At 47.7% G+C, this 57,671-nt stretch carries 44 protein-coding genes and 2 riboswitches (1 of these 46 cut by a window edge); of the genes, 14 read left to right on the top strand and 30 right to left on the bottom strand.

All coding sequences use genetic code 11. The features are described 5' to 3' along the window. Window positions 1–86 precede the first annotated feature (86 nt). From azu to rihA, 3 genes are all read right to left on the bottom strand, one after another. Entirely contained in the window at window positions 87–563 is a 477-nt protein-coding gene (gene azu / locus KXJ80_RS20045) for an azurin (protein ID WP_055648145.1), read from the bottom strand. 170 nt (window positions 564–733) lie between these two features. After that, window positions 734–1,645, bottom strand: a complete 912-nt coding sequence (gene rbsK, locus KXJ80_RS20040; RefSeq protein ID WP_088586123.1) for a ribokinase — start codon at window positions 1,643–1,645, stop codon at window positions 734–736. An 18-nt stretch (window positions 1,646–1,663) separates the two neighbouring features. Continuing rightward, a complete protein-coding gene (rihA, locus tag KXJ80_RS20035) occupies window positions 1,664–2,620 on the bottom strand; it encodes a pyrimidine-specific ribonucleoside hydrolase RihA (RefSeq protein WP_037414420.1) in 957 nt (318 codons plus the stop codon). A 204-nt stretch (window positions 2,621–2,824) separates the two neighbouring features. Here rihA and KXJ80_RS20030 point away from each other — a divergent pair, with 204 nt between their 5' ends. From KXJ80_RS20030 to KXJ80_RS20015, 4 genes are all read left to right on the top strand, one after another. Then, a complete protein-coding gene (locus KXJ80_RS20030; protein WP_099456990.1) occupies window positions 2,825–4,156 on the top strand; it encodes a DUF3592 domain-containing protein in 1,332 nt (443 codons plus the stop codon). Window positions 4,157–4,159: 3 nt separating this feature from the next. After that, entirely contained in the window at window positions 4,160–5,602 is a 1,443-nt protein-coding gene (locus KXJ80_RS20025; protein ID WP_259474504.1) for an RCC1 domain-containing protein, read from the top strand. 134 nt (window positions 5,603–5,736) lie between these two features. Next, window positions 5,737–5,965, top strand: a riboswitch (cobalamin riboswitch). A gap of 109 nt (window positions 5,966–6,074) precedes the next feature. After that, window positions 6,075–8,033: a TonB-dependent receptor gene (locus KXJ80_RS20020; RefSeq protein WP_259474503.1), complete on the top strand. Its 1,959-nt coding sequence runs from the start codon at window positions 6,075–6,077 to the stop codon at window positions 8,031–8,033. A 261-nt stretch (window positions 8,034–8,294) separates the two neighbouring features. Continuing rightward, a complete protein-coding gene (locus KXJ80_RS20015; protein ID WP_037414412.1) occupies window positions 8,295–9,023 on the top strand; it encodes an HDOD domain-containing protein in 729 nt (242 codons plus the stop codon). A 43-nt stretch (window positions 9,024–9,066) separates the two neighbouring features. Here KXJ80_RS20015 and KXJ80_RS20010 read toward each other — a convergent pair whose 3' ends face one another. Next, window positions 9,067–10,449: an IS4-like element ISUnCu8 family transposase gene (locus tag KXJ80_RS20010; protein ID WP_076612412.1), complete on the bottom strand. Its 1,383-nt coding sequence runs from the start codon at window positions 10,447–10,449 to the stop codon at window positions 9,067–9,069. Window positions 10,450–10,599: 150 nt separating this feature from the next. Continuing rightward, window positions 10,600–11,505 (bottom strand): LysR family transcriptional regulator, encoded by a 906-nt coding sequence (locus KXJ80_RS20005; RefSeq protein ID WP_047534531.1) that lies wholly within the window; start codon window positions 11,503–11,505, stop codon window positions 10,600–10,602. Window positions 11,506–11,705: 200 nt separating this feature from the next. Here KXJ80_RS20005 and metE point away from each other — a divergent pair, with 200 nt between their 5' ends. The 4 genes from metE (at window position 11,706) to KXJ80_RS19985 (ending at window position 18,958) form a co-directional block, all read left to right on the top strand. Further along, window positions 11,706–13,976 (top strand): 5-methyltetrahydropteroyltriglutamate--homocysteine S-methyltransferase, encoded by a 2,271-nt coding sequence (metE, locus tag KXJ80_RS20000; protein ID WP_218737421.1) that lies wholly within the window; start codon window positions 11,706–11,708, stop codon window positions 13,974–13,976. A gap of 374 nt (window positions 13,977–14,350) precedes the next feature. Then, window positions 14,351–15,562, top strand: a complete 1,212-nt coding sequence (locus KXJ80_RS19995) for an efflux RND transporter periplasmic adaptor subunit (RefSeq protein WP_218737420.1) — start codon at window positions 14,351–14,353, stop codon at window positions 15,560–15,562. Window positions 15,563–15,564: 2 nt separating this feature from the next. Further along, window positions 15,565–17,535, top strand: coding sequence for a MacB family efflux pump subunit (locus KXJ80_RS19990; RefSeq protein WP_188869931.1), 1,971 nt, complete (start codon window positions 15,565–15,567; stop codon window positions 17,533–17,535). Window positions 17,536–17,539: 4 nt separating this feature from the next. After that, a complete protein-coding gene (locus tag KXJ80_RS19985; RefSeq protein WP_218737419.1) occupies window positions 17,540–18,958 on the top strand; it encodes an efflux transporter outer membrane subunit in 1,419 nt (472 codons plus the stop codon). 77 nt (window positions 18,959–19,035) lie between these two features. Here the strand turns inward: KXJ80_RS19985 and KXJ80_RS19980 are convergent, their stop codons facing one another. The 15 genes from KXJ80_RS19980 to KXJ80_RS19910 form a co-directional block, all read right to left on the bottom strand. Then, window positions 19,036–20,160 (bottom strand): site-2 protease family protein, encoded by a 1,125-nt coding sequence (locus KXJ80_RS19980; protein WP_047534546.1) that lies wholly within the window; start codon window positions 20,158–20,160, stop codon window positions 19,036–19,038. A 205-nt stretch (window positions 20,161–20,365) separates the two neighbouring features. After that, the gene (locus KXJ80_RS19975) at window positions 20,366–20,743 is read right to left on the bottom strand and encodes a DUF4144 domain-containing protein (RefSeq protein WP_037414404.1); all 378 of its coding nucleotides are present in this window, start codon (window positions 20,741–20,743) and stop codon (window positions 20,366–20,368) included. 248 nt (window positions 20,744–20,991) lie between these two features. Next, entirely contained in the window at window positions 20,992–22,683 is a 1,692-nt protein-coding gene (locus tag KXJ80_RS19970; RefSeq protein WP_047534553.1) for a flagellar assembly protein A, read from the bottom strand. A 585-nt stretch (window positions 22,684–23,268) separates the two neighbouring features. Next, window positions 23,269–23,655: a hypothetical protein gene (locus KXJ80_RS19965; RefSeq protein WP_218737418.1), complete on the bottom strand. Its 387-nt coding sequence runs from the start codon at window positions 23,653–23,655 to the stop codon at window positions 23,269–23,271. Window positions 23,656–23,744: 89 nt separating this feature from the next. Next, on the bottom strand, window positions 23,745–24,227 hold the full coding sequence (locus tag KXJ80_RS19960) for a hypothetical protein (protein WP_037428911.1): 483 nt from the start codon (window positions 24,225–24,227) through the stop codon (window positions 23,745–23,747). 92 nt (window positions 24,228–24,319) lie between these two features. Next, on the bottom strand, window positions 24,320–24,829 hold the full coding sequence (locus KXJ80_RS19955) for a hypothetical protein (RefSeq protein ID WP_037428909.1): 510 nt from the start codon (window positions 24,827–24,829) through the stop codon (window positions 24,320–24,322). A 95-nt stretch (window positions 24,830–24,924) separates the two neighbouring features. Beyond that, the gene (locus KXJ80_RS19950; protein WP_037428908.1) at window positions 24,925–25,332 is read right to left on the bottom strand and encodes a hypothetical protein; all 408 of its coding nucleotides are present in this window, start codon (window positions 25,330–25,332) and stop codon (window positions 24,925–24,927) included. A gap of 75 nt (window positions 25,333–25,407) precedes the next feature. Continuing rightward, on the bottom strand, window positions 25,408–25,902 hold the full coding sequence (locus tag KXJ80_RS19945; RefSeq protein ID WP_037428907.1) for a hypothetical protein: 495 nt from the start codon (window positions 25,900–25,902) through the stop codon (window positions 25,408–25,410). 590 nt (window positions 25,903–26,492) lie between these two features. Next, window positions 26,493–27,521, bottom strand: a complete 1,029-nt coding sequence (locus KXJ80_RS19940) for a methyltransferase (protein ID WP_218737944.1) — start codon at window positions 27,519–27,521, stop codon at window positions 26,493–26,495. Between the two features lie 218 nt (window positions 27,522–27,739). After that, complete coding sequence (locus KXJ80_RS19935) at window positions 27,740–29,122, bottom strand: alkaline phosphatase (RefSeq protein ID WP_172587708.1); 1,383 nt, start codon at window positions 29,120–29,122, stop codon at window positions 27,740–27,742. A 73-nt stretch (window positions 29,123–29,195) separates the two neighbouring features. Beyond that, window positions 29,196–30,143: a glutathione synthase gene (gene gshB / locus KXJ80_RS19930; protein WP_218737417.1), complete on the bottom strand. Its 948-nt coding sequence runs from the start codon at window positions 30,141–30,143 to the stop codon at window positions 29,196–29,198. A gap of 85 nt (window positions 30,144–30,228) precedes the next feature. Next, window positions 30,229–30,960, bottom strand: coding sequence for a 16S rRNA (uracil(1498)-N(3))-methyltransferase (gene rsmE / locus KXJ80_RS19925; protein ID WP_218737416.1), 732 nt, complete (start codon window positions 30,958–30,960; stop codon window positions 30,229–30,231). A gap of 8 nt (window positions 30,961–30,968) precedes the next feature. Continuing rightward, on the bottom strand, window positions 30,969–31,745 hold the full coding sequence (gene endA / locus KXJ80_RS19920) for an endonuclease EndA (protein ID WP_218737943.1): 777 nt from the start codon (window positions 31,743–31,745) through the stop codon (window positions 30,969–30,971). A 126-nt stretch (window positions 31,746–31,871) separates the two neighbouring features. Next, window positions 31,872–32,486, bottom strand: coding sequence for a SprT family zinc-dependent metalloprotease (locus KXJ80_RS19915; protein ID WP_218737415.1), 615 nt, complete (start codon window positions 32,484–32,486; stop codon window positions 31,872–31,874). A gap of 144 nt (window positions 32,487–32,630) precedes the next feature. Further along, the gene (locus KXJ80_RS19910) at window positions 32,631–33,788 is read right to left on the bottom strand and encodes a PA0049 C-terminal domain-containing protein (RefSeq protein ID WP_037414502.1); all 1,158 of its coding nucleotides are present in this window, start codon (window positions 33,786–33,788) and stop codon (window positions 32,631–32,633) included. Window positions 33,789–34,157: 369 nt separating this feature from the next. On the opposite strand from KXJ80_RS19910, the gene KXJ80_RS19905 reads away from it, so the two are divergent. Further along, window positions 34,158–34,955, top strand: a complete 798-nt coding sequence (locus tag KXJ80_RS19905; protein ID WP_015059991.1) for an OXA-48 family carbapenem-hydrolyzing class D beta-lactamase OXA-48 — start codon at window positions 34,158–34,160, stop codon at window positions 34,953–34,955. A 301-nt stretch (window positions 34,956–35,256) separates the two neighbouring features. On the opposite strand, the gene KXJ80_RS19900 is transcribed toward KXJ80_RS19905, so the two are convergent. After that, window positions 35,257–36,168, bottom strand: a complete 912-nt coding sequence (locus KXJ80_RS19900) for a LysR family transcriptional regulator (protein ID WP_015586033.1) — start codon at window positions 36,166–36,168, stop codon at window positions 35,257–35,259. 122 nt (window positions 36,169–36,290) lie between these two features. On the opposite strand from KXJ80_RS19900, the gene KXJ80_RS19895 reads away from it, so the two are divergent. The 3 genes from KXJ80_RS19895 (at window position 36,291) to fusA (ending at window position 45,017) form a co-directional block, all read left to right on the top strand. Continuing rightward, window positions 36,291–40,844: an ATP-binding protein gene (locus tag KXJ80_RS19895; RefSeq protein ID WP_218737414.1), complete on the top strand. Its 4,554-nt coding sequence runs from the start codon at window positions 36,291–36,293 to the stop codon at window positions 40,842–40,844. 189 nt (window positions 40,845–41,033) lie between these two features. Then, window positions 41,034–42,485: a diguanylate cyclase gene (locus tag KXJ80_RS19890; protein ID WP_218737942.1), complete on the top strand. Its 1,452-nt coding sequence runs from the start codon at window positions 41,034–41,036 to the stop codon at window positions 42,483–42,485. 438 nt (window positions 42,486–42,923) lie between these two features. Next, entirely contained in the window at window positions 42,924–45,017 is a 2,094-nt protein-coding gene (gene fusA, locus KXJ80_RS19885) for an elongation factor G (protein WP_037414509.1), read from the top strand. 100 nt (window positions 45,018–45,117) lie between these two features. On the opposite strand, the gene KXJ80_RS19880 is transcribed toward fusA, so the two are convergent. Further along, the gene (locus KXJ80_RS19880; protein ID WP_037414510.1) at window positions 45,118–45,999 is read right to left on the bottom strand and encodes a LysR family transcriptional regulator; all 882 of its coding nucleotides are present in this window, start codon (window positions 45,997–45,999) and stop codon (window positions 45,118–45,120) included. 94 nt (window positions 46,000–46,093) lie between these two features. Between KXJ80_RS19880 and KXJ80_RS19875 the strand changes: the two genes are divergently transcribed. Then, entirely contained in the window at window positions 46,094–46,246 is a 153-nt protein-coding gene (locus KXJ80_RS19875; protein WP_037414512.1) for a hypothetical protein, read from the top strand. Between the two features lie 166 nt (window positions 46,247–46,412). On the opposite strand, the gene napB is transcribed toward KXJ80_RS19875, so the two are convergent. The 8 genes from napB to KXJ80_RS19835 all read right to left on the bottom strand — a co-directional run bounded on the left by napB (window position 46,413) and on the right by KXJ80_RS19835 (window position 56,292). Further along, window positions 46,413–46,844, bottom strand: coding sequence for a nitrate reductase cytochrome c-type subunit NapB (gene napB, locus KXJ80_RS19870; RefSeq protein ID WP_037429719.1), 432 nt, complete (start codon window positions 46,842–46,844; stop codon window positions 46,413–46,415). Beyond that, window positions 46,841–47,794, bottom strand: coding sequence for a quinol dehydrogenase ferredoxin subunit NapH (gene napH / locus KXJ80_RS19865; protein WP_254068296.1), 954 nt, complete (start codon window positions 47,792–47,794; stop codon window positions 46,841–46,843). Before napH ends, napB begins: the two co-directional genes overlap by 4 nt. A 41-nt stretch (window positions 47,795–47,835) precedes the next feature. After that, entirely contained in the window at window positions 47,836–48,570 is a 735-nt protein-coding gene (napG, locus tag KXJ80_RS19860) for a ferredoxin-type protein NapG (protein WP_037414518.1), read from the bottom strand. 51 nt (window positions 48,571–48,621) lie between these two features. Further along, the gene (gene napA / locus KXJ80_RS19855; RefSeq protein ID WP_037414520.1) at window positions 48,622–51,102 is read right to left on the bottom strand and encodes a nitrate reductase catalytic subunit NapA; all 2,481 of its coding nucleotides are present in this window, start codon (window positions 51,100–51,102) and stop codon (window positions 48,622–48,624) included. Next, window positions 51,099–51,383, bottom strand: a complete 285-nt coding sequence (locus KXJ80_RS19850) for a chaperone NapD (protein WP_037414522.1) — start codon at window positions 51,381–51,383, stop codon at window positions 51,099–51,101. Before KXJ80_RS19850 ends, napA begins: the two co-directional genes overlap by 4 nt. Before the next feature lie 268 nt (window positions 51,384–51,651). Further along, window positions 51,652–52,875: a lipocalin-like domain-containing protein gene (locus tag KXJ80_RS19845; protein ID WP_218737941.1), complete on the bottom strand. Its 1,224-nt coding sequence runs from the start codon at window positions 52,873–52,875 to the stop codon at window positions 51,652–51,654. 50 nt (window positions 52,876–52,925) lie between these two features. Beyond that, window positions 52,926–55,616, bottom strand: a complete 2,691-nt coding sequence (locus tag KXJ80_RS19840; RefSeq protein WP_370687102.1) for an ABC transporter permease — start codon at window positions 55,614–55,616, stop codon at window positions 52,926–52,928. A 4-nt stretch (window positions 55,617–55,620) separates the two neighbouring features. Then, a complete protein-coding gene (locus tag KXJ80_RS19835) occupies window positions 55,621–56,292 on the bottom strand; it encodes an ABC transporter ATP-binding protein (RefSeq protein WP_037429713.1) in 672 nt (223 codons plus the stop codon). Window positions 56,293–56,670: 378 nt separating this feature from the next. Then, window positions 56,671–56,793: riboswitch (glycine riboswitch) on the top strand. A 153-nt stretch (window positions 56,794–56,946) separates the two neighbouring features. Between KXJ80_RS19835 and KXJ80_RS19830 the strand changes: the two genes are divergently transcribed. Then, window positions 56,947–57,671, top strand: partial view of an alanine/glycine:cation symporter family protein gene (locus KXJ80_RS19830; protein ID WP_218737412.1) — the 5' portion only. Its footprint extends 634 nt past the window's final position; only the first 725 of its 1,359 coding nucleotides appear in the window; the start codon lies at window positions 56,947–56,949; its stop codon lies off the right edge, out of view.

Genomic DNA, 57,671 nt, shown 5'->3' with positions numbered 1-57,671 from the left:
CTGCATTCAACAAAAAGCGGACCCAAGGTCCGCTTTTTGTTATGCCATCTTAAGGTGTTCCCCTAAGTAGCTGTTAGGCAATGGAATTATCCTTGAATTTTAAAGCTACCTTGCATAATCGCCCAGTGACCTGGGAAGCTGCAAAAGAATTGGTAAGCTTCAGTTGGGCTCATGCCCGCAGTACTAAATTTTATCGAAGTAGATTCACCGCCACCCACTAACGCAGTGTGAGCAATAACACGGGTATCACCGGCTTTAACATAAGCTGCATCGGCACCAGCACTCATTCCATCGGTCGCAACGGCAGACATATCTGCGGCTTTAGTTAATACCCAGTTGTGGCCCATAGCGGCTTTGGGCAGGGTACCAGTGTGCGTTAGGGTCAGTGTGACTTCTTTACAGGTAGCAGGAACAGATAGCTCTTTAGTGTCAAATTGCATTGCGTCAGTCGCAGCAATCTTGAGTTCACATTCGTTAGCACTCGCTTGGCTGGCGACGAATAATCCTAGACCGAGTAGGCTTGCGCTAGTCATGTTACGGAAAGTGGTGCTTTTCGCTTTCATCTGGTACTTCCTTATTCTGAACAAGGTGGATCGAGCCGTTTGACTCGAGTATGCGCTGCTCAGCATAGGTTGAATTCATTAAATGGGAATGAATTCGGTATGTAAATTATGTATATACAACTTTTGATTGAAAGAGATTGAGTGCGACAATTTGCCGCACTCATCAGGCATTAACGCGGCACTTCGTTGCGGTAGGGAATGGCGCGTTGTGCGCCTTCACGGGTAACCGTAATCGCCGATGCCGCATTGGCAAAGCCGACGGCGGCGGCAATCGACATACCTTCACTTAAGCCGACAACCAGTGCACCGTTGAAGGTATCACCAGCGGCGACTGTATCTATGGCTTGTACTTCAAGTGCCGGAATTAGCCCGGTAAAGCCTGCGCTACTGATAAATGCACCTTTGCTGCCTAAGGTGATCACTACCGTCGCAATCCCCTGTTGATGTAGCCATTGGGCGGCGAGTTTGGCATCTTCCTCATGCTTGACCTCTATACCCGTTAAGGCTTCGGCCTCGGTTTCATTGGGAGTAATAATGTCGACCCATTTGAGGTAGTCCAGCTCCTGAGTGGCCGCTGGCGCAGGATTAAGCACAGTGGTGATACCAAGACGTTTGGCCATTTGCAGTGCATTACTCACCGTCTCAGTGGGTGTTTCGAGTTGGATCAGTAGGTATTGCGCATTGGCAAACAGGGCGTAATGTTTTTCTAACTCGGCAGGGCTGAGGTGGGCATTAGCCCCAGCGGCAATCCCAATCGTGTTTTCGCCATTTTCAGCGATAAAAATCATCGCTGTACCTGTACTCATATTGGCAACTTGAGTGATGCCATCAGCTTGTATACCGTCCTTGAGCCAACTATTGCGCATTTCATTACCGATACCGTCTTGGCCTACATAGCAAATAAAATCCACACGAGAATCGGGCAGACACAGGCGAGCGCAAGCGACGGCCTGATTTGCGCCCTTGCCACCATGTTCTAGCCGATAACTTCGGCTTTTTAGGGTTTGTCCGGGAGCGGGCAAATACTCAAAATTCATGACATGATCGGCGTTGGCACTGCCGATAACAAGAATATGGCTCATGGAAGGTTCACCTTAGTGTCATCTGCGGTTGAGATACGTTGGAGTGTAGGCCGCTAAGCTGTCAACTAACAAGTCAACAAAGCCTTGTCTGTCGAGTCCAAACAGTACTGTGGCATTCGCAGGTTTAGCCGTAAGCTGATAGCGGTCGACTACCGTCATCCCCAGCGTTAATTCGCTCTGGGTTTCAATCTCTACTCGACAGTCTTGGGCATCAAACAGTTCAGGTTTGAGTAGCCAAGCAATAGTGCAGGGATCGTGCAGCGGCGCACCCACAAATCCCCATTTTGGATCCCTATGATAAATCATAAAGAAATCCAGTAACTCGGCGACACATTTAGCCACAGGGTTGGGAATCGCACGAATACGTTCGATATCTTCATCCATGATCTGTGCTTGATGTGTTACATCGAGGCCGCACATGGTAATGGGAATGCCGGATTTAAACACGATATCGGCGGCTTCTGGGTCGACAAAAATATTAAACTCGGCGGCAGGTGTCCAATTGCCGACACCCGCTGCACCACCCATCAATACAATGCGTTCGATCTTGGCGTGTAACTCGGCGTGGCTTGCAAGTAATAGCGCGATATTGGTAAGTGGCCCTGTGGGAACCAATGTCACGGGCTTATCACTTTGACGCAGCTGCTGCGCCATCAACTCAACGGCATTGATGCTTTGTGGCGTAAAGCTGGGTTCTGGTAATACTGGGCCGTCAAGTCCGGTTTCGCCGTGGACATTATCGGCAATGATTAACTCACGGCTTAAGGGTTTAACCGCACCGCCCGCGACCGGAATATCACTGCGATTTAATAAGGTTAAGATCCGCAGGGCGTTATTAAGCGTTTTATCGGGGGTTTGGTTACCCGCGCTGGTGGTGACGGCGAGTGGAACGAGCTCTGGATGGGCGAGGGCTAAAATGAGCGCAATGGCGTCATCATGGCCAGGATCGCAATCCAGAATAATAGGACGAGTCATACTGTTACTCCTTTAAACAGCGCAATGGAGGCTTAGAATAGCACGCTAAAGCTTGAAGACAGTGAGTCTCATAGTGTCTTTACAATAAACTGTGAGCATTTTCTGATTTATCTTCATAAGCTGCTACAATAGCGCCCGCTTTAGGCACAATAAAGATAGATATTCAATGCCTTAAATATCATGGAATGATAAGGACGTTCTGGCGTGTTGGTGAATCCTAGTCAATTAACCTCGAGTATCTCCACTCGTTTTTTGGGGTGGTTAGAAATACTCTTAATCTGTATCCCTCTGCTGCTTTTTAGTTTTGCCGCCTTATTTCTGTGGGAAGGCGTGCAAAAGTGGTCGTTGGTCAATCAACTTGAAGAACGTGGTGCTGTCGCCACTGGTCGGGTGATTGACACTGAGTATCGGAGTGAACGAGGTTCGAACGGCATCTCTCGCCAAAGATTGGTGTGTTTGGTGGAGTATCACACCGCCGAGGGCGAGGAAATTCGTCATTGGGATCTCGATGGTGTGGATTGCCGTGCAACTTATCAATTAGTCTCGCCGCAGGATGATACGCCGGGGGCATTAGTGCCCAACTATGCGCAAAGTGCTGTGAGCTACTTGCCTGATGCACCAACACGGGCGAGCGCCAATCTTGAATTAACCCGCGAACGCGCCAAACTGGACGTTGGCTTTGGCGTCGCAGGCTTATTATTTGGCTTGTTTGTCGGTTATTTCTGCTTGAATTTATTAAGAATTCGTTGGGTCGAGTGTCGTTATCTGCCAAAACTCAAGCGTTTAGGGCAGCAACAGGATTACGCTGGGATTATCAATCTGCTTGAAACCTACAGGTGCCACCCCGCCGCAAATATTCTGGTATGGGAAGCAGCCGATCATATCGGCCATTGCCGTGAGTTATACCCGCGTTTTGTTGCCTTATTTGCCCAAATGCAATCTGTGCCAAGCAAAAAACAGTTAGAACCGATAGATGAAACCATTGTGATGATTAGCTTTTATCGCTTGAGTTCCTTAGGGTTTCACGACTTGGCACTCGCGATGTTAGCCCGTAGCAATCAAGCTTTATCGGTAAGAACCTTGGCAACCTTTGTACTGATAACTCGCACTTATCAGCTCCCTTTGGCACTGACATTATCGGCAGAAAAGCTCAAGGCATTGGAGGCACTTTGTTATGCCAAAGAGCTCAGTTTTGGCTTGGAGGATGAAAAACAATGCTGTGTCGACCTTGCTGCCCGCATCGAATATTTACTTTGGTTAGTTAGATGGGTACTCGATAATACCCATAGTGCGGTGGAGCAAACGGTTAGCCCCGTGCAAGCGCGGATCTTGGCGGCGTTTGGCCAGACAATGGCGCTGCAAACACTCAGCCTCGATAGCGCACAGGTGATTGATAAACATACACAAGCACTATTATCTCGGTTAGATACGAGTCATGGTTTTCAGCGCGCATTGAGGCCGATAATCGAGTCATTATCGGATAACGTAGCGCAACATATTCAACAACTCACGTTTTCAGCAACGACAAGGAAATAAGTTATGCAGTCTTATTCAATTCCTCGCCCTTTGGCATTGGTAGCAGCCTTAATCGCCCTGCAATTAACGGCTTGTAGTCAGCCGAAACCCGTAACCGTATTCGAAAATGATAAGGAAGCCTTATTGCAGTTTGATAACGGTAAACTACTCCAATTTAAGGAAAATCCGAGCCCACAGTACCACCATATTCCCTGTGATTTACCCGCTGTCGAGACTGTGGTCACCAATAGTTCGGCCTTTGCGGCGTTAACACAATCCGGTGAGGTGATCACTTGGGGTGATAGCTATGCTGGTGGCGATAGCCGCGAGGTGACTGAGCAGCTTAAGCAAGTTAAGCAAATCGTCTCGATTAAAGATGGGTTTGCCGCGTTACGTCAAGATGGCACTGTGGTGTTCTGGGGCAATGCGGGGAAATATCGCCTCGACAAAGCCCTACAAAACCGCATGACTAATATTACTAAATTATTCGCCAACCAAGAGGCCATTGCCGCGCTAGATGCCACAGGCAAGGTACACACTTGGGGTTATGGCCCTTACGGTGGTAATAGCTTGCATGTGCAGGATCAATTAGTTGATGTCATTGATATCTTTGCTAAGGGACGCAGTTTTGTCGCCCTCAAAAAACAGGGTAGTGCAGTGATTTGGGGCCAGGTTGAAGAGTCGACCAATATGAAAAAGTTGCTCCCTCAGCTTACGGATGTGGCGAAGATCGAATATTTTCAACACACCTATGCCGCCTTGAAAAAGGACGGCTCAGTAGTGAGTTGGGGCTGGCGCAGTGATACTTATCCTATCCGCAGTGCCTTAAAAGACGTGGCGAGTATGACGGCAAACAATTGCGCATTTGCGGTGTTAAGTCCTACGGGGGATGCGCATTTTTGGGGCGATGGCATTAACTGTGGCGTCGATTGGATTAAAAAAACCGACATTACAGGCGTGAAGGAGATTATCAGCGTCGGCTCAGGTTTTTTATTACTGCGGGATAAGACGGTGCCGCAAATTGTGGCCGACGACACTGACTACGCGTATATGTTTGGGTTTCACTATGCCCAAGAGATTCTTGATAAATATTGGCAGGAAGGCAGTGTTATTACGCAAGGACCATCTTCCTTTGTGTTTACTCGTCCCGATGGCAAAGTGGTGCCCGTTGGATATCGCGCTAACCGTGATAATGTGGAAAAGTTAATGGCACGTATTCCGCGCCTCACGTGGTTAGATGGCGCAAATGACGGTTATGTTGGCATTAGCGACAAGGGGGAGCTGGTCTCTTGGTCGATGAATTTGCCCATGTTCGACAAGTCGCCTGTGCAACCTGCTGACTCGTTAGTGATTAAGCCGTTGGATTTAAGCCCGGTTGCCCAATGCGAAACCCCTGAGCAGCGTCAGGCGATTTTAAGTAAAGACAGACCCCAACCAGCGGCAAAAAACTGGGATGGCGTTTTCTAACTCATCTGAGCTTTCTCGCCAATCTGAGATTAATGGACTTTCATCCGTATAGACGTCTATAATGCGCGCGCTTAGGTCTTTAATATTCTGAGCCTTGTTGGGCGTTAACAGGTTTGACGCCCTTTGAACCTAATTTTGAGTCAACCTTCTGTGGTGCTTGCGATGATGAAGTCGCGAGATAATCGGGAAGCCAGTGAAATTCTGGCACTGCCCCCGCAACGGTAAAAGGTGAGAGGCGACCGCATTTGATAGGCGTTCACGATGAACACTGAAATCGAGTGTGTAAAGGTCAGTTTCGCGTTCATCTCAAGTTGAGATGGATATAGCCTAAGTCCGGAGACCGGCCCTAAAGGTGTTTTTGAGATTTCGGTGGGCAGATCTCAAAATGCGATAGTGACTATCAGTGTTTTCTACTGAATCAACGGTATCGTGGCGCTAATGCCCCGTTTTCCTTGTAGGAGTTAAAGGTAAAATGGGAACACATCCAACCAAAATTGCGCTGCTGATTGGCAGCCTTTGCAGTGTATCAATTATCGCGCCCGCTGTGGCTGCTGATGAAACTCATGCCGCCAACGTCGATGAGCATATCGTGGTGATTGGCCGTGCTGATAAGACCCCGTTAAATATTGCCGCTAATGTGAATGTGATTGATGCCGCGTCGATTGAAATGAGTGGCGCGACTAATTTGACTGACGTCTTACGTGGTCAGAGCGGTATTCAAATTTCGGATAACAATATTGGTACTAGCTTTGCGATGCGCGGTTTTAGCGCCAGCACAGCGGTAAACAACACCTTGATTTTGCTCGATGGTCGCCGTCTGAATAACATTGATATTGCTGCGCCTAGCCTGAATGCAATTCCCTTAAATCAGGTTGAACGCATCGAGATTTTATCCGGCAGTGCGGGCGTGCTCTATGGCGATCAAGCCGTGGGTGGTGTGATCAATATTGTGACTAAGTCGCCTGAAAATACGGGTGGCAGCGTGCAATTATCCGGCGGTAGCTTTAATACCTATGAAGGTCGCGGCGATGTGTCTGGCGCAATCAACAAGGATTGGCGCTATTTCTTGACCGGAAGCTACAACCAAGGTGACAACTATCGTCAGCATAACGCCAATGACACGGGTTCTATCCTTGGCCGCATTCAATATAAAACGGCGACTGATTCGTTCTTTGTTGAAACCAGCTACTACGATGATGACCGCGAAAATCCAGGGGCATTGACTAAAGATCAATTTAAAGACAATCCACGTTACTCTGGGAACGATAAGCAATATTCCCATGAAATGACCACTGCTGCGCGTACGGGCTATCAGCATCAGCTTAATCAAAACTGGGCATTAGCGGCGGATTTAGATTACAGCGATACCTTAGTCAGCTCACTCAATTGGGACCAGAGCCATAATACTCGCTCACTGCTGATGTTTAGCCCTAAGGCGCTCGCCAACTACAGTACCCGTCAAGGTGAGCTAAACCTAGTGACTGGTTTGGATATCAGCCGCGGTAAGGCAGAGTTTGATTCTATGGCTCGTAGGAACGTGCAGGACATGCAAAGTGCTTACCTGCAAGCCACAGTGCCATTAAGCCATACCTTAAGTTATGTGGTAGGCGGACGTTATGCGCGGGTGACCGACGATCTAGTCGATGGCAATGTCTATCCAAATGGTATCGATTTAGATGAAGATGCCACTGCATTTGAGTTTGGTTTAAATTACCGCCCGAGCGCCGAGCACAGATTCTACCTGCGTGGCGATGAGAACTTCCGTTTCGCCAAGGTCGATGAGCAAGCTTACACCCCGAAAGATGTGTTTGGCTTAAAGCCGCAGACAGGTCGCTCCTATGAAGCGGGTTGGGATTGGACTGTTGCCAGCCAAACTTTACGAGTGAGCCTATACCGCCTCGATTTAGAAGATGAAATTGTCTTCGACCCGAGTGCAGAAAAACCCGTTGGTGGCAGTTTTCAAGGTGCAAACGTCAATGCCGATGCCTCACGCCGTTATGGTGCGAGTGCCGATTGGGATTGGCAGGTGACTCAAGCATTGCAATTAGGGCTTGAGTACAACTATATCGATGCCGAATTTACCGATGGATTGAATGATGGCAAGCAATTGTCTTGGGTGGCTAAGCACTCCGGGCGCGGTTATGTCAGCATGGATGTTGCTGAGCATATTCAATTGTTTGCAGAGGCTATTTACACGGGCGATCGTTTCGTCGAAGGCGATAATGCTAACCAAGGCGATAAACTTGCTAGCTATGTGCTCGGTAATCTTGCCCTGAACTATAGCCGTGATGCTTGGCTTGCGAGCCTGCGTATCGATAACCTGTTCGATAAGGACTATGTCAGTGCTGGTTATTATGCTGGTGGAACCTATGACGGCTATTACTCAGGCCGAGGCCGTGATATTCGCTTTACTGTCGGCTACCGTTTCTAAGCTGAACCCTAATAATTAAGTGACTTAGTACCTTTTTAAGCCAGACTCTGTCTGGCTTTGTTATTTCTGTTGTTGGGTGCAGAGAAAAATCATTTTTACGGGTGTAATATAGGCTAAGTCGTTGCTTATACTATAAAGCACATCATCTTTAGGGTTAACGCAATTATTCTACGACTTAGTGCTGAAATTCTTTGTAGTTTGGGTATGATGTGAGCGGTATTCGAATCATCTTATAGCTAATTAACAGGTGTAAAGTGTCCTATGACAGATCTTGAGCAACAGGTTTTTACTCAAGTGAGAGCCATCATAGCGAATGAAGAGCAAGTCATTGGCCGCCGTGGGATCTTAATTCCACTGAAAAAGGCCATTCTTGCCGAAGGCGATATTCGTAATGTGATCGATATTATTTCGAGTGATCCCGCGTTAGCGGCCCATATGTTGATGCGCAGTAATTCGGCGCAAGCTTCTGGTGTGGTTAGCCCTAAGTCTCGCTCTTTAAAAGATGCCTTAATTCGTTTGGGCCAAGTTAATATTTACCGTTACGCCTTTACATTTTATTTGAAAGAACGCCTCGATGAATTGCCTCAACCCTATAAGAAGTTGGTGCAAGGTTATTGGAAACTCACGGAAAATATAGCAACTGATGCGGTTGACAGCTTAGTTGATATGCCGGATGTCGATATCGACCCCGATGAGGTGCAAACCTTGGCGCTGTTTAGTGTGTTCGGCCAGATTATTGCCTTAACCGCATTTGCTTATTTGAATGCCAGCTCTGAGCAATCTTTCCCGCTAAGTGTGATTAAGTCTTTGATCGATAATCAGCAACAAACTTTAACCATCGAAGCCTTTGAAGCCTTAGATCTTGACCAAGATCTGCGCCAAGAGTTTATGATCGCCCACAATCTGCGCCAGACCCGTAATCAAAATTCCCCCGGGTTAATTCTGCGCCGAGTATTGTCAATGCGTGGTTTATTGCTTAATCCGCTCTAAGCACCGCTCATAAAAACAAAGCCTGCAATAGCCTGTCTCTTGATCACAAGTCTTCGTGATTGAGAGACATGGCCAATTCGTAACCCTCAAGGATGGTTTGTAACCTAAACCATCCTTCCCACAATACCTCTACACAAGCTCGACCTGTCCGCTTGGTATCTTTCCAACCCCCTAATCTGGCCAGACGCTCGTACGCCCACTGCATATCGGGTGCCTGTTGAGGTAACGGACGTCCCTCCATTTTCAGCCAAAGTAATTTCCACGCTTTCTGACCCAATAGCGTTTCACAACATTGTGCTGCCACTTCCGCTTTGGATACCTTCATAAAGCGAAGCTGGAGTAAGCGTGTGGCGATAAAAGCCAGTATCACACTCATACGCTCCAGATTCTCACGGCACTGCATTCTCAGCTCTTCCACCGCGGTGCCACTGCTTTTCCATACCTTGTGGTAATCTTCAATCAACCAACGGCGCTCGTAATAGCCTACAACCTCCAGTGCCTCCTTCGAGCATGTGATAGGTTCTGAGGTGAGTAAGTGCCATGCCAGTTTTTCTTCACGATGACTTTGCTCTACGACACTGACGTAATACAGAGGGATATCTGCCTGAGTGCGTTTGTTGGCTGGGGCTTTGAGGGTCACTCGGGCATATCTCATTTCCAGCGTCACCGCCCGGGCTTTCCTTCCGCCTTTCTGAGGAATGAGGAGAGATTTCGTCGCTGCAAGCGGTAATGTGTTCGAGTAGTCATAGAGTTTGTGTGCATGCTCTTGAATGCATCGGCTCTGCATCGAGCGGACGACAAAGCGCTGTTGGTGCTGGGTTTTATAGGTCAGATATTCAAACAAATCAGCCTCACGGTCACAGACGGAAATCACCTTGTTGATATGCTCGCCTAAACGGGCAGACATATTGGCGGAGGCTTGTTCCCATTTGTAGCTCTCTTTTTCCTCGTAAGGGCGAGTAGCATGTTGGCGGCGTTGCCCGCGCTTAGTGATATCCCGCGTCCAACGCTGTTGCTCAATCAGCCCAACGACTTGCTGGCTTTGCGGTGAAAACAGCAAGATAGAATGCGCCAGAATGGCACGGTTTTTATCCCCTTGATTGGTATGACCTAACTCCTCCCTGACACTGTCATGCTTGTAAGTCAGCGAGGTGGTATCCTCTAGTGCTAACAAGATGTCATGCTCTCGAGCTTGCTGCGCGGTGGCTTGAAAACCCGCTTCAGCAATATCACTGGCTTGAATATTCTCATTGCGGATAAATCGGTAGGCCCCTTCCATCTCAGCGGGGGATAAGGGAAGTTTGGACACGGCAACTCCGGGTTGTTGGGTAATTGAGGTAGCCAGTGAAACAAGTCTTTGTGTACGTCTTGGGTCGTTGAGGTTTGCGTGCCCAAATTGACATTGCGCCCACTGCTCTGGATCCATCATCTTCATCATAATCGCCTCGAATATTTAGCCCTAGACGATCTGATCACAATGCGGGGAATGAGTTCAAAAAAAATCCCTGAGCATTGTTCAGGGATTTGTGTATGAGAGACAGGCAATAGCAGGCTTTTTTGTTAAACATTTCAACGCTTAATTGGTTTTTTGCTGGCGGGCTAAGCCTTCGCTTGCTACTAGTTGCAGCCAGTTTTGCACTAAGGCCGAGTTCGCGCTGTGGCGGCGATAGGCGCCAAATAGCGGGCGCTTTAAGCCTTCTTGACCCAGTTTGACTGAGGCGAGGCTCAATCCATGTCCCTCATTGATAGACCAATTGGGTAGGGCGGCGATACCGTCCTTACAGGCGATGCGCTGCAATAACATCATGGTCAAATCACAGGTTTTTTGCTCGCCGGCTTCTATGCCCGCGGGCTCTAAAAAGTGGCGGTAAATATCTAAACGCGCAAGTGGCACCGGATAACTGATTATCGGCAAGCGCGCCAATTGCTTGGGCGTAACATAGGCTTCTTTCGCTAAAGGATGATCCTTAGCAACCACTAACTTCACTTCAAAATCAAACAAATGCTGATAGGCGAGCGAGTGACCTGGCACGGGATCTGAGGTCAGCACTATATCGAGTTCGCCCATTTCTAGGGCATTGAGCGAGTCGAATAGATGACGGCTCGACAGATCTAACTCGGCTTGGGGATGATCTTGCCTAAATTGTTCCATCACTGGCATTAACCAGCGAAAACAGCTGTGGCATTCAATGCCAACTCTGAGCTGATTGGTTTCAGTTTCCAGCCCATTTTTGAGATCGGTTTCCGTCTCTAACACCTTAGGCAGGATCTCTTCGGCGAGGTGCAGCAGGCGTGCACCTTCCTGAGTAAAGGAGAGCGGTTTGCTCTTACGCACAAAAATGGGCGAGTTAATTCGTTGCTCTAATTCCTTAATTTGATGGGAGAGAGCCGATTGAGTGACAAAACGTTTTTTGGCTGCGCCCGCCAAGCTGCCACTTTCCTTCAGGGCCATTAAGGTTCGCAGATGTCTTAGTTCGATCATGATCACTCCAAGTGAATTTCGCTCATGTTGTGCTTGAAATCAATTCGGTTGCTGGCATAGAGACTATCACAATAAACTTCTAGACGTCCAGACGCCCATTGTGATTTATCTAGGCTTAAATGCGAAAAGTTGCCAAGAAAACACCATCAGCTGGGTGCAAGTGCCGAATATGGCTTATCTCAAATAAAGGAAGATATGGTATGCAATTAAACAGTCTAGGTTTTCCCCGTATCGGGCGTCGTCGTGAATTAAAGTTTGCCCTTGAAAAATACTGGCGTGGTGAGAGCACTCAAGCCGAGCTGCATGAGGTGGCTAAGGAGTTGCGTCGCACCCATTGGCAATGGCAAGTGGCCGCAGGGATAGAGCAAGTACCTGTAGGAGATTTTGCCTTTTACGATCAAGTGTTAACCCTGAGTGCGACCTTAAACGCTATTCCCGATCGCCACCGTGGCGAGGGCGCAATCGATCTTGATACCTTATTTCGCGTTGCCCGTGGCCGCGCACCAACGGGGGCCGATGCGCCAGCTTCGGAAATGACTAAGTATTTCAACACTAACTATCACTACTTAGTGCCAGAGCTTAAGCAAGACCAAGTGTTCTCTATCGCTTATGAGCAGTTTTTTGATGAAGTGGCCGAGGCGCAGTCCTTAGGTTATCAAGCCAAGCCTGTGTTGTTAGGCCCTGTGAGTTACTTGTATCTGGCAAAAACCGTAGGTCAGGATTTCGATAAGCTGAGTTTATTGCCCAATCTAGTAAAGGCTTATGCCGACATTCTTGCGCGTTTTGCCGCGCAGGGCGTGACTTGGGTGCAACTTGAAGAGCCGATTCTGGCACTCGAATTAGCCGCCGATTGGCAAGCAGCGATTAGCGAGGCTTATCAAGCGCTTAAAACGGCTCAAGTGAAGATTTTACTCACCAGTTACTATGGCAGTATTAGCCATCATCAGGCTTTGGTTTCTGCGCTGCCGGTGGCGGGTCTGCACCTCGATTTAGTGACCGCCCCTGAACAATTGGCTTTGTTTGCTAATGCCTTAAGATCAGATCAAATTCTGTCAGTTGGCGTAGTTAATGGCCGTAACGTGTGGGCGGCGGAGGTTGACCTGATTGTTGAGCGTATCGGCGGTGTTGCCCGAGACTTAGGCCAGCGTTTATGGATTGGCACCTCCTGTTCATTGCTGCACAGCCCTGTGGATTTAGAGGTAGAGACAACGCTCGCGCCGGCGCTACGTCAGCAGCTTGCGTTTGCTAAGCAAAAGCTGCTGGAACTGGCGAATGTGCGCCAATTGTTGCAGGCCCCTGAGTCTGTCGCGGCCAAAGAGATAGTTAACACCTGTTTGGCACGCCGTGAGGCTAAGGCACAGGCGGCGGATGCTAAAGTGATCGCCCGTGTGAATGCGCTGACCCCAGCCGACTATGAACGTGTGAGCGAATTTACTGAGCGCCAAGCGGTGCAGCAGCGCAAGTATCGTTTGCCATTGCTGCCCACAACCACGATTGGCTCATTCCCACAAACACCAGCAATCCGTGGACTACGTAGCCGCTGGCGCAAGGGTGAGCTAAGCGATGCTCAATATACTGAGCAATTACAACAAGTGACCCGCGATACCATCGACCGCCAGCTTAAACTCGGTATCGATGTGCTGGTACACGGTGAGGCCGAGCGTAACGACATGGTGGAATACTTCGGCGAGCAGCTCGAAGGCGTGGGCTTTACCAAAAATGGTTGGGTACAGAGTTATGGTTCTCGCTGCGTTAAGCCGCCATTGATTTATGGTGATGTGAGTCGCCCGAAAGCCATGACGGTTGATTGGGCTGTATTTGCCCAAAGCCTGACGGACAAACCTGTCAAAGGTATGTTAACGGGCCCGGTGACGATTCTACATTGGTCGTTTGCCCGTGAAGATATCAGCCGCGATACCATTGCCACCCAATTGGCGCTGGCAATTCGTGATGAAGTGGTGGATTTACAAAATGCAGGTATTGGCATTATTCAAATTGATGAGCCAGCCTTCCGCGAAGGTTTGCCATTAAAGCAAAGCGAGTGGCAAGTTTACTTAGATTGGGCGGTCAATGCCTTTAAACTGAGTGCGGCGGGTGTGGTGGATGAAACCCAAATCCATACCCATATGTGTTACAGCGAGTTTAATGACACGATTGCCGCGATTGCCGCCATGGATGCGGACGTTATCACCATCGAGACTTCGCGTTCACGCATGGAACTGCTCAACGCCTTTGAAGATTTTGAATATCCAAATGAAATTGGCCCAGGCGTTTACGATATCCACTCGCCAAATACGCCAAGTGTTGAGGCCATGGTGCACCTTATTGAAAAAGCGGCGCAAAAAGTGCCAGTGCGCCAACTGTGGGTTAACCCCGACTGCGGCCTTAAGACACGCACTTGGGCTGAGGTAGAACCCGCGCTGAAGAACATGGTCGATGCGACCCGCGAACTGCGTCGCCGCCTTGGCTAAGTGTTTGTGATATCTGAGTAATAAATGCCAAAACTGCTTTACGTAAACAACAGGGATACCTAAGGTATCCCTGTTTTGCTATTGGTTGTTTGAACAGACCTTTGCTTATAAAAATCAGCGTTTCACGCCATGACCCTTTAGTTTGAGGTATGCAGACAATCTCAAGTAACACGGATTTATATGGTTCAACGTTTTATCCGTATATTTAAAGGTCTAGGACGCAAACTTCTACACAGATATTTGCAAATCTTTACCTGATATCGACACTTCCTTCGTCTACTGCGCTTAGCTAACTCTATATACTGACAGCACTATTTTTCTTCCCGCAAGATACACGCTTGCGCCCATTGGCATTGATGGACACCTAGATTCAGATGAAAAAATCCTCAAAGCGTAAATTGATATTGATCCTAAGCGGCCTCATCCTCCTCGGGGGCGGCGCTTATTTTCTGCTACATAAACCCGAGGCGGCTCCAAGCTATGTGACTGAACCCGTTAGACGCGGCGACATTGAAAACTCGGTGCTCGCCAACGGCATGTTGCAGGCCTCCAAGCTGGTGAGTGTGGGCGCGCAAGTCTCGGGGCAAATTCTGAGTTTGCCTGTGGAGCTAGGACAAGAGGTGAAAAAAGGCGATCTTATCGCGCAAATCGATAGCCTTGCCCAGCAAAACAACCTGCAAAATGCGCTGGCATCCCTTAAAAACATCAATGCCCAGTATCGTGCTAAGCAGGCGCAAATACGTCAGGCAAAACTCGAATATACCCGTCAGCAGCAAATGCTCGCCGATAAGGCCAGCTCCCGCGCAGACTTTGAAGCCGCCGAAGCCACGCTCACGGTGTATCAAGCCGAGCTTGAGCAGTTAGAAGCGCAAAAACAACAGGCTGAAATTAATGTCGACAGTGCCAGAATCGATTTAGGTTATACCAAGATCACTGCGCCTATGGATGGCACCGTCGTTTACTCTGCGGTCGAAGTGGGTCAAACCGTTAACGCCAATCAAACCACACCAACCATAGTCGAGATGGCACAGCTCGATACCATGACGGTCAAGGCGCAGATCTCCGAAGCCGATATCGTCAATGTGCGCCCAGGACAGCCAGTGTATTTCACTATTCTTGGCAGACCTAACCATCCCTATCGCGGCACTTTAAGGGCGATTGAGCCTGGCCCCACCTCCATGGATGGTGACGATAGCAATATGAGTTCCAGCGATTCGGACGCCATCTACTACCACGGCTTATTCGATGTCGAAAACCCCGACCGTACCCTGCGCATTGGCATGACGGCGCAGATCTCGATTGTGCTCGCCAAAGCCGATGATGCGCTGTTAGTGCCATCACAGGTGCTGCGAGCTAAACCGCGGGACAAAGCGGCATCGGCAAGCGAACGCAAATCCCGTGGGCCGCAGTATCAAGTGCCTGTGCTGGTGAATAACCAAGTGCAATATGTGGATGTGAGTGTCGGTATTAATAACAAAATCAATGCCGAAATCCTGTCTGGTCTGAACGAAGGCGACCAAGTGGTGCTCGGAATGCCCGCCGACGGTTCGACCATGAAGTTCCGTGGCCCACCAATGAGGTTTTAAGCGTGAGTAAGCCATTACTGGAAGTCTCAGCTTGCTACCGCAGTTTTCAGGCGGGTGAGCAACAACTGACTGTACTCAAAGATGTTAATCTTTCCATCGCCCGGGGTGAGATGGTGGCGATTGTCGGTGCCTCGGGTTCGGGCAAGTCGACCCTGATGAATATTTTGGGCTGTTTAGATAAACCCTCAAAGGGCGCGTACTTTATCGATGGCCAAGATACCTCGCAGATGGATGTGGATGAACTGGCAAAGCTGAGGCGCGAGCATTTTGGCTTTATTTTTCAGCGATATCATTTGCTTGGCGATCTTAATGCCGTCGGTAACGTCGAAGTGCCCGCCGTGTATGCGGGTAAAGATCGCCTTGAACGTAGACAGCGCGCTGAGCACTTATTGTCGCGCTTGGGTTTAGGTGAGCGTCTCGATCATAAGCCGAATCAGCTCAGTGGCGGCCAGCAGCAGAGGGTGAGTGTGGCGCGGGCGCTGATGAATGGCGGTGATGTGATCCTTGCCGACGAACCGACGGGCGCTTTAGATAGTCACAGCGGCGAAGAAATGATGCGGTTATTACAGGAACTGCACCGCGAAGGCCACACCATTATCATCGTCACCCACGATATGCATGTGGCGCAGCATGCCGACCGTATTATTGAGATTAAGGACGGGGTGATTATCAGCGATGAGCCTAATCCCGCCTCAAACGTTGCGGCTGCGCCTAAGACTGAAGTGATCCCCGCCAAGACGAAGGTGCGCGCCCGCGTGGCGGCATGGGACAGATATGCCGAAGCCCTGAAAATGGCGCTGCTGGCGATGTCGACCCATAGATTGCGCACCTTTTTAACTATGCTCGGCATTATTATCGGTATCGCTTCAGTCGTGTCTGTGGTGGCGCTGGGTGAAGGCTCGCAGCGGGAAATCTTAAAGAGCATTAGTTCAATGGGCACCAATACCATAGACATTCGCCCCGGCTCAGGCTTTGGCGATAGGCGCTCGGCAAAGGTACGAACTTTGACTGCAAGCGATGCTAATGCACTGAAAAACTTACCCTATGTCGATAGCGTCACCCCGAGCATTGGTTCGAGTGCGACTGTGCGTTATGGCAATAAGGCGGTGACGGCGACTGTGAATGGCGTGGGTCCAGAGTTCTTCCGGGTTAGAGGCTATGAGCTCGCCCAAGGGCAGTTTTGGGACGATGACAGTGTTAATGCGTTAGCCCAAGATGCGGTGATCGACGAGAACACCCGTAAACAGCTGTTCCCTAACAGTAGCGGCGTCATGGGCTCTGCCATCGGGGAAGTCATCTTCCTCGGGGATTTGCCGGTGCGGATTATTGGTGTCACTCAGCCTAAGGAAAGTGCCTTTGGTAATAGTGATGCTCTCAATGTGTGGGTGCCTTATACCACGGTATCAGGCCGAATGGTGGGCAAGAAATACCTTGATGGCATAACTGTTAGGCTCGATGAATCCGTACCGAGCAATGCGGCGGAGCAGGGCATTATTAGCCTGCTGAAGATGCGCCATGGCACCCAAGATTTCTTTACCATTAACACGGATACCATTCGCCAGAATATCGAGAAAACTACCGCGACCATGACACTATTAATCTCGGCTATTGCGGTGATTTCCCTCGTGGTGGGCGGCATTGGGGTAATGAATATCATGTTGGTGTCAGTGACCGAACGCACCCGCGAGATTGGCGTGCGCATGGCGGTTGGGGCGCGCCAGAGTGATATTCTGCGGCAGTTTTTAATTGAGGCCGTGTTGGTTTGTCTGTGCGGCGGCGCGCTTGGGGTGGCCTTGGCCTATTTGATTGGCGTGGTGTTTGCCCAAGCGGGAGGCAGTTTCCAGATGATTTATTCGACGACTTCTATTGTTGCCGCCTTCGCCTGCTCCACCTTAATCGGGGTGTTGTTTGGCTTCCTCCCCGCTCGCAATGCGGCGCGTTTAGATCCTGTTGATGCCCTGGCTAGAGAGTAACTCAATGAATAATAAAGTGTTAACGCATCAAAACAAATTAAGAACGCTTAAGTTCAGCGTGATTGCCATCAGCATTGCGCTGTTGTCTGGCTGCGGCGCGCTGATGCGCTCCGACTTTGAGCCGCCAGCATTACAAGTGCCAGAGCAGTGGCAGCACACCCAAGTGAATGGTCAAGTGAGCCTCGACCCTTGGTGGCAGAAGTTTAATCAACCCGAATTAAATCAGCTGATTAGCCAAGTGCTTAGCAGCAATAATGACCTGACGCTCGCCACCTTAACCTTGCAAAAGGCGCGTTTACAGGCGGGGTTAGCGCGGGATGATTTGTATCCACAGCTCAGCTCCAATAATACCGCGTCTGTGAATAAACCGCTGGAGGGCGGCAGTTCGAGCAAGACATTTCAGGCTAACCTGTCGGTAAGCTATGAGGTAGATCTCTGGGGTAAAGTGTCGGCCAATATCGACCAAGCCCAATGGACGGCGCTGGCAAGTCTCGAAGATAGGGAGAGCACGGCGCAGAGTCTAGTCGCGACGACGGCATCCCTCTATTGGCAGATTGGCTATCTGCATCAGCGGATTGAACTAAGCAATAAGAGTATTGAACATAGTCGACAAACACTGGCATTAACCCAGCGCCAATATGCCTCGGGCGCCGTGACTGAGCTGAATGTGCTCGAATCCCAACGCAGTTTAGCGGGGCAAGAGGCTTCCCACAGTCAATTGCTGCAACAGTTAGCTGAAGCCGAAAATGCCCTAGCGATCTTACTCAATCGCGCCCCGGGGCAAGTGGCGGTTGAGATCAAGCAATTGCCGGACGGTGCGGTGCCTGAGGTTGGCGTCAGCATTCCCGCCGAATTGGTCGGCCGTCGTCCCGATGTGAAGGCGGCTTTGTACCAATTGCGCTCGGCGCTGGCCAGTAAGGATGCGACCTACGCCAGTTACTTCCCAAGCTTGAGTTTGACTGGCAGCGTGGGTGAGTCGACCTCCGAGCTAAAAGAGCTGTTGCGCAATCCCGTGGGGAGTTTAGGTGCGGGTTTAGTGCTGCCCTTTTTGCAATGGAATCAAATGCAAATCAACAATGATCTTGCAGATATCGACTACCAAACGGCGATTGTGAATTACCGTAAAACCCTCTACAGCGCTTTTAAAGATGTGGATAACGCTATCTCGGCCAAGCAGCAATACGCCTACCAAGGTGAGAAGCTTGAGCAGCAATTTAGCGCCGCCGCCCAGGCCGAAGCGATTTATGAGAGCCAATATCGCCATGGCGCTATTGGCATTCAAAATTGGATTGATGCGCAGGAGAATCGCCGCAGCGCTGAGGCCGCATTGCTGGAGAATCGCTATAACCAATTAACGGCTCAAGCGACGCTTTATCAAGCCTTAGGAGGGAGCGATATTGCGCCGCCATTAGCGGATAATTAATTGAATTATTAGATAAATAAAAACCGCGATGCCTTAAGCAATCGCGGTTTTTTATTATGTGGATCAGACGATTGCGTTTAGCTGCGCAGGATCTGGAGTGGCAGGCTTAACATATCATCGCCCGTGCCCGCTAAGTGCCAGATAATCCCAACGAGGGCGGCAACGGTCACTAAGTACCAAATGGTTGAGAATATCTGCCCATATCTGTCCAGCGGCAACAGGTGGCTTTGATGACGAGTGCGCCATTCAAATACAATTTCTAAGCTGCCGATAAGTAGCAAGAAACCGAGCAAGGCCAAGCCTAAGGTGTAGCTGATATACACCCCAAAGGCGGCGCCAATCACACAGGCAATTAACCCCATAATGCTGTTCATCGAGAAGCTAATGCTTTTTAAAATATGGCCACCATCGAGGGGTAAAATTGGCAATAAATTAAACAGGTTAAGTAGCGCGTTAAAAGCTGCTAGCCCTGCAAAGAAGACATTGTCCGTCATGTGGTAAGCGATAAGTGAGCCTACCGACATCAATAGGCCGAAGGTTGGCCCCATAATCGAGATGACCACATCCTGCCAGCGGGTGTTAATCTTTTCATCGCTGAGGGCGAGTCCCCCCATAAAGGGGATGAGGTAAATTCCTTTGGTTTTCATCCCAAAATACTTCATCGCGCGAATATGGCCGTACTCGTGGAATACCAAACAGGCGATAAGTGCCAAGGCAAATTGGAATGAAAACAACCAAGAGTAGGCCGCCACACTCGCGCCCGCGAGTACCACTTTGATGACCTTAGCGCTTTTGAGTAGCTTAAATCCAAGGGACGCTAAACCAACAAAGCTAAATTTTTGTGGTGTAGTCACTGGGATTTCAGGGGTTTGGCGTTCGATATCTTTTTCGGTACGAGTGCCTTGGGCAATCACTTCTTCATCAATAAGCAGTCGATAGTCGAATCTAAAGGGCTGCCAAACCACATCAGTTTCAAGCCGCACAAGGATTTTATGCTCAAGAACTTGCGCTTCGCCATGCTCGCTGGCCAATTGGCTATGCTGTTGAGTGAGTTCAAATTCATGGACTTTGAGACCGCCATTATCCACTGAAGCGGCTTTTTGTGAGACTAAGGTATTGTCCCAAAAGAGTTGTTGCCAACCTGCGAGGGAGCCTTCCAAACGCAGTGATTTGCCTAAGCAGTCAATCTTAAGTAGTTCCAATTTAGGTTCCGTTTGTTGGTGTATCCGAATGATGTCCAGCGTTGATTTGGCACTTTAAGGCAAAGTATGCAGACCAATTGCTTTGGACATAACGGGCTGGGCCGTTCGTGATAAATTATGCCTGCTAAATGTGGTTGAGGATATTAGCTTTTTGGATCATCTCGTCGAAGACTGTGAATCCTATCAGATTTTACTTTGCTTCTGCTTAGTCATCTAAGCTATGGACGATTTCCATCCCTTGGGCGAATGTTGTAAACGCTAATTTGGCCACACAGCATTGGCCTACGGCATTGGCATGTTTTTGTACCCATTTAATAAAATCGGTGAGGGGCAATTTGTGCTCTTGTTTTAGCAGGTTAGGTAGCTCACCAATAGGATCTTCATGAATAGTGGTTGGGGTGGCGCGGATCAAATATTGGTTACCTAAGCTGTCGAGTAACAGGTCCGTATCGATAAATTGATGCTGGTAAAGGCAGGCGAGTTCTAACCAATCACGTTGATGGCCAAGATAAAGGAGTTCATCATTTTGAGTCAGCTTAACTACTGCAGGCCATTGAATATCAGCCATTTTTACTTGAGTCATGTGTATTCCTGGGGCCATGTTCTACTTCAACCTATCACATTTATCCTTATCCCCCAACGCTGGCGTTTACGTGGGGAATCGTAGGCAGTATGCCACCGACTAGGTCAAAGAAGAAAGCCATTGAAATGTTCTTGGGTGAGGATTCACTCGTGGATAACAATGAGGGGGTTATGATTGAAGCAGCAGCCCTAAGGGGCGCGCCACGTTGAATGACATGTGCGCCCTTAGTAAAACGCTTTGAACGTTATTTAACTGGCTGCCGCTTGTGCTTTAGGTTTGGCATTGTAATCAAAGTTAATCTCTTGATTAAGATTGGTGATGGAGCAAGTGCCATGTTCGCGGGTAGTTCTATGATTAGCTTGGCCAATATGAAATTCGACATTGAGGAATACATGCTTAATCACATCGATGTGATACTTATCGAAATAACTTTCCACTTCCTGTTTTAGGCTATCAAATTCGAGCTCTTCACGGGTGCGCTCGTTTAAAATCCGGTTCTTCTCATCGAGCATCATCTTAATCTGCTCAATCATTACTGGATCATTTTGCCATTCGGATTTTGGGGGAAGTCTTTTTAGGCGAGCTTCAATATCGAGGGTGGCTATCACCATTGATTGGACACTTTCCTCCAGCTGTTTGAGGTTTTGCTTGAGCTCGCCTTGCTCCATTGCACAAAAGACTTCTGTTTTTGTCCCCGCAGTGGCGCCAATGGCAACGGCAATGAGTCCTTTTTCGGCATGGGCGACGCCACCAGTTAAATCGCCGCGGCGACCGCTAGTGTCACTTATCGTCAGGGTTCCTGCTGTTTTGGTATTACTATGAAGTAATTGCTTAGTGATCAGAATATTCCCCTTTGCAGTTAATTGGGAATATTGCACAAACTGGGCGCTGATTTGCCCTTGAGCAGTGAGGTTAGTCGAAAACTCATTGACGCGAATTTGCCGACCAATAACGCCTTTACTAACGGTAATATCGCCTTCTGCCTCAAGGGTCGCAGAATCGACAAAGCCCATCACAGTAATATCACCGGAGCTTTTCACTATCATGCCTTCGTGTACATCACCTGTGATTAAAATACTGCCTTTAAAGGTGACATGACCCGTGCTGATATCGACATCTTTTAGCTGTAAAACATCATCAACATTCATGCCTGTGCGGGTTTCAACGGGTTGCCCTGCTACAGTGGCGATGAGTTTGTTGGGATCATTCGGATGGATGCTGGTACCTGTTCCTGCGAGTAAAGGCAGATCCTTGCCAGGCTTTTGCTTAAGGACTTCTCCTTTAATGTTATAACCGGGAGAGCCTTCGGTCCCTGGGTGTTTGATCATCAAAATATCGTTAGGCTTGACCATTATCATGGAGCCAAGATTACGCATATCCACAGTACCATCTTCGCGCTCCTGCGGCTGGAGTAAGCGCTCACGGGCCAGCGAAACCTTACGCTCTAGCACGGCATTTTGGCCGTTTACAGGGTGCTTGCCTTGGGCGATTTCACTTTGACAGCTATCGCCGGGTTTGAGCTTGGTGATTTTTTGCAGCAAGGTTTGGATTTTAAGTTTGCTTAAGCCCATGCAAACATTATTTTTTTTAAGTTCAGTAAGAATTTCAGGTAAGTCGACCGCTTTACCTCCACAAGGGGCGGTTAGGGTCATGGTGGCGAGCATTTTATCTGGGCTGATTTCAATCTTAACACTACCATCTCGGCGTTCAGCCAGTACGGAAAACAGTTCAAATTTACCATCTTCTTGATGATACAGAGAGTTGGTTTGCGCCACCACTTTATCGATGGCCTGATCAAGTGGATACAGTGAGCAAAACTCTGGGAGCGATAACAGGCGCATCACATCATCACGGGTGATGGGGCCATGCTCTTTGGGGATCAGGCGTAATTCCGCCTTGCTTTTGTCACTGCTTAACTCGAGGAGTTCAGGGGCCAACATAGAGCGCTTCCTTACTCGTTTGTTTTATTATTGTTTTATCGGCTAACGCGAGTATAACAGTAGAAACTTTGCGCAAAGAAGCCTTTTCGGCGCGAAAAAATGTAAATGTTGTGTTTTTGTTGTCATGGTCTATTGGTTGATTTATCAATAGATTTTTTATTTGATTAACGATAGTTAATCTAGTGTAATCTCTGGTTTTTTTCAAAATCTCAGCACGGGTGTTGATTGGGAAAGTTTTTTTAGCTTAACAAAAAATAAACTTTACAATGCTGTCGGGTATGTTAGGGGAGAGGTTGACTGGACAAAATTCTTGATAATTTAGCGTTTACTGCATTTGATACTGTTCACAAAATGATGAAAATCTTATCTAGATAGCTGCAACTGTTCGGCTGCGGTTCACGACTTTATTGTGGTGTTCTTTAGGGGATAAGGTTTCTTTCCAGACGGGGCGGCGCATAAAATCTTCGAATAGCCTAACTTAGGGGCAAAAGTAAGCTAGGTGCTTTGCTTCAATTTGTGGGGTTAGGATTAAATCGTAGGGTCAGGATTCAAAATTCTATGATTTAACATTTGATTACCTCTACTCTATTCTTGTGTTACACCCCCATGAGTCAGCTCAAATCTGGGTTCTTTATTGCTTGGCCATGTCGGCTTTTCTATGGGGGATTCAAAAGTGGTCAGCCAAACTTCAAGCTCACCGGAGCCAGATAAACACCCCATGAAGGAGAAACACATGCCGCTATCTATCATGTTATTGGCAAATTGAATCGCCTCTTCAAGCGAGCCTTCTTCCTTGTTATGGCTGAAGGTTTCATCGTCCCACACCCAGTTAATCGGTGCCCCATTTTCATCACAAGCAAGGTATCTTACATTCTTATAACCTTCGCTAGCTGCTGTTAAAGAATCCAAAAAGGATTCTCTGATTTCTGAGAATCTCTTTTTAAATTCTTCAATGCCGATATTTTTACTCATAATGTGCTTCATACTTGCTCTAGAGGTTAACTATGCGCGCCCGCGCGCGAACCTTGGTGAGCGTCGCTGCGGCCGCAGGCCGCATGTACCTACCACAATTGCCACCAAGGCTTTTTCACACCATTGTGAGTTACTTTTAAATATTGTGGCTCGCTTCGGCCTCCGTCTTTGGAGACTGCGACTATTTTAACGGTTATGTCTATAGGCTCTTGCTCGGTAGTACGGCCATCATTCCATATAAAAAAGTATTCATCTGAACCGGTGTGGTCGCTCTCTAAAATCATCGGTTCAGGATAAAAAAGTTGGTCTTCAAATTGGTCTTCTTCAATGGCAAATATAAAGCCAGTGTCTTTCTCGGCAGAGGTTGTAACTAAAGTAAGCACTCCTGCATCAGCACAGGAACCAGCACTACCGCTCTCTCCACGTGAAATAGACTTCACTGAGAACGATGGTTTTTGGGGAATGGTATTGCCTTCATTGGTGTGTTCAAAATCAATAAACGGTCTGTCAAACGAACAAGCAAACGCATTCCCATAAAATAAAACCGCTGAAATAGTTACAAAAAACTTCATGGAGTTTCCTAGTACAGTTAACTATCGCCTAAACGGCGAGCAACTTGTTGCGAGTCCAGCTGCCGCAGGCCGCGATGTTTAAGGCTATACACTTATGGCAACTTCTCAATTTCTTGAAAGGCTAACCCAAAGTAATGAGATTCCATTATCTTAACCTCGCCATCAACAACACTGAAAATAACTTTGCCTTTATTATGACTTTCAAAAAGTCTTCCATCAGTCGATTTTAAGTAATGAAACGCTTCAGATGTGAAAACTGCATCTTGCCCAGTTTGAGCTATTTCAATGACCTCGGATATTGTTTTTTCTTTAGCAAGAGTGACATAGCATGCATCCATCGCGTCCTTAAAAACAGACATTGCTTCATCGTAACTTTGCTCTTGAACAATCTCTTTGCCATCAACAACGCTGTAATTAAAGAATTTAGTCTTTCCAAAATAGTATTTTGTTGATTCCTCAAAATCACAACGACTTGAAGCATTAGAAATATGATCGTTAATAGCATCGATCATTTTTTTATCAAGGCTAAGCGCAGTAGCTGCGCTAATTACTGTTGAAATCAATATGGTACAAGCAAGTAAACATTTTCTGATTTTATGCACGATTCTTCCTTGGTGTATAACGCCCGCAGCACAGGCCGAAACCAGTGCAGCGGTTGAGGTCTAGGCCACGAAGTGGCCGAATGTGACTGCGTTTGTTAGGAGTCTAGGCTGTCACCATGCTGAAAATATATGATTTTGTCTTTGGTTAAATAATTTGTTGCCCACGTAGGCGAGTTAATTGATGCAACCGAACCGTCCTTTGCAATCTTTGTTTTAGAGCGAGCAAATACGACGTATTCATGAATATCAGGTAAAGATACTAACTCTTCGTAAAGGCCGAGTGCAGTATAATTTTTGGCCTGAAGTTCATAGTGTTTTGCAATCCCTGATGGTATCAAAAAGAACTCTTCGTCCTCATCCCAGTCAATAGCCTCGACATCCTTAAGATAAATTGTCCCGTCTTTATCTTCGGTATACTCGGCAAAACCTACAGCAAAAGATTTAAACTCTTCATTCATCTCGAATGCTCTTTTGAGGTCTTCAACTATATGATGGACTTTCAAATTGACTCCTAACGCTTTGCTTTGGGGCGCGCACGGCGCGTCCCGCGAGTGAAACGAGCAGACAATAGCAATTTGTTATGCATTGTTTGAAGTATATTTTGATGCGATTTCATATGCGCTCCAATTCCTCTGAAGCCATATGCATAGATTCAAATGTGTTAAATGCCACCAGAGCATACCCTTGCCTTTAAAATTTCCCTCCCTTAAATGCTGAAGCGCTATTTGAGAGCTCATTATGGATAAGCGGTCATTTAGCGAATCTGTATTTACAGGCGTTACAAGGTCATTTACTAATGCTGTGAATATCCAACTGTATATCCAGTAAGGTGTAATTGATGCGCATTGATCTGGGGAACATTTCTCTTTTGATTTCCATAACTCAATGGCTTGCGCTTGGCTTAACCCAATATTGGACTTCTCTGGCATTTTCTCTACGAGGTTAATCGTATACGTATACATGCCCAAAGGAAAAAATAACATGGCAACAAGAACACTAAAAAAAAGCCACGCTATTACTTTTTTCATTTGGGTGGAGACTTCCTTGATGCATAACATTTTATTCATGCGCATGCGCGTTTACCTAGTTGAACCAGTGAAAACGCGCACGGTTAACTATCTGTATGCAAAGAACTTATCAGCTTTCTGCCGCTTTTCATATAAGTAATCCATCTGGAAAAACGCGCATGTGCGTTTTTCAAACCTATTAACTAAAAGCCAACTACTATAGTTAATTGATTTTATAGCGTTTTATTTGTTGCAAATGGAGTTGATGCGCACTGATATTGTCTTCAAATCATTCAAAAATACCTAAATTTAAATATGACTGTAACTCATATATTGTTAGTCAATTTATGGCAGGGCCAAACATAGGCAAATAGATAAGAATTTGTATCGCAGCAGGAGTGGGAATTTTCGATTGAGCTAACGAGCCGAAGCGCGGAATGGAGCATTGGCTTTTTAGTTAGATGAAAAGTTCAATGGTAATAAATGCTATTTGAGAGATGGCAGCGTTAACTTGTTTGTGGGGGTATTTTTGATTTCAAATGCGCGTATTTGATAGGGGCGGCGTTATCTTCGTAATTCTTAACGAGTCTTTATTCCTTGGTGCAGCATAGAGTCAAATTAAGTTAGCCCCACTCACAATTGAGCGGGGCGAAAGATTAGGCCTGTTGGAAGGAATAGAGTTTGTACTTGTTGTTCTCTGCTGGCACGGTTAATTGGCCGAACTCGGCGGCGATGGTGTCTGAATAGGGCAAGTGGCGGTTAGCGACGATTTGCCAAATCCCTTTAGATTGTAATTGCTTGGCGCTATCGGCGACAAAGCGTTGGGCAATGCTGGTCGTGCTGGCAAGGCCATCGTGGAACGGGGGGTTGGAGATAATACCGTCGAATTTTCCACTGGTTTGCGCCAGTCCATCGGAGGGATAGACCTTGGCCTTCATGCCGTTTGCTGCCAGCGTAAGTTCGCAGGAGGCTAGCGCCATAGCATTGATATCAATACATTCTAGCGACAGTGTCGGCTGCGCCTTTAGCAGCGCCGCGGCAATCACACCAGCGCCGCAGCCAAAATCCAGTACTCGACCTGAAAGCGTTGGCAGATGCGACAGCAATAGCTCTGTGCCTTGGTCTAAATGCTTTTCACTGAACACACCGACTAAGTTACAGATGGTGATATTGCCCTGCGGGGTGGCGAGTTGATACTGGCTGGTCCAATTGCTGAGTTTAATCTCGGGCGCGGTATCGATTAGGCTGCTGCCAAAGAGTAGGCAATGACGCGCGTTATCGAGTTTAACGCCAGTGGCAAAGTATTTCGGCAGCAGTTTGACTAAGGATTTTACCCCGCCTTTGTTTTCTCCCACGACTAAGAGCTGGCCATCGGCCACTAAATGCTGAGCGGCCAGATTAAACAAATAGGGCGCTAACGGCTTAGCCTTAGGAAAGTACACAATCACAGTGTCGTACTTATCCTGGTGGGGCAGTTGATGGCCAAAATAGCAACGCAGTTTGCCATTAGCCTGCGGCGCTAAATGCAGGTAATGGTGATAATCCAAGGCGAGGGCATCGACGGACTGGGCGACATCGAGCAGTGCTTTGGGCAGAGAGTCTGCCTCATGGTTTAGCACTAAGACTTTATGTTGGCTCAGGGTTTCCTGATTGCGGATAATGACTTGCGATGGATTCGTTAACACTGCATGGCTACCGTAAAAAATAAGTGCGGGCATTATACCCCTTATTCGGCTGCGAGCCAGCCTGCATGCCGCCGACTTAAGGGATGCGGCAAAACAGCGCTCACTCGAACGGTGCGGACTGAAAGCCAATAAAAAAGGCAACTGTGTTAACACGGTTGCCTTTTATCTGTTAGCTGGCGCGATATTCGCTTGGCTTATTTTTAGCTAATCGCAGCAAATTAGCCCTGTGGCTGCACTGGTGCTGGAGCTGGAGTTGATACAGGTGCGGGGGCTTTTGGCTTTTTAGGCTTAGGTAACAGGCTAAAAATCTTATTGGCGATATCTGTATTGTCCTGATGACCGTTAAACAGCCCTGCTGCGGGACCTGCGGCAAACACTTGCACATCGGTGCCTGTGTGTCCGTCCGTTGTCCAACCCGTATCGGTACGTTTATCAATCACATGACGAATAGCCATTGCCATGGTTTCTAAGCCCTGCATTCTGGCTACATTGAGTTTAGCCAGTTCTTCTTCCGTTAATTCAAACCCTAAACCACGGGATAAGTCGGCTTGCCAGGTTTCGCCACCGATAGCGGCTTGCGCTAAGGTATCTGAACTGGCGGAAATATTGCGCAGGATCTCAGGATTCCAGTTGTAGTTTCCATCGACACCAATCGATAAACCACCGGTATTATGGTCGGCGGTGATCACCATTAAGGTATCGGGATTTTGCCGCACAAATTGTTCAACGACTTCAATGGTGTTGGCAAACTCATCCATTTCGCCCATAGCGGCGGCGATATCATTGTTATGTCCCGCCCAGTCGATAAGGCTACCTTCGACCAGCAGTACAAAGCCTTGATCATTTTGCGACAGTAAACTGAGGGCTTTTTGGGTCAAGGTGCTGAGTTTTTTAGCATCTTTTTCATCTATGGCCCAAGGCAGTTGTACTTCGGCAAACAAACCTAAGACCTTAGGCTGGGTAATGCTGGCCAGATCATCAAAGCGGGTAATATGTTGATAGCCCTTGGCGGTAAATTGGGCCAACAGCTCGGGTGGAAAGTACTTTTGCCCACCACCTAAAAACACATCGGCGTTGGTGTCTAGATAACTTAATGCCAGTGCATCGTAATTTTTACGGCTTTCGTTATGGGATAAAAATGCTGCTGGTGTGGCATGGTTAATTTGTGAGGTAACGGCAACCCCAGTGCTCAAGCCTAAGGATTTGGCTTTTTCAAGAATGGTGGGCAGTGGCTGTTTTTGGGTATCAACCGAGATGGCGCCGTTATAGGATTTGACTCCTGTCGCGAGGGCGGTTGCGGCGGCGGCCGAGTCGGTCACATAACCACTGACACTGGCTGGATACGTGCTTGCCATGCCAACCAATAAACGGTCAAAGACGGTTTGTTCGACTTCTTCGGTATCTGGATTGTCCTTGTAATAGCGATAGGCACTGGTATAGGAAGGCCCCATGCCGTCGCCAATCATAATCACAATATTTTTGGGGCGTGATGGCGCCTTGGCTGGGCCCGTCTCATTCGCCCCAGCTTCCGCTGCAAATACGGGGCTTGAGAGCCATAAACTCATACCAAGCAGTAACAGTGGCGCTTTGGTGAAACTCATATCAGATCCCTAGAAGTCGTAGGCGCTCTTAAGGCGCCTTCAATGAATATTATTATCTTGTAGGTGTACAAGCTTACTGGGCGAGACGGGCTTCGATGGCATCGAACAGCATGCCAGTAATGTCCACATCAAATGCCGCTTGGATTTCACGGATACAGGTTGGGCTAGTGACGTTAATCTCGGTCAGCTTGTCACCAATCACATCCAGACCCACAAAAATCAGCCCGCGTTTTTTAAGCTCTGGGCCAATGGCGCGCGCGATTTTCCAATCTGAGTCAGATAACGGTTGGGCAACACCGCTGCCGCCTGCGGCCAAGTTACCGCGGGTTTCGCCTTTTTTCGGAATCCGCGCCAAGGCGTAGGGCACGGGCTCACCATCCACCACCAGAATGCGCTTGTCGCCCTTGGTGATTTCAGGAATAAAGGCCTGCGCCATGGCGTATTGGTTGCCGTATTGGGTTAAGGTTTCGATGATCACCCCAAGGTTAGGGTCGTCCTGCTTGACGCGGAAAATCGAGGTGCCGCCCATGCCATCTAGTGGCTTGAGGATAATATCGCCCTTGGCTTGGTGGAACGCGCGGATCCGGTTGGCATCGCGAGTCACAATGGTCTCTGGAGTAAATTCGCTAAACCATGCGGTGAATAGTTTTTCGTTGGCATCGCGCAAGCTTTGTGGCTTGTTGACGATTAATACACCTTGTTCTTCGGCGCGCTCTAACATGTAAGTGGCATAGATATATTCGGTATCGAACGGCGGGTCTTTACGCATTAACACCACGTTCAGATCGCTCAGCGGCGTGTCTTGGGCATCGCCCAGTTCAAACCATTTATTGGCATCGTTGATGACTTTTAATGGACGCATATTGCCCATGGCTACGCCGTTGACCATAGCAAGGTCGGCCATTTCCATATAAAACAGCTGGTAACCCCTTTCCTGCGCCGCCATCAGCATGGCAAAACTGGAGTCTTTCTTAATGTTGATCTCACAGATGGGGTCCATCACTATGCCGAGTTTTATCATTAATCTGTTCCTTATTGGTTGCCGTCGCAGGCAAAAAGCATTTATGGATTAGCCAGTAATCAATTCGCTAGTTAGCGGTTAACCTTTAACCTAAATCACCGAATCTAAGTTGCAGCGCGGTAATCGCCGTGAGTGAGGCGGTTTCAGTGCGCAGCACTCGGGGGCCGAGTAACACGTCGGTAAACTGATAGGTTTCCGTCATAGCGATTTCTTCCGCCGATAATCCCCCTTCGGGACCGATCAGTAGGCGTACGCGGGTATGGGATAAATCTAAGCCATTGATACCGTGCGCTGCCCTTGGATGCAAGTTGAGTTTGAGTGCGCTGGTCGGTTCGCTGCACCATTGCTGTAATTCCATGGCGGGGCGAACGATGGGCACTTGGCTACGACCAGATTGTTCACAGGCGCTGATCACAATCTTTTGCCATTGCTGAATTTTCTTTTCGAGACGCTCACCATTGAGCTTGACGCCGCAGCGGTCAGAAAACAGTGGCGTAATAGTATTCACCCCTAGCTCAACGGATTTTTGAATGGTGAACTCCATCCGATCGCCGCGGGAAATCACTTGGCCTAAATGCAGGTTGAGGGGCGACTCCGAGGGATTGGCCTCGCAGGACAGCACTTTTACCGTGACCGACTTTTTACCCGAATCGACAATTTCGGCAAGATAATCATGACCATCGCCATTAAACAGGCTAATGTGTTCGCCACTGCCCATGCGTAGCACTTTGCCAATATGGGCTGCGCCATCCTCATCTAAATTCAGCTGTTGATTTACGGCTAATGGTTGAGGTTGATAAATTCTTGGAACTCTCATTGTCGACCTTATTCGGCTAATTGTTGGCGCAGTGGCGGCGCATTACAGGCATTCTGCACAAAGGGATTATGATTACCTTGGATCTGCGCTATGGCGTTATCGCGTTTGCATTCAATAGTATCAACTGGATAGCTTTTATCCCATGCTTTGAACAATTTTAATTGCTGCGAGGCGATTTTAAGGCCATAGGTTTGCTGCATATACAGGTAAGTACGGGCAATCTTGCCACGGGCATTGGCGGGCGGCTGGGCTTGGCGATTCTTAAAGTCGATGACCATAGTGCATTGACCATATTGGTCGGCCTTACCGTTCCATTGGCTAAAACGGAAGTTGCTGCGATCGCCGTTCACTTCACCTATTGCGGGCACCAGATTGTGCATGTCCGCTTCCATTTTATTGAATTCTTTACTGTTATCGGCGCAGTTTTTACGGCCGCCCTTTTGCCAACATTGTAATTGGTGACCAAATTCCCATGCTGGGACGATATGCTCCCACTCGATACGGTTGGCGCGGGTCTCTTGTTTACGCACTTGATAGCCGCAGCTGTTGAGATCGGGCTTCCAGGATTTGCCCTTTATTTGGATATCACAGCCACAATAAAAACTGACCGCGGGTAACGTGCCCTGACGGCTGCCTTGATATAAGGATTGGGACAATACCTTGGCTTGACTAAAACTATTGGGGTGCGAAGGAGAGGCATGGACCGAGGCCGAAATCGCCAGCCAACTGAATAGGCACAGCAAGGCTTGCCGAGACCTTAAGGCTATCTTGGTGTTGTTCAATATTTATCCCAAAAAGTGATCTGTACTACGCGAGCCTGTGGCTCGTCTTTTATGACTGAATGGTAAGGGAAATACCGCGCCTTATGCAAATCGCTCGTACTTTTGGCGGAGGATTTTGTGTATTGCGGATTATTCGGCTGCTTGGGTAAAGGTGAGGTGGGTATGGCAGCGTTTACACAGATAACGGGTTTCGCCACGCAGCACTTTATTATGACGACGGATACTCAACCGAACCGGACCGCAGGCGCAGCGGTACTCAAAGTCTTTCCCTTTAACCGACTGAGTATCGAAACTGTGGGTGGTATTGGGGCTCACTTTAAACAGCTTGAGCATGATGGATTGCCACTCGCGGCCATGGGGCTTGGTTTTGCCAAAGAGTTGAAAGCAGAGTAAGTGGCTGATTTCGTGGGGTACCACTTCGGCTAAAAAGGCTTCGCTGTTTTCCCTGAGTAATACGGGGTTAAAGCGTAGTCGATTCTGTTGTAAATGGGCTGTGCCCGCACTCCTGCCCCGCAGGGTAAATTGAGTCAACGGCCGCGCAAATGGACGCTTAAAGTAGATTTCTGCCTGCTGATAACAGTCTTCGATACGCGTAAGGATTTGCTGCTGCACTGGTGTCAGTGGCTTTGGCTGGCGTTGTGGCATGTTGGTTTTCGCCATCTTGGTCGCAGTCGGCGTAGTGATACTCGTGGATGAGATAGCTTTACGGCGCAGGCTATTGAGTAGGGATCTCGGGTTAAACATAGACTTAGGCGTTAACTCTTATTTTGCAAGCATCAAATGTGGCTAGGTGTGTCAGATGGATACAATGATGCGACCCGATAAGGCGCATAAAGCAAGCGTTCGCATCATAACCAACGCTTGCTGACAATGCCAGTATTGCGGCGGTTATAGGCTCGCCGCGGCCTGCATCACCATAGTACGCACTTGCTCGACAATGGCTTGTTCGGTGGGGTTGTCGTAGCCTTTTACCCTCGGGGTGTGGATATGGCCCACCTTAGCGCGGCTATTGAACTTTTGCTGTAACACAATGGCGCGATAAGAAATCTCATTAGAGAGATACCCACCACCAGAGCCTTCGACCGAGGTTTCATTTTGCAGCTCACTTAGGGAGCTGGCATTAAATTCGCCGCGAGCTAGGGTGGTCACAGTATGGTTATCGTTGACTTTCCATTGGCCGTCTTTGACCTGCATGGCGGCGACGGGCAATGAAAACTCAACAAATTCAGGGCCGATAAAGTCTTTACCGTTGAGTTTGGGGGCGACAGGCGCGGTTTTGCTTGCGCCTGTGTATAGATTTTGGTTATCGGGCGCTGCTGCACTACGGTTACGGCCTGGGAAGCGTTCAATATCAAAGTCGCTGCGCCCCATGCTGACGGTAAAGACAAACTGGGTTTTAGGGTCGCGATAAATGGGGCTGAGTAAGGATTCGATAATACCTTGGTCGAAATCCTCGAAGCGAACTGGGATCATGGCGGTTTCGATTTGGGCCTTTTTGCCATTGATATCAAATTTAAAACCATCGAGGGCGAGGGCCACTAAGCCCGAAGGATTGCTCTGACTGATATCTTTGTCGAGGAAGAAGGGGTCGAAGCCTGTGAGGAAGATTTTAATTTGGACATCGTCATCGTATTGGATATCACTGAAGCCTCGCGATGCCTTCTCTACGGCGCTGGCTAAAATCTGTTGCTGCCAATCAGCCATTTTAAAGTTAGCACTGTTGTTTTTAAGGCTATTTAACATTGACAGTCGCGCCCAATACAGGGATCTGTCATCAAAGTGTCCAGACTGCACATCACGCACGGCCTGTTGCCATAATCTATGTCCTTGGCGCGCGGCAAGTTGGGTAGCGTCGCGTTCATTTTTCTGTGCGGATAATTGATTCGCTAAGCCTTCATCCAATGCTTGATAACGGTTTACCACTTCAGCCATGACTTTTTCAGCGGTAGGAATGCGAGACACTTCCACATCGCCGAGGAGTTGTACGGCACCAGCGGTTTGCGCCACTGTGCTAGCGAGGATAAAAGCGAGGCAGGGCTTTAACATTGGCGTTTCCTTTTTATTTTAATCACTTATTTTGCTGGAAATAGACGATGTTTCTAGGGCGTTCAGGCTTACTTCATCTTAGAAATAATGAAACTTATGCCAAAAAGCCACAATGATTGTTTTGAGTATAAGAGTTTACCTATAGTGATTCGAGGATCTTATTCCTATTTTGCATATCAGATCGATACTGACGAGTTGCTATGATTTTGGACTGGCGTTTAGTTGGGATAGCTAATAGTTAAATCTTGTAAAGCTTGTGCCTGATTGTTGCCACAATTGGTCAGCAGTTTGCTAGGGAATGAGAGGGCAGAGAATGATAAGCTTAGCACTTAATTTGTATGGATATATTGCATTAAGCAAGGGGACGTTATGCGTGTATTAGCCTTATCGGCTGTGTTTTTGGTGGCATCGATTATCGGAATGCCTGCGGTAGCAAAGGAATGGCAAGAAAACAAAAGTTGGAATGCTCACTTTACTGAACATAAATCACAGGGCGTAGTTGTGCTCTGGAATGAGAATAAGCAGCAAGGATTTACCAATAATCTTAAACGGGCGAACCAAGCATTTTTACCCGCATCTACCTTTAAAATTCCCAATAGCTTGATCGCCCTCGATTTGGGCGTGGTTAAGGATGAACACCAAGTCTTTAAGTGGGATGGACAGACGCGCGATATCGCCACTTGGAATCGCGATCATAATCTAATCACCGCGATGAAATATTCAGTTGTGCCTGTTTATCAAGAATTTGCCCGCCAAATTGGCGAGGCACGTATGAGCAAGATGCTACATGCTTTCGATTATGGTAATGAGGACATTTCGGGCAATGTAGACAGTTTCTGGCTCGACGGTGGTATTCGAATTTCGGCCACTGAGCAAATCAGCTTTTTAAGAAAGCTGTATCACAATAAGTTACACGTATCGGAGCGCAGCCAGCGTATCGTTAAACAAGCCATGCTGACCGAAGCCAATGGCGACTATATTATTCGGGCTAAAACGGGATACTCGACTAGAATCGAACCTAAGATTGGCTGGTGGGTCGGTTGGGTTGAACTTGATGATAATGTGTGGTTTTTTGCGATGAATATGGATATGCCCACATCGGATGGTTTAGGGCTGCGCCAAGCCATCACAAAAGAAGTGCTCAAACAGGAAAAAATTATTCCCTAGAAGTGGTTAGCGCGTATTTGTGTGAAATAGCCGTCATATAAGCTGTAAATATATATGGACAAAATGCTGATGCTCGATGCACTTGTAGTTAATGGCTCATACTTAATCGGTTAGGCCAAATCGACTTAAGCTCCGCGCGTTAACTTTTAGCCTGAGCATTAGCATCACATTCCTAAACGTAAAAAGCCTAGCCAATTTGCTAGGCTTTTTTGTTATCTAAATGGTCATGGTCACTCAACATTGGGATGTGTATAAAGGAATGGCGATGTCAGTAAAGGTGAATGCCGCTGCGATAAAGTGCCTAGCCCATCAAGGATTGTAGGCTTTCTTGGCTGCTAAAGCGTTTGACGAAAAAGTCCAAGAAGGCGCTGATATTGGTGGCTAATTGTCTGCGGCTCGAATACACCCCGTAGACCTTAAAGGGTTCAATCGGCCATTCCTGTAAGATTGGCACTAGCTGGCCGTTGGCGAGTTCGGTTTTGCAGGCGGAGTTTGATAGCATTGCAATCCCAAAGTCATCGAGGGCTAACTGCTTAACCATTATCGGGCTATTGACCCTGACTTTACGCTGAAAGTTTACCATGGTTTTGCGAGCACCTTTGCCTAAGGGCCATATGGGTGCTGAGCGGGATGTCCCTAGCAGAATACCACTATGGTCGCTCAGCTCCTTAGGTGTTGCGGGGGTGCCGCGTGCTTTTAAATAGCCAGGGCTTGCTACCAGAATTGGTTGACGCTCGAACAGTAATCTTGCAACAAGATCAGAGGATTGCAGTGGTCCATATTTGATAGCTATGTCATATCCTTCACCCACCAAACCGATATCGTTGTCGGTAAACTGGACATCTAATTCCACATTGGGATATAAACGCATGAATCCGCTACAGAGGTTAGCAATTAATTCTTGGCTAAAAGAGACCGGAATGGCTATCCGTAATGATCCTGATACATCATCATGGGTACTCTCGATAACAGCCTTGGCCGCTTCCACCTCATTGCGAATGGAATCACAGTGTTGATAAAAGAGTGCCCCGACTTGGGTAAGACTCAGGTTACGGGTGTCGCGTTGTAACAATCGCACGCCTAGTTGTTCTTCAAGCTGCGCGATTTTGCGACTTATGGTGGATTTTGGGTGGCCGGTTTCACGTGCAGCTTGGGAGAATCCCTTTGCTCTCACTACGGCTGCAAATAGCATCATACCGTTTAAATCTGGCATGTTTTTCCCACTGTCTCATATTTGGAACATAGCGTCTTATGCAGTTTAATGGCATTTGGCGGGATAACAAAGTTATATTTATTGGCTAAAAATTTTCAGAGGCTAAAGCAGAGGATCTTTTGATGACCAGCAATAATCAGCCCAAACACATGACTCAAGCCCAAACGCCCGATCCGCTTTTTTTACAGGCCGAGCATTTGGCAAAGGATTTTTCTCTGTTTCCTAAACACAGTAAACAGAGCTTATCAGAAGAAATTAAAGGTCTTTTAAATGAAGATGCCATTCAGGCAAATTTAAAAGACTTGGCATCGTTAGATGTTGACGGTTACGTCGCAAAAGTGATCCAACCGACCCAAGACAAAGGTCGTCCTGGTGCTAAACGTATCATTGCGGACCTAAAGGGGCGCTTGATTACCGAAACTCACTTGGGCTCTTTCTACAGTGCTGAGGTCGAGTTGAATTTCGGTTCACGCACTCGTCGTATCGGCTTTATTGCTCAAGAGCGCACAACGGCTAACGGTGCATGGATGCCTGAGCATCACTATGCCGCCTGTAAAGCGATTCGTCATTTTGCCGAATTGTCTATGCCAATCGTCTATTTAATCGATACCCCTGGGGCCGATGCAGGCGAAGTGGCCAACAGCCAAAACCAAGCACATTCTATTTCTAAGGCGATTGCCGAGAGTGCCAACGTTGACGTACCGACAGTTGGTATCGTTATCGGAGCGGGTTACTCGGGTGGCGCGATTCCTTTAGCGGCGGCGAACATTTTGTTATCGCTGCGCGATGGTATTTTCAACACCATTCAACCTCAAGGTCTACAAAGTATCGCCCGTAAGTACAACCTGTCATGGCAGGAATGTGCTAAGTCTGTGGGCGTGTCTCCAGAAGAGCTTTACACCGCCGGTTGTATCGATGGCATTATCGATTTTTCTCCAGGTGACCGTGACGAGCGTCAGCACAATTTACGCCGCGCGATTATCAGTAGTATCGAAGCGGTTGAGCGCGCAGCAGTGAACTTTGTACGTGAATCTAAGGATTTACGTGAGCACTATGACCGCAGTTTAGCGCGTTTCCTTAACCCATCTAAAAACTTGATGGCATTAGAGTTAAACGCTGAATTGGCTGTGGCAACGAGCCCAACCAACCACCACAACTTGTTTGGTAGCGCTTACCGTTACCTGCGTTATTTAACGCTGCGTAGCCGTATTCATTCAATCTCTCAGGAGCAATACGGACGTTTGTCACGTGTTAGCGTGCCTGAAGGTGACTTGTTAGCGCGTATCCAGCAAGAGCAAGATCGTGTATTCCAAGCTTGGCTATCTAGCCCAGATAAGCTGGTTTACGATGAAGATCTGAACAAATTGTGGGCGAACTTTATTGCTAAGCGCGATGAAATTTCAACCGAACGTAATATGCTGACACGTTTTATTTTGGGTGAACCAAAAGAAAACTATAAAAAAGCTCGTAAGGCACTGTTATTTAACATCGGTTGGTCTTTATATCACCGTTGGAAGAGCAACGCGGCAAACAACTTTAAGGGCTTAATTCAGCATCTTGAAAATCTGCCTAAGTCTGTAACTCAAGCAAAATGGCCTGAGCTTAATCAATTGACTGTGCTCGATGTCGTTGTAAACGATGAGCTGCGTGAAGACTTTATTTGGCAATGCCATAACATCCTGATTTTTAACTCACTTTACGACAACGTTGTGGGTAGCTTAGCGTCTATCGCGAAAGAAGCCATGATGTCTAAGAGTCTGTCACGCAACTCTGTGAACAATCTACTGCACAAGTCGATTGACCATGCGCTGTCAACTCAGGATACCGCAAACGACAAGGCTAAATTCTACAAGTGGCTTAAGTACTTTATGAGCCAATCTAACCGTGCCGATCTCTTGGTGCGTGTAGAGCAGTGGAAGAGTGTGGGCTTCCCACAACTTAACGACAGTTTATTCGTTATCCTGACTTACTTCTTCGAACGTTTATTGCCTGAATACTTCGACAGTGAAAGCGACCACAGCAAGTACACTGGCGCGATTAACCCTGTGCGTATCGGTCGTCGTAAGGACTTCTGGAACCGCTTGACCATGGGTTATCAGGACTTACTGATCCAAAAAGTATTACGTGACGAAAAACGTACCGGCAAGATGACGTGGGAAAATGTGATTAAGCAATTTTTCACTAATTTCGACGAAATCAATGGCGACAAAATGTCGGCTAACTTGCTCAACTTCCCTGGTTTCCGTTTATCCATTGAAGATGCGTTAGATAAAGGTATTCGTCCTTGCGGCCTGATCACTGGTATTGCTGACTTTAAAGAAAAGGGACAAAAAGTCCGTGTGGGTCTGGCGGTATCTAACACAGCATTCCAAGCGGGTGCCTTCGATATGGCGAGTGCCGAGAAATTCTCTGCGCTGCTGATCGAGTGTGCTAAGCGTAAGCTACCTGTTGTTTGCTTTATCAGCTCAGGCGGTATGCAAACCAAAGAAGGCGCGGCGGCACTGTTCTCAATGGCTGTTGTGAACGACCGTATCACTCGTTTTATCCGTGACAACGAATTGCCAGTACTGATGTTTGGTTTTGGTGACTGTACCGGTGGTGCACAGGCGAGTTTCGTGACTCACCCATTAGTGCAAACCTATTACCTGTCTGGTACTAACATGCCATTCGCGGGTCAAATGGTGGTTCCAGCTTACTTACCTTCGACTTCGACACTGTCTAACTACTTGTCGAAAGTACCAGGTGCAATGGCGGGCTTAGTCCACAACCCATTCAGCGAAACCTTAGATAACCAATTGGCGAGCATCGATCCTCTGATGCCAATGCCAACGGCGAAGATCAATGACGTGATCATCAACGCCCTATCAACACTGGTTGTTGAAGCGCCTGTTGAGGAAGAAGTGATTGTTCAAAACGATCCACGTAAGTTAATGAAACCAATTAACAAAGTATTGGTTCATGCCCGTGGTTGTACCGCTGTTAAGTTGATCCGTAAGGCTCACGATAACGATATCAATGTGGTATTAGTGGCGTCAGATCCTGACATGACCGCCGTACCAGCGGATATGCTGAAAGATTCAGACAAGTTAGTCTGCTTAGGGGGTAACACCTCTGACGAAAGTTATCTGAACGCTTACTCAGTGTTGAAAGTTGCCGAATACGAGCAAGTTGACGCACTGCACCCAGGTATCGGCTTCCTGTCTGAAAGCCCACAATTTGCGGCATTGTGTGTGAACAATGGGGTTAACTTCGTTGGTCCGAGCGTGCATTCAATGACGACTATGGGTAACAAGTCGAACGCGATTAAGACTTCACAAAGCCAAAACGTACCAGTAGTACCAGGTTCACACGGTATTCTGACGAACGCTGAGCAAGCGGTGAACGTGGCCAATGAAATTGGTTACCCTGTGCTGCTCAAAGCGGTACAAGGTGGTGGCGGTAAAGGTATCCAGGTCGTTAAACGTCCTGAGGATATGATTGGTTTATTCCAAAAAACCTCTACCGAAGCAGCTGCGGCCTTTGGTAACGGTGACTTGTACTTAGAGAAATATGTCACCTCACTGCGTCATATCGAAGTGCAGTTACTGCGTGACAAGTTCGGCAACGCTAAGGTGCTGGGTTTACGTGACTGTTCGGTTCAACGTAACAACCAGAAAGTGGTCGAAGAATCTGGCTCAACTATGCTGCCAGAAGAACTGAAGAAACAAGTGCTGGATTACACCCGTGCTTTAGGTGATGCGACCGATTACATGGGCGCAGGTACAGTTGAGTTCATCTATAACTTAGATGCGAACGAAGTGTACTTCATGGAGATGAACACTCGTCTGCAGGTTGAGCATCCAGTAACTGAAGCGACTTCTGGTATTGATATCGTGAGCGCGCAGTTTGATATTGCTGCGGGTCGTTCAATCGAGCATTTAGAGCCGAAAGAAATCGGTTATGCGATGGAAGTGCGTGTCACGGCTGAGAAAGCCGCACTCGACAGCCACGGCATCCTGCAACTGGTTCCAAACCCTGGCAAGATCACCGAATGTGTATTCCCTGATCATCCAGATGTAGAAATCATCTCGATTGCTGCACCAGGCAAAGAAGTTTCGCCTTATTACGATAGCTTAATCGCCCAGGTGATTATGCGCGGTGAAAACCGTGAAGACGTTATTGCGAAGCTACATGCTTACCTCGACAGCGTAGTGCTCAAAGGTATCGCGACTAACATTCCATTGCTGAAGTTAATCCTAAGCGATGGCACCTTCAAAGAAGGTGTATACGACACTAACTATCTGCCACGCTTTATGGCTGAGCTAGACATTCCAGCACTGATTGCTGAAATGGAAGCCGCTGCTGAAACCGTAGGTGTGGATACTGAGTCGCTGCGTGTGGGTGAAAGTAACGAGCTTAAAGTATTAGCCCAAGGCGCAGGTATCTTCTATACCTCTCCAGCGCCAGGCGAACCTGATTTCGTTAAAGAAGGTGATATTGTAACCGTTGAGCAAACCCTTGCCTTGACTGAAGCAATGAAGATGTTCTCGCAGGTTAACTTGGCTGGCTTTAACCGCCAAGGCGCCGTGCTCTATCCTGAGGATAAGAAGTACCGCATCGAGCGTATTCTGAACAGCAATGGTCAGCAAGTATCGCAAGGTGACCTACTCTTTGTTGTGTCACCAGTTGAAGATTAATCTTGTAAAAATAGATTAAGTAAACGAAATACCCGTCAATTTGGCGGGTATTTTTTTATCGGTAACAAGATTACGTTTCTCAGGTTCGGTGCATTTTTCTGCTTAGGATGAGCGAATTGGTATTATCTTAATATCATGTATACACTTTTTATCTACGTCAGCGAATTACGAATGTATTTGAGAAGCGACATGGGTTGTCGATTTTGGTTTTTATTGTTCTGTTTATGCTCACCCTTAACTGTGAGTGCAGAGCGTTTGGCTTCGCGCTATCTCAAAACCGCTGATGACGATGCTAGCAGTAGGCAGTTAGTCCGTTACTGTGTTGATCCCGACTGGTTGCCCTATGAAGCGATTCGAGAGGGAAAACATGTAGGGGTCTCATCGGACTATATTCGTTACATTGAGTCCCATTCTCCCCTTAAATTCATTCTTGTTCCCACAACATCTTGGTCTGAAACCCTTAATTTTTTACAAACTGGGCGCTGTGATTTAACTCCAATGTTGAACAAAACCGCTACCCGAGAGCAATTTTTACATTTTAGCCATGTGTATTTTCACTCGCCAAATGTGTTGGTTTCGCTAAAAGAACAGCCATTTTTACAAGGATTTGAAAACATAGGCTCACGAACATTAGCCGTGCCTAAAGGCTATCGTCTCGCTGAGTATATTCAGCAATATTACGCTAGAGTCAAAATCATCGAAGTGGCCAGTGAACCAGCGGGACTCGAGGCTGTGCTCGATAAGCGCGCTGATTTATTTGTTGGGTCAATGTTTTCGGTGAATGCTTATATTCAGCAGACAGGTTTTAACCATCTTAAAATTGCGGGGTGGGGCGGGCCAGAAGATGAACTACGCATGGGAGTGAGTTTAGGCCATGAAGCACTGCTGCCGATACTTAATCAAGTACTTGATGATGTTGATGAGCTTGAGCGAATTAGGATTTACCAGAAGTGGAACAATATTACTGTTATCGATGAGACTAACTATTGGCTTATCTATCAAGTGATTGCAGGCACTCTGCTGGTGATATTCTTACTTGCGACTCGGACTTATTTTATCAGTCGCTATAATCGACGCTTAACCGATAAAAATACACAGCTTGAAGCCCTTCGTCGGCAATTAGAACAAACCAATACTGAACTCGAGTTTTTATCTACCCATGATCCGCTCACCAAACTCTATAATCGCCATTACTTTAACCGCCAGTTTGTGCATGAGCATCGTTCTGAGACCGCAACAGAAAGTACCATCTGTCTTGTCATGTTAGATATCGATTTCTTTAAAGAGATTAATGACACCTTAGGTCATGCCGTCGGAGATAATATTTTGATGGAGCTGTCTACAGTGTTGCAGCATTGTGTGCGTGAATCAGATGTTGTTGCCCGTTGGGGAGGTGAAGAGTTCGTGATCCTTTGCCATCAGACTTCAATTACTTTAGTTAACTCATTGTGCCAGCGGATTGCTGCGGCGATTAAGGATTATCGCTTTAGTGGTGATGTGCGGCTCACCTGTAGTTTTGGGATTGCCAAATTAGCGAGTAATGAACCAATGCAGTCCTGCTTTGAACGAGCAGATAAAGCATTGTATCAAGCGAAAGCCTTGGGCAGAAATCAGATTTGTATTGATGAATCCAATGCTTAGTTTGCGAAATTAGATGCATTGCTAAGCCCATTGCCACTTTACTCGATCAATTTCACATTTATGCTAATCAACTTTTAGGTTAAACCGAGTTTTAACCTGAGTTGAAGTTTGTATTGAGGTTGCATTGGGCTGGTCTTTTGCCATTTGTGAGTCCTTAAAGTATGAGAAATCTGCAATATCGGTAAAAAAACGCTTATTTTTAGGCTTTTTACTAATTGTTTGAAAACTGAGCTAAATTTTTTTATTTAATTGTTTTAATGCATTTTTCTTATTTTTTTTTAATTTTTTCCGCGACTTTATCGTGAAAAATTGCAAGAGCCATTTGCGCATAGCGGGGTTCCAATTTACAATATGCGCCTAAAATAATCTGATGTGCGGTGTGTCGGTGGTTTGTCGCATACTCCGTCTACTTCTTAAACTAATCATTAAAGTTGAATCATGACCGAATTATCCAAATACAGAAACATTGGTATCTTCGCTCACGTTGACGCGGGTAAAACCACGACCACCGAGCGTATTCTTAAGCTAACCGGTAAAATCCATAAAATCGGTGAAGTTCACGATGGTGAATCAACAACTGACTTCATGGTTCAGGAAGCTGAGCGCGGTATTACCATTCAGTCAGCGGCAGTAAGCTGCTTCTGGAAAGATCACCGTTTCAACGTTATTGACACCCCTGGGCACGTTGACTTCACTGTTGAAGTTTACCGTTCTCTGAAGGTTCTTGACGGCGGTATCGCTGTATTCTGTGGTTCTGGTGGTGTTGAGCCTCAATCAGAAACTAACTGGCGCTATGCGAACGAATCTGAAGTTGCTCGTATCATCTTCGTAAACAAGTTAGACCGTATGGGTGCTGACTTCTTACGTGTTGTTAAGCAAACTAAAGACGTTTTAGCTGCTAACCCACTGGTTATGGTTCTGCCAATCGGTATTGAAGATGAGTTCTGTGGTGTTGTTGACCTGCTAACTCGTAAAGCCTACGTATGGGACGATTCTGGTATTCCAGAAAACTTCGAAGTTAAAGATGTTCCAGCGGACATGGTTGACTTAGTTGAAGAATACCGTGAAATGCTGATCGAAACTGCTGTTGAGCAAGATGACGATCTGCTAGAAGCTTACATGGAAGGCGAAGAGCCATCTGTTGAAGACCTGAAACGTTGTATCCGTAAGGGTACTCGTACTATGGCATTCTTCCCAACATTCTGTGGTTCAGCCTTCAAAAACAAAGGTATGCAACTGGTTCTGGATGCTGTTGTTGATTATCTGCCAGCGCCAGATGAAGTTGATCCACAACCTTTAACTGACGAAGAAGGTAACGAAACTGGCGAATACGCTATCGTTTCTGCTGATGAGTCATTAAAAGCATTAGCGTTCAAGATCATGGATGACCGTTTCGGTGCCCTGACTTTCGTACGTATTTATGCTGGCCGTCTGAAGAAAGGCGATACCATTCTTAACAGTGCAACTGGTAAGACTGAGCGTATCGGCCGTATGTGCGAAATGTATGCTAACGATCGTATCGAAATTGAATCAGCTGAAGCTGGTGACATTATCGCAATCGTGGGTATGAAGAACGTACAAACTGGTCACACACTGTGTGATGTTAAGCACCCATGTACTCTGGAAGCCATGGTGTTCCCAGAGCCAGTTATCTCTATCGCAGTAGCGCCAAAAGATAAAGGCGGCAGCGAGAAGATGGCTATCGCTATCGGTAAGATGATCGCAGAAGATCCATCATTCCGCGTAGAAACTGACGAAGATTCAGGCGAAACCATCCTTAAAGGTATGGGTGAACTGCACTTAGATATTAAAGTAGACATCCTGAAGCGTACTTATGGTGTTGAGCTGATCGTAGGTGAGCCACAAGTGGCCTACCGTGAAACCATTACTCAAATGGTTGAAGACCAATACACCCACAAGAAACAATCTGGTGGTTCTGGTCAATTCGGTAAGATCGAATACATCATTCGCCCAGGTGAGCCAAACTCTGGCTTCGTGTTCAAGTCTTCAGTTGTTGGTGGTAACGTTCCTAAGGAATACTGGCCAGCAGTTGAAAAAGGCTTCGCGAGCATGATGAACACCGGTACTATCGCTGGCTTCCCAGTGTTAGACGTTGAGTTTGAACTGACTGACGGTGCTTACCACGCAGTTGACTCTTCAGCTATCGCGTTCGAAATCGCTGCTAAAGCGGCATTCCGTCAATCTATGGCTAAAGCTAAACCACAACTACTTGAGCCAATCATGAAAGTTGACGTGTTCAGCCCAGAAGACAACGTGGGTGACGTGATCGGTGACTTAAACCGTCGCCGCGGTATGATCAAAGACCAAGTTGCTGGTGTAACTGGTGTTCGCGTTAAGGCTGACGTACCGTTATCAGAAATGTTCGGTTACATCGGTACTCTGCGTACAATGACTTCAGGCCGTGGTCAGTTCTCTATGGAGTTCTCACACTACAGCCCATGTCCAAACAGTGTTGCGGAAAAAGTTGTTGAGCAAGTTAAAGAGCGTAAAGCTGCTGAAGCTAAGAAGTAATTCTTAACTTCCTCTAAATAGAAACCGCTGCTAAGCCTAGGCTAGCAGCGGTTTTTTTATGGGCGATGCACTGGTTGACGATAGGTTGACGAGTCAGCATTCACGCTTTTTGTTTACTTAATTCCAGTAGAGCATTTGCCGCGGGAGTTAACGGTAAGTTCTGCCGCCAAATCAGGGCTAAATCCCAAGTTAATGCCGGTTGCATCGGTCTAAAGACTAGTTTGCTGTGACTGAGTTTTTGGCAAATAGGTTCGGGTAATATGGCCAGTCCCATGTCGGCTTCAACCATGGTTGCAAGAAAGTCCCATTGACCACTGCGAAAGGCGATATTTAATTGCACGCCAGCCTTACGGCTGAGGCGAGTTATCAATTTGGCAAGTGAGAAGTCCTCGTTATAGAGAATAAACGGATAAGCTTCAAAATCTTGCCAGTTGAGATATGACTTAGCCGCAAGCGGGTGCCCATCAGGCAGGCAAGCTAACAGAGGATATTTTGTCAGCGGTTGGTTGACTAGCTCAGTCTCATGGGTTGTGGGTAACGCAGTAAAGGCAATATCTAAACTGTTATTTAGCAGTGCCTGCTCGCAGCCAAACCCCCCGTATTCATACATTTGTAGTTCAACCCCAGGATAACGCTTACGATAGCTCGTCAGTAATCCAATAATTAAGCTACTCATCATGGGGCAGACACCGAGTCTAAGCCGCCCCGATTTTAGGCCGCTTAAGTTACTCATATCCTCCTGCAATCTATGCCATTGTCCGAGGATCTCCCGCGCACTGTGTTCAAACAGCTGCCCTGCTTGGGTTAGCTCCACCTTTTGATTGTTACGGATCAGCAGGGTTTCTCCTACGCTTTCTTCAAGCCTTTGGATGATTTTGCTAAGCGTTGGTTGAGTGATAAAGCATTTTTGTGCTGCACGGGTGAAGTTTTCCGTTTCAACTAAGATCAGAAAACATTGTAAGGTCTTGATTGGAATGTTCATGCTCAAATGGAATCCATTGTATGGCGTTAATTCATTTTACTGATGATGGTCTAAGTATTACTTTGAACTTGTTAACAGAACAGGAGATTTGGTCATGAAGTCAACGTCAAGTTTATGGGTAGGTGCTTTGTGGCAGGCGGCGATGCCTGAAACAAAGAATGTGCAAACAGCAAAGGCAGCGCAAACAAGAGTAACGGCTCCGGCGGGTGATTTGCATAAAGCAAAACAACAAGTTAACCCAGCCTAGGCTGGGTTTTTACTTTTCCGCATTTTATCTATTGTCCCGTCTGCTTATTTTTCAGTTCGTCCAACATCTCCCCCACTGAGTTTTTAAGTTTATCTCTAATTCTGTTATGGATAATAAAAAGCCACTGGATGAACGGTGGCTTTGGTGCGGGCAGGGGAGGATTGTTTTACTGAGTTGAGAACTTATTATCAACTAAAGGCGCTTTGTTTTCTGCTTGTGCAACATGGCACTGGGTGCAGAAATAATTATGGCCATTGAGCGTGCCCTTATCGTCGATAACGTGGGATTTCGCCACTGGTGTGGCTTTCATCCGTGGGGCTTTATCCCAGCTATGGCAAGTTAAACAGCCATTCTTATCTAAGGTGATTTTGTAATCATCCTTATGGGGGATGAGTGGCGGTTGGTCAGTAAAACTGCGTTCCAACGCCTTACCGCGAGCTGGGTAAACGGGCATAGCATCAGCGGGGCGAATATCGGTCACCGCGCTATCGCCGGCGAGGGATTTGATATTGACTGGTGTTGCTTGAGAGTCTGCTTGTTGGCCTGAGCAGCCGCCGATGGCTAATACAATCGCGGCTAAGGTGAGTATTTTTTTCATTGGTCATTCTCCGCCTTGGGGGCAATGTGGTGACGAATTGGTGAAGTGGTTGATGGCGAGTGACAATCGGTCGAATCGCCTGAACTAAGTTGAGCCTGAGTGGCCGTAAAACGTGTTTGATAGCGAAATACGCGCTTTGCGCAGACATCGATACAGCGGCCGCATTGGGTGCAGTCTGGGCTAGTGATCACCGGGTTTTGCCCTTTTAACGCGGGCTTTAATACTTGGCGCTCGGGGCAAACAGCAAAGCAGTCCATGCAGTTATCACAGGCGCTAACTTTGCTGGCGACGATCTTAATGGGGCTCCATTTGCCGATTAAGCCAAATAGGGCGCCCGTTGGGCACAGGTGACCACACCAAGCGCGCTCGGCGATAAATAGATCCAGCAGAAATATTGCCGCTAAGATCCATAAACCACTGAGACTGCCAAATAGCACGGCGCGATAGACTAAGGGGACGGGATTAATCCATTCCCAAATCAAGTTGCCCGTGAGCAGTGGCAATAACAGCACGAGAGCCAGCAGGTAATAACGTAAATTACGCGGTAACTCGCTGGTGCGAGGGAGGTTTAGTTTACGTCTGAGCCAGCTTGCGGAGTCAGTTACCAGATTGACTGGACACACCCAACTGCAAAACACCCGGCCACCGGCGAGGGCATAAAACAGTATGACCAAGGCTGCACCTATCAGTAGGCTAAGCTCGGGAATATGCCCGCTAATGAGCATTTGTAAGCTCACTAGCGGATCGGCAAAGGGAATGCTATCGAGCAGTAAACTGGCCGATAAATTACCCTTAAATAGCCAAATTCCCAGTAATGGCCCCATTGCGAATAAGCTCAAAAGGCCTAGTTGCACAGTACGGCGTAGTAGCAAATATTTGTGTGCGCCAAACCAACCGAGTTCTGCAATGGCTGCGGCATGCTCGCCTTGCATGCGGGCTTTTGAGTTCATTGTCTTGTGACTTATAGACTTGTTACTCATAGACTCATTGCTCATAACGTCAGCCCCTTATTCAACATCTCTAAGGTGGTTTCCTCAGTGTTGAGATAAGTGTCATGCTCCGCTGCCTTACCGAGTGCTAATGCCGTCGGTAAGACTTTTATGGCGGCGGTATCGAGCACGCAGGCGTGCTCGCATTTGCCACAACCCGTACAGGTATCGCTGTTGACTGTGGGTAAAAACATGGCGTGGTGATCGCTATGTTGATTGCGTTGGCGTTCTAAGGTGATGGCGTTGTCGATTAACGGACAAACCCGATAACAGACATCACAGCGTAATCCCTTAAAGTTAAGGCAATTTTTCTCATCGATCAGTACCGCAACACCCATTTTGGCATCGCTAATGTGCTCAAGTTGAGGATCAAGCGCGCCCGATGGGCAGGCTTTGATGCAGGGAATATCCTCACACATTTCGCAGGGAATGCGTCTTGCGGTAAAGAATGGCGTGCCAGTGGCGGCGCCATCGAACCAACGTGCCAGTGTTAGCGTGTCGTAAGGGCAAGCCTCAACACACAAACCGCAGCGCACGCAGGCCGAGAGAAAATCGCTTTCTTCAAGGGCGCCCGGCGGTCTGCAAGCTTGGGAGGCGAGTTGACCTTGGCTTTTTGCCGTGGCCGTCAAGCCTAATCCCACAAGCCCCATCACACAGCCAGCCTTAGCCGTCGTGGCCAAAAACTGGCGACGGTTGACTTGTTTGACTGTGAATGGACTCTTCACTTGCTGACTCACCTTAGACTCCTTAATCGCTTTCAAATACGCATATCGCTATCAAATGAGGGCTTAGGCCTTCATCACTTTTACTGGGCACTTCTTAAAGTCAGTTTCTTTTGACAGTGGATCGGTTGCATCCAGAATCAACTTGTTGACTAACTGACGCGCATCGAAGAAGGGCATAAACACCACGCCGCGTGGCGGTTTGTTTCGGCCTTTGGTTTCGACACGGGTTTTGACCTCACCACGGGGAGATGCCACGATCACTTCATCACCACGTTGCAGACCTCGGGCCTTCGCGTCTTCAGGATGCATAAAGATTTGTGCATCAGGATAGGCGCGATAGAGCTCAGGTACACGGGCGGTCATCGAACCTGTATGCCAGTGTTCGAGCACACGGCCGGTAGACATCCACAGATCGTATTCTGAGTTAGGCTCTTCCGCTGCTGGTTCGTAAGGCAGGGCGAAAATTACCGCTTTACCATCGGGTTTACCGTAGAACTTAAAGCCTTCACCTGCCTTAACATAAGGATCGCTACCTTCAACGAAGCGGCGCAGGGTTTCTTTCCCCTCAACCACTGGCCAGCGTAGACCGCGGGTTTCGTGGTAACGGTCAAAGTCGGCTAAGTCATGGCCATGGCCGCGACCGAAGGCGGCGTATTCTTCGAAGATGCCTTTTTGTAGATAGAAGCCAAAGTGTTCACTTTCGTCGTTTAGGTCGCCCTTACAATCGGTAGTCGGGAACTTGTTGATGACACCATTGGCAAACAGTACTTCATAAAGGGTCTTGTCAGCGTATTCAGGCTTTTTAGCGATAAGCTCTGCGGGCCACACTTCAGACACTTTAAAGCGTTTTGAAAACTCGACTAATTGCCACAGATCCGATTTAGCTCCCTCAGGCGCTTTAACCTGTTGATGCCACATATGGGTGCGGCGCTCGGCGTTACCGTAGGCGCCTTCTTTCTCGACCCACATGGCGGTCGGTAGAATAAGGTCTGCTGCCATGGCGGTGACGGTTGGGTAAGGATCGGATACCACGATAAAGTTCTCTGGATTACGGAATCCCGGGTAAATTTCATCATTGATATTCGGGCCGGCTTGCATGTTATTGGTACACATAGTCCAATAACAGTTTAGCTTACCGTCTTTGAGCATCCGGCTTTGCAGTACGGCATGGTAGCCAGGTTTAGGTGGAATCGTGCCTTCAGGCACTTGCCACATTTTTTCGGTGATCGCGCGATGCTTATCGTTATCCACCACCATATCTGCGGGGAGGCGATGGGCAAAGGTGCCGACTTCACGGGCGGTACCACAGGCTGAAGGTTGGCCTGTCAGTGAGAATGGGCTGTTGCCAGGTGTAGCGATTTTGCCCGTCAGTAAGTGAATGTTATAGAGCATGTTGTTTGCCCACACTCCACGAACGTGTTGGTTAATCCCCATGGTCCACAGGCTCATAACCTTCACTTTAGGATCGGCATAGGCCTTGGCTAAGGTTTCTAATTTTTCAGGCTCTACACCACTCATTTTTGCTGCGTATTCCAGCGTATAAGTGCTGACGAACTTAGCGTATTCTTCGAAGCTAATAGGGCTAGATTTACCATTGCCAGGATTTTTGGCTTTCTTCTCTAACGGATGATCTGGACGCAGGCCATAGCCGATATCATCTACACCGAGGGCAAACTTAGTGTGTTTAGTCACAAAGTCAGTATTTACCGCTTTGTTTTGAATGATGTAGTTGGCGATATAGTTGAGGATCACCAGATCTGATTGCGGATGGAAAACCATCGGGTTATCCGCAAGATCGAAGCTACGGTTCTCGAAGGTGGATAGTACATGCACGCGACAGTCTTTACTGCTTAAACGGCGATCAGATAAACGTGCCCACAGGATCGGATGCATCTCGGCCATGTTGGCGCCCCAGAGCACAAAGTGATCGGCGGCTTCTAAGTCGTCGTAACAGCCCATCGGTTCATCAATACCGAAGGTACGCATAAACCCAACGACCGCTGAGGCCATACAGTGGCGGGCGTTAGGGTCGATGTTGTTGGTTAAGAATCCAGCTTTATGCAGTTTAGATGCAGCGTAACCTTCCCAAATCGTCCACTGACCAGAACCGAACATACCGACTGAGGTTGGGCCTTTAGTGGCGATGCTGTGTTTCCACTTAGCGGCCATAGTATCGAAGGCAACATCCCAACTTACTGGGGTAAACTCGCCTTCTTTGTGGTATTTGCCGTCTTTCATGCGTAGTAATGGCGTGGTTAATCTGTCCTTGCCGTACATGATTTTCGACAGGAAGTAGCCTTTAATACAGTTCAAACCACGGTTAACTGGGCTTTCTGGATCGCCTTTGGTGGCAACCACTTTACCCGCTTTAGTACCGACTAATACGCTACAACCCACACCGCAAAAACGGCAGGGGGCTTTGTCCCACTTGATGTTATCTGACTCGGCGGCTTCAACCATTTTCACGGGAAGCGTGACGCCAACGGCCGTCGCAGCGGCAACCGCTGCGTTAGCCTTGAGAAACTCGCGGCGGCTAATGCTCATAGTGTTTCCTCACTCTCTTTTTCTAACAGTTCTTGTTCTAGGGGTTCTACTTGGTGGTAAATCAAACTGGCGGATAACACACCGGACAGGCCATTGATGGCTTCAACATTGTCGAGAATGGCTTTTTGGGTATTCCCTTCGAGGGTAATAACCAACTTGCCTTCGGGTGAAATGGCGTGGATATCGCAGCCTTTTAGCGCGGCAATATCGGCTTCAACCTGTTGCAAGGCATTAGGGGCTGCATGTACCACGAGGCTGGTGACATGGTATTCCTGACTCATAGCGGTGACCTTTATCTTGAGATGCACTCAGCTGCTTTGCATAAACATCTGTACAACTGAATGTGGATAACTGCGAGTCTAGACCTGATAAAAAATGTGGGTATACCTCACAAGAGGTATTGCAGGGGATAGTCGATCGGGATCAAAGTTTTGCGCGTGATCTAACTCTCAGTTTGAAATTTAAACAATCGCTATCTCTTTGGAGAGGGAATGGCGAGATTGGTTAGATTAGCGAAAGATCCGGCAGTCAAACATCACTATAAGTGGATTAATATCCCGTCAGCTCCATATAACCCATGCCAGTGTGGCTACCGCTAAGTTTGATTGGGCCTTCCCAATAGGAGGTGGATAACGCCATGGCGCTATTGGGATTTAACGGCGAGATACGGATATCGATTTGCTCACTCGGGATTTGGACTTGCCAGCTTACAGGGTATTTGCCGGTGCGGGTGGTTTGCCATTCCAGCGGCGTCATTTTTATTCCATCTGGCGTGTCTCGGGAGTTGATATTACGGCCTGTGCCATCGGCAAACATTCGTCTGGCGCTGTAAAAGGCTAATGGAGTTTGAGATTTATCGGTGGATTGCTCCCTTAACTGAAAGAGCATTAGCGCCGAACCATCATTGAGGCGCAGGGCAAACCAATCCCAACCCTGCTGGCTTTTAGTTAAAAATTGTGAGCTCCATTCTCTGTCTAGCCAGCCTTTGCCTGTGACTTTCTCTACCCGACTCTCGGCTTGGCCATTGATGTTGATATATCGGGTGATCTCACCGCTAATAGTGATAAAAGGTTGACTGTAATAGTAGGAGGCGACGTTACCCTCGCGGTTTTTAATGCTATAGCCATTATCACCTTGATATTGCAGCGGTGCTTGGCTAGTCAGCGTTAGCGCGTAACTAAAGTCTGCGGTCTCAACCCTTAAGATTGCCGGAAATAACGCGCTCGATTCACTCTGCCATTGCCAGTTATCGAGATGAATTTGATAGGGATTGGCATTGACGCCGGCAAGCTTTGGATGACCGCGAGACCATTTCTCATGGGCCAGATGTGCTGCGCTAGAGGTCAGTGCGCTATGGGCAAAATAGAGTTGTTCAGTTGCCCAAGAGGACTTAAGGGTAGTCGGTTGCGCATTTTGCGATTCTGTATATTGAGGTCTTAGTGCCACCCTAAATTGGGTCCATTGGGCGCCAAGTTGCTCACCTTTTTCGGTGGTTAAGTTAGCGGTGAGATACCACCATTCTTGCCGAAAGCCGTTGTGGGCAAGATGATCTTGGGGAAAGTGAAACTGATGCTCAGGTGTCACCTTTGCAAAGGCTTGTTGCGTTGAGGTTGTTTCGCCTTCTTTTGTTTGCCCTAGCAAAGCTCCCATGGATTTGGATTCTGAAACGCTCGCGGGCGCATTATCGCAGCCGCTTATCGTGAAAAAGAGTAATCCACCGATGATGAGTTGACTGATTAAGCGTGCGTTTGTACGGCACTTAAGCCAGTTCATTGTGAGTAAACCATTCACTTTCAATTGGGTAATGGTATATGGACGACTGTTCATAGGGTTTCCTGCTGCAAACTGGCTATTAGCGGTCTGCGGGTTTGCCAGTAAAGCGGTAAGAGCACGGCTAAGGTACAAGTCACCAGTGCGATGAGGATGGCTTTGGTATAAGCAAACCAGTCCCAGATCATTTGGATGGTCCAACCAAAGGCTTGCAGGGTGATTTTATCGATTAATAAATACCCCAGCAGAGCGCCCGTAGGCATCGCAATCAGGCAAGTGATTACTACAACCAGTAGCATTTGGCTAAATACCATAGTACGTAGTTTGCTGCGACTCACCCCTAGAGAATAAAGCCGTGCCAGTGGCGCTTGCCGTGCTTGGGTTAACATTAAGCAGGCGCTAAATAGCCCAATGGCGGCCACCAGCAAGGTTAAACTATTGAGCACTAACGTGATTGAAAAAGTGCGTTTAAACATGGCAATGGCTTGGGCCTTTATATTGGCTTGGCTATAAATTTGCGCCTGAGCCAACTCTAGCTCTGTGGCGAGCTGCATTTGCAGTTCATCCAGTTCGGCCTCACTGCGCTTGCCGTTCGTGGGTATTGGTTGTGTTAGCACCGATGAGGAGGGTTTATCAGCTTGTTCCAGAGGATGAAAACTGGCCGCAAGGCTGATGGGTAACAGTGGCAGTTGTGCCTGTTGCCACAGTTGATGGCTAATGATGAGCTCATTGCGGGTATTACCATGGTCGTAATAAATACCTGCGATAACCACTTGGTTATTGGTGGTTTTATCGAGCACGTTTAAAGTGACTTTATCGCCCAGCATCAACTGATACTTAATCGCCATTGGCTCACTCACCAAGACAAATTGTCCGCCAAAATAGTGTTGCCATAGGTCAGGTAAACTGTCTTTGAGTGTACTTGTGTACTTTATCGATTCATCATCACGGCTGATAATATTCACAGGGATCGTTTGAGCTGTTGGACCTTGGGTCGATATCTCGCCATCGACTTGCCATTGTTGATATAAGCCGCTGACACGAGGATCTTGGCTTAATTTATCCCGTACATCAGCCATACGGTTAGCACTGGGGCGTAGGTATAAATCGGCATGTAAGCGGGTTTCTAACCAACTTCTTAGGGTTTGCTCAAAGCTGCCCACTAGGGTATTCATCGCCACATTTGCGCTTAATGCCAGCAAAATGGCCATCATCGCAAGGGAAAGTGGCGCGATAAGCTCGCGGGTTTCGGCGAGCAAATAGTGCTTAAGCCCTGGGCGAGTGAAGGGGAGCAGTAAGCTTACTCCCCAATGCAATACTTGGGGCAACAGCAGAGGAATCGCGACCGTCACTATACCTAGTAATATCAAACTGGTGTTGTAACTTTGGCTGAAGGGAAACAGTATCGCCGCGAGTACGAGTAACCCACAGGCTAAGATAAATTGCCGCTGGTGGGTTTGGTTGTGGGCCTTAGTTTGCTGATAACGGTTAGCGCCTTGGGCAAGGGATTGGCGCGTAAGATCAAAATACAAGGGCATGCAAGCAGCAAGCGCTGCCACTAAGGTGAGCGCGATCGCCTGTGCTAACCAATGCCATTGCCAAATGCCCGGCAGCAAGTGAGCACCATAGAGTTGCTCTAGCGTCATAGCAACCATAGGTTGTAGCCAATGGCTGAGTTGTAAACCTAAGATAAACCCGATTACCGAGCCTAAGATAACCAAAAATAGTAATTCGGCGAGCAGGGCAAGCATCACGTCGAGTCGTTCTAGCCCCTGTTGCAGCAGTTGAATCAGCAGACGTTGGCGTTTCATCAGGCTGTAACGCACGCCGTTATAGGCAATAAATAGCCCAACTACAAAGGCTAACATACTCATTGCATTGAGATTTAAATGAAAACTGCGGGTAAGCGCCATTAAGGCTTGCCCTTGATCTTGCTGACTGTAGCTGGCGAGATCTGGGGTGATACCTAAGGTGTCGAGCCGTTGTTTTAACGCGACTAGTTTATCCCTATCGCTAAATAGGGCGATATAACTGAGTTTGCCCTGCATGCCAAGTAAGTTTTGGGCGAGGGAAATATCGGTCAAGATGGCGCTGCCAAGTCCCCAACTATCATCGACACGGATCACTTTTAGGGTCGATGGTGTTATGGATTGGGCTAGGCTGAGCTGGCCATTGGGCGCGATTTTGCTGGCTAGACTGTCACTCATCACCACCACGGGCTCACCGCTTATTAGGTCGGCAAGGGGCAGATCTCCCATGGAGACAGTAGAATTAGCCGTTGCCTTATTATTTGAGGACGGTGAAGCGTTTTTTGAGGTTAATGTGGCAGTCAATGCCGCGACAATATCGCTGCCTTCAATTTGCCAATACTGGCCGTTTTGGCCAGCAACTCTGCCACTGACTACCGCAAGACTTTGGCTAATCCCAGCCTGCCTTAAACTGAAATACACCGATTCATCGAGATTATCTTGGCCAACGGGTGAGGTCAGCAGTACATCGGCCCGCTGACTTAATAGCTCTGTGGCTTCGCTATAGCTACGAATCGCATTATCGTTGGTGGCTTTTACCCCGATGAGCAGCGTCACGGCGAGGGCGATTCCGAGTAAAATCGCCCCAGCCTGCAATGGCGCGTGGCGATAATGGGCTAAAAATACCTTGAGTACCCAAGTGATACGCAGCCATTGTCCACTCTTGCTTAAGTGGTGGTATGGATTGGCTTTATGTTCTAGCTGTGTGTTATTCATCATGCTAGCCGGAGATCGACACTGCGGCGTGGGACAGATGCCAGCGTTTGTTCATAAAGGCGGCGCACTCTTCGCTGTGGGTGACCATCAAAATGCTGGTTTGGCTCTCTTTGGCGAGTTCGCATAGCAGTGACATCACCTGTTTACCAGATTCGTCATCTAAGTTACCCGTGGGTTCGTCGGCCAGCAGTAAACTCGGATTGTGGGCTAATGCCCTGGCTATCGCGACCCGTTGTTGTTGTCCGCCGGAAAGCGCTTCAACCTGCCGGTTTAACAATGCCGCTAACCCGAGCTTTTCTACCAAATAATCGCACCAAGGATTCCAGCTATCACCGTTAAGGTGCAGGGAAAAGCCGATATTATTTTTAACATTCAGCGGAGTGAGTAAATTAAATTGCTGGAATACCACGCCTAAATGGGTACGCCTAAACTCACTCCATTGCTTATCTTGCCACTTGGTGGTGGATTGATGATTCAGCACTATCTGGCCACTGTCTGCCGTTTCAAAGCCCGCAATCAGATTCAGTAAAGTGCTTTTGCCGCTGCCACTTGGGCCGGTGAGTGCGATAGTCTCCCCTTGATGCAAAGTTAAATCGACCGCTTGCAGTACAGTGTGGCGCTGCTCGCCGTCGCGAAAACTTTTACTTACTTGGATAAGCTTGGCGACTTCTTTCATCTATCTCTTCCAATTGGGATTTAGCCAACCTAGGCATTAGGCTAAAGATAAAGCATTTTACAATCCTATAGATACCGATATTTAGGCAAGTTAGATCAATTCACATCGATTAAGACTTAGGATTGAGTCTGTTTGAATTTTCTGCGATTAACGGCTTGGCTCTCATTTCTGTGAGCAAATGGGCTTGAGCTATTGTGGTGTTTGTTGCATGCTGTGCGCCCTGTTAAAACGATAGCTGGCTATCGTTTTAACAATCCGTTCGGATGAAGGTAGCAGGAGAGTGGGGAATTAACCCCACACCGACGAGGCAACTTTGTTGTTGGAAGCATTCCATAAACAAAGCACTCTTTCAGGTGCCGTAAGGCGTGGACTGTTACTGGACGAGCCTCTGGAGAGACTACCGATTGCATTAACTTGCAATAATAGGTGGCGCCGAAGGCGAAAGTGTCGCAGTGTTTTAAGCGACGCGAAACGCTCAGGCAAAAGGACAGAGGAGAGGATGACTGCACAGTCCCTGTCGTTTGTCTTTGTGGACTATTTTCCTGCCGTTATTGGCTGGGAAGATGGTATTTCTTTAGGCTGGCAGCGATGTGTCACAGCCATTTCTTTTCCTCCTCCTTTATTAATTTAGTTGTTTAATAATTGAGGAATATCATGAGTTTTGAAGCCTTACTCAGCAGCCTAAACGGTATTGTCTGGGGTCCTATCACACTTTGTTTGTTAGTTGGCACAGGGATTTATCTCACTGCGCGACTAAAGCTTATCCAAGTATTTCGTCTGCCAATGGCGCTTAGCCTATTGTTCAAACCCGCTAAGGGGCATGGTGATCTATCGTCCTTCGCCGCGCTTTGTACTGCATTGTCTGCAACCATAGGTACGGGCAATATTGTTGGGGTCGCAACGGCGATTAAGATGGGCGGCCCTGGTGCGTTATTTTGGATGTGGCTTGCCGCCTTTTTTGGCATGGCGACTAAGTATGCCGAGTGTATGTTGGCGGTAAAATACCGCACTACCGATGCGCGTGGACAGATTGCCGGTGGCCCGATGTATTACATAGAGCGTGGCCTCGGTTTGCGTTGGATGGCGAAGTTATTTGCGCTGTTTGGCGTGGGGGTTGCATTTTTCGGCATTGGGACTTTTGCTCAAGTGAATGCGATAAGTGATGCCTTAACTATCGCCTTTGATGTACCAACATGGGCGACTGCGCTGGTGCTAACCCTACTGGTGGCGGCTGTCACCTTAGGTGGCGTCAAACGTATCTCCAACGTGGCGCAAAAGTTAGTACCGGCGATGTCAATTGGTTATGTGTTGGCCTGTGTGTGGATTTTAGTGGTTTTTGCCGATGCCATTCTACCCGCGTTGCAATTAGTGGTGGAGTC

It is taken from the genome of Shewanella xiamenensis, from assembly GCF_024971755.1.
Classification (GTDB): domain Bacteria; phylum Pseudomonadota; class Gammaproteobacteria; order Enterobacterales; family Shewanellaceae; genus Shewanella; species Shewanella xiamenensis.
This window is presented reverse-complemented; position numbering and strand designations above follow the sequence as displayed.

Excerpts from the sequence above, each read along its gene's own strand:
- azu (WP_055648145.1), bottom strand. The coding sequence starts at position 563 with ATGAAAGCGAAAAGCACCACTTTCCGTAACATGACTAGCGCAAGCCTA.
- rbsK (WP_088586123.1), bottom strand. The coding sequence starts at position 1,645 with ATGAGCCATATTCTTGTTATCGGCAGTGCCAACGCCGATCATGTCATG.
- rihA (WP_037414420.1), bottom strand. The coding sequence starts at position 2,620 with ATGACTCGTCCTATTATTCTGGATTGCGATCCTGGCCATGATGACGCC.
- KXJ80_RS20025 (WP_259474504.1), top strand. The coding sequence starts at position 4,160 with ATGCAGTCTTATTCAATTCCTCGCCCTTTGGCATTGGTAGCAGCCTTA.
- KXJ80_RS20020 (WP_259474503.1), top strand. The coding sequence starts at position 6,075 with ATGGGAACACATCCAACCAAAATTGCGCTGCTGATTGGCAGCCTTTGC.
- KXJ80_RS20015 (WP_037414412.1), top strand. The coding sequence starts at position 8,295 with ATGACAGATCTTGAGCAACAGGTTTTTACTCAAGTGAGAGCCATCATA.
- KXJ80_RS20010 (WP_076612412.1), bottom strand. The coding sequence starts at position 10,449 with ATGGATCCAGAGCAGTGGGCGCAATGTCAATTTGGGCACGCAAACCTC.
- KXJ80_RS20005 (WP_047534531.1), bottom strand. The coding sequence starts at position 11,505 with ATGATCGAACTAAGACATCTGCGAACCTTAATGGCCCTGAAGGAAAGT.
- metE (WP_218737421.1), top strand. The coding sequence starts at position 11,706 with ATGCAATTAAACAGTCTAGGTTTTCCCCGTATCGGGCGTCGTCGTGAA.
- KXJ80_RS19995 (WP_218737420.1), top strand. The coding sequence starts at position 14,351 with ATGAAAAAATCCTCAAAGCGTAAATTGATATTGATCCTAAGCGGCCTC.
- KXJ80_RS19985 (WP_218737419.1), top strand. The coding sequence starts at position 17,540 with ATGAATAATAAAGTGTTAACGCATCAAAACAAATTAAGAACGCTTAAG.
- KXJ80_RS19975 (WP_037414404.1), bottom strand. The coding sequence starts at position 20,743 with ATGACTCAAGTAAAAATGGCTGATATTCAATGGCCTGCAGTAGTTAAG.
- KXJ80_RS19970 (WP_047534553.1), bottom strand. The coding sequence starts at position 22,683 with ATGTTGGCCCCTGAACTCCTCGAGTTAAGCAGTGACAAAAGCAAGGCG.
- KXJ80_RS19965 (WP_218737418.1), bottom strand. The coding sequence starts at position 23,655 with ATGAGTAAAAATATCGGCATTGAAGAATTTAAAAAGAGATTCTCAGAA.
- KXJ80_RS19960 (WP_037428911.1), bottom strand. The coding sequence starts at position 24,227 with ATGAAGTTTTTTGTAACTATTTCAGCGGTTTTATTTTATGGGAATGCG.
- KXJ80_RS19945 (WP_037428907.1), bottom strand. The coding sequence starts at position 25,902 with ATGCGCATGAATAAAATGTTATGCATCAAGGAAGTCTCCACCCAAATG.
- KXJ80_RS19935 (WP_172587708.1), bottom strand. The coding sequence starts at position 29,122 with ATGAGTTTCACCAAAGCGCCACTGTTACTGCTTGGTATGAGTTTATGG.
- gshB (WP_218737417.1), bottom strand. The coding sequence starts at position 30,143 with ATGATAAAACTCGGCATAGTGATGGACCCCATCTGTGAGATCAACATT.
- rsmE (WP_218737416.1), bottom strand. The coding sequence starts at position 30,960 with ATGAGAGTTCCAAGAATTTATCAACCTCAACCATTAGCCGTAAATCAA.
- KXJ80_RS19915 (WP_218737415.1), bottom strand. The coding sequence starts at position 32,486 with ATGTTTAACCCGAGATCCCTACTCAATAGCCTGCGCCGTAAAGCTATC.
- KXJ80_RS19910 (WP_037414502.1), bottom strand. The coding sequence starts at position 33,788 with ATGTTAAAGCCCTGCCTCGCTTTTATCCTCGCTAGCACAGTGGCGCAA.
- KXJ80_RS19905 (WP_015059991.1), top strand. The coding sequence starts at position 34,158 with ATGCGTGTATTAGCCTTATCGGCTGTGTTTTTGGTGGCATCGATTATC.
- KXJ80_RS19900 (WP_015586033.1), bottom strand. The coding sequence starts at position 36,168 with ATGCCAGATTTAAACGGTATGATGCTATTTGCAGCCGTAGTGAGAGCA.
- KXJ80_RS19895 (WP_218737414.1), top strand. The coding sequence starts at position 36,291 with ATGACCAGCAATAATCAGCCCAAACACATGACTCAAGCCCAAACGCCC.
- KXJ80_RS19890 (WP_218737942.1), top strand. The coding sequence starts at position 41,034 with ATGGGTTGTCGATTTTGGTTTTTATTGTTCTGTTTATGCTCACCCTTA.
- fusA (WP_037414509.1), top strand. The coding sequence starts at position 42,924 with ATGACCGAATTATCCAAATACAGAAACATTGGTATCTTCGCTCACGTT.
- KXJ80_RS19880 (WP_037414510.1), bottom strand. The coding sequence starts at position 45,999 with ATGAACATTCCAATCAAGACCTTACAATGTTTTCTGATCTTAGTTGAA.
- KXJ80_RS19875 (WP_037414512.1), top strand. The coding sequence starts at position 46,094 with ATGAAGTCAACGTCAAGTTTATGGGTAGGTGCTTTGTGGCAGGCGGCG.
- napB (WP_037429719.1), bottom strand. The coding sequence starts at position 46,844 with ATGAAAAAAATACTCACCTTAGCCGCGATTGTATTAGCCATCGGCGGC.
- napH (WP_254068296.1), bottom strand. The coding sequence starts at position 47,794 with ATGAACTCAAAAGCCCGCATGCAAGGCGAGCATGCCGCAGCCATTGCA.
- napA (WP_037414520.1), bottom strand. The coding sequence starts at position 51,102 with ATGAGCATTAGCCGCCGCGAGTTTCTCAAGGCTAACGCAGCGGTTGCC.
- KXJ80_RS19850 (WP_037414522.1), bottom strand. The coding sequence starts at position 51,383 with ATGAGTCAGGAATACCATGTCACCAGCCTCGTGGTACATGCAGCCCCT.
- KXJ80_RS19845 (WP_218737941.1), bottom strand. The coding sequence starts at position 52,875 with ATGAACTGGCTTAAGTGCCGTACAAACGCACGCTTAATCAGTCAACTC.
- KXJ80_RS19840 (WP_370687102.1), bottom strand. The coding sequence starts at position 55,616 with ATGAATAACACACAGCTAGAACATAAAGCCAATCCATACCACCACTTA.
- KXJ80_RS19835 (WP_037429713.1), bottom strand. The coding sequence starts at position 56,292 with ATGAAAGAAGTCGCCAAGCTTATCCAAGTAAGTAAAAGTTTTCGCGAC.